Source organism: Maribacter sp. UBA3344, assembly GCF_002362375.1.
In the GTDB taxonomy this organism is placed as follows: domain Bacteria; phylum Bacteroidota; class Bacteroidia; order Flavobacteriales; family Flavobacteriaceae; genus Maribacter; species Maribacter dokdonensis.
Window position 1 is genome coordinate 1 of the sequence record NZ_DERI01000001.1, and the last position, 57671, is coordinate 57671.

54 protein-coding genes are annotated in these 57671 nt (G+C 36.8%); 28 read left to right on the top strand and 26 right to left on the bottom strand.

Annotated elements, in window-relative coordinates:
• Positions 1 to 160: 160 nt before the first annotated feature.
• The 6 genes from B2Z27_RS00005 (at position 161) to B2Z27_RS00030 (ending at position 5933) form a co-directional block, all read left to right on the top strand.
• Entirely contained in the window at positions 161 to 709 is a 549-nt protein-coding gene (locus tag B2Z27_RS00005) for an STM3941 family protein (RefSeq protein ID WP_286812075.1), read from the top strand.
• Between the two features lie 192 nt (positions 710 to 901).
• The gene (locus B2Z27_RS00010; protein ID WP_286812076.1) at positions 902 to 1405 is read left to right on the top strand and encodes a hypothetical protein; all 504 of its coding nucleotides are present in this window, start codon (positions 902 to 904) and stop codon (positions 1403 to 1405) included.
• 319 nt (positions 1406 to 1724) lie between these two features.
• Positions 1725 to 2138 (top strand): DUF6326 family protein, encoded by a 414-nt coding sequence (locus tag B2Z27_RS00015; RefSeq protein ID WP_286812077.1) that lies wholly within the window; start codon positions 1725 to 1727, stop codon positions 2136 to 2138.
• A gap of 744 nt (positions 2139 to 2882) precedes the next feature.
• The gene (locus tag B2Z27_RS00020; RefSeq protein ID WP_286812078.1) at positions 2883 to 3983 is read left to right on the top strand and encodes a DUF695 domain-containing protein; all 1101 of its coding nucleotides are present in this window, start codon (positions 2883 to 2885) and stop codon (positions 3981 to 3983) included.
• A gap of 626 nt (positions 3984 to 4609) precedes the next feature.
• Entirely contained in the window at positions 4610 to 5329 is a 720-nt protein-coding gene (locus B2Z27_RS00025; protein ID WP_286812079.1) for a 3'-5' exonuclease, read from the top strand.
• A gap of 94 nt (positions 5330 to 5423) precedes the next feature.
• Entirely contained in the window at positions 5424 to 5933 is a 510-nt protein-coding gene (locus B2Z27_RS00030; protein WP_074671023.1) for a DUF3124 domain-containing protein, read from the top strand.
• 6 nt (positions 5934 to 5939) lie between these two features.
• Here B2Z27_RS00030 and B2Z27_RS00035 read toward each other — a convergent pair whose 3' ends face one another.
• Together B2Z27_RS00035 and B2Z27_RS00040 are read right to left on the bottom strand one after the other, a co-directional pair.
• Positions 5940 to 8138: a S8 family serine peptidase gene (locus tag B2Z27_RS00035; protein ID WP_286812080.1), complete on the bottom strand. Its 2199-nt coding sequence runs from the start codon at positions 8136 to 8138 to the stop codon at positions 5940 to 5942.
• A 164-nt stretch (positions 8139 to 8302) separates the two neighbouring features.
• Positions 8303 to 9280, bottom strand: a complete 978-nt coding sequence (locus B2Z27_RS00040; protein ID WP_286812081.1) for an endonuclease/exonuclease/phosphatase family protein — start codon at positions 9278 to 9280, stop codon at positions 8303 to 8305.
• A gap of 110 nt (positions 9281 to 9390) precedes the next feature.
• On the opposite strand from B2Z27_RS00040, the gene hflX reads away from it, so the two are divergent.
• A complete protein-coding gene (gene hflX / locus B2Z27_RS00045) occupies positions 9391 to 10602 on the top strand; it encodes a GTPase HflX (protein ID WP_058104467.1) in 1212 nt (403 codons plus the stop codon).
• A gap of 275 nt (positions 10603 to 10877) precedes the next feature.
• Here hflX and B2Z27_RS00050 read toward each other — a convergent pair whose 3' ends face one another.
• From B2Z27_RS00050 to B2Z27_RS00100, 11 genes are all read right to left on the bottom strand, one after another.
• Positions 10878 to 11798 (bottom strand): DUF3078 domain-containing protein, encoded by a 921-nt coding sequence (locus tag B2Z27_RS00050; protein WP_058104468.1) that lies wholly within the window; start codon positions 11796 to 11798, stop codon positions 10878 to 10880.
• 71 nt (positions 11799 to 11869) lie between these two features.
• Positions 11870 to 12376 (bottom strand): DUF2480 family protein, encoded by a 507-nt coding sequence (locus B2Z27_RS00055; RefSeq protein WP_286812082.1) that lies wholly within the window; start codon positions 12374 to 12376, stop codon positions 11870 to 11872.
• Between the two features lie 29 nt (positions 12377 to 12405).
• Entirely contained in the window at positions 12406 to 12738 is a 333-nt protein-coding gene (locus B2Z27_RS00060; protein ID WP_058104470.1) for an SUF system Fe-S cluster assembly protein, read from the bottom strand.
• 5 nt (positions 12739 to 12743) lie between these two features.
• Entirely contained in the window at positions 12744 to 13169 is a 426-nt protein-coding gene (locus B2Z27_RS00065; RefSeq protein ID WP_071340900.1) for a SufE family protein, read from the bottom strand.
• Positions 13170 to 13242: 73 nt separating this feature from the next.
• Complete coding sequence (locus B2Z27_RS00070; RefSeq protein ID WP_286812083.1) at positions 13243 to 14457, bottom strand: aminotransferase class V-fold PLP-dependent enzyme; 1215 nt, start codon at positions 14455 to 14457, stop codon at positions 13243 to 13245.
• A gap of 144 nt (positions 14458 to 14601) precedes the next feature.
• Entirely contained in the window at positions 14602 to 15918 is a 1317-nt protein-coding gene (sufD, locus tag B2Z27_RS00075) for a Fe-S cluster assembly protein SufD (protein WP_286812084.1), read from the bottom strand.
• A 76-nt stretch (positions 15919 to 15994) separates the two neighbouring features.
• Positions 15995 to 16747, bottom strand: a complete 753-nt coding sequence (gene sufC, locus B2Z27_RS00080; RefSeq protein WP_058104475.1) for a Fe-S cluster assembly ATPase SufC — start codon at positions 16745 to 16747, stop codon at positions 15995 to 15997.
• A gap of 55 nt (positions 16748 to 16802) precedes the next feature.
• The gene (sufB, locus tag B2Z27_RS00085; RefSeq protein WP_058104476.1) at positions 16803 to 18248 is read right to left on the bottom strand and encodes a Fe-S cluster assembly protein SufB; all 1446 of its coding nucleotides are present in this window, start codon (positions 18246 to 18248) and stop codon (positions 16803 to 16805) included.
• 79 nt (positions 18249 to 18327) lie between these two features.
• A complete protein-coding gene (locus tag B2Z27_RS00090; protein WP_058104477.1) occupies positions 18328 to 18657 on the bottom strand; it encodes a HesB/IscA family protein in 330 nt (109 codons plus the stop codon).
• 123 nt (positions 18658 to 18780) lie between these two features.
• Complete coding sequence (locus B2Z27_RS00095; RefSeq protein WP_286812085.1) at positions 18781 to 20127, bottom strand: hypothetical protein; 1347 nt, start codon at positions 20125 to 20127, stop codon at positions 18781 to 18783.
• Positions 20127 to 21374, bottom strand: coding sequence for a choice-of-anchor B family protein (locus B2Z27_RS00100; protein ID WP_286812086.1), 1248 nt, complete (start codon positions 21372 to 21374; stop codon positions 20127 to 20129). Before B2Z27_RS00100 ends, B2Z27_RS00095 begins: the two co-directional genes overlap by 1 nt.
• A 127-nt stretch (positions 21375 to 21501) precedes the next feature.
• On the opposite strand from B2Z27_RS00100, the gene B2Z27_RS00105 reads away from it, so the two are divergent.
• A complete protein-coding gene (locus tag B2Z27_RS00105; RefSeq protein ID WP_286812087.1) occupies positions 21502 to 22959 on the top strand; it encodes a Gfo/Idh/MocA family protein in 1458 nt (485 codons plus the stop codon).
• A gap of 98 nt (positions 22960 to 23057) precedes the next feature.
• Positions 23058 to 24104, top strand: coding sequence for a thiamine-phosphate kinase (thiL, locus tag B2Z27_RS00110; RefSeq protein ID WP_286812088.1), 1047 nt, complete (start codon positions 23058 to 23060; stop codon positions 24102 to 24104).
• A gap of 13 nt (positions 24105 to 24117) precedes the next feature.
• On the opposite strand, the gene B2Z27_RS00115 is transcribed toward thiL, so the two are convergent.
• On the bottom strand, positions 24118 to 24339 hold the full coding sequence (locus tag B2Z27_RS00115) for a hypothetical protein (protein ID WP_074670994.1): 222 nt from the start codon (positions 24337 to 24339) through the stop codon (positions 24118 to 24120).
• Positions 24340 to 24590: 251 nt separating this feature from the next.
• Between B2Z27_RS00115 and brnQ the strand changes: the two genes are divergently transcribed.
• Together brnQ and B2Z27_RS00125 are read left to right on the top strand one after the other, a co-directional pair.
• The gene (gene brnQ, locus B2Z27_RS00120; RefSeq protein WP_286812089.1) at positions 24591 to 25868 is read left to right on the top strand and encodes a branched-chain amino acid transport system II carrier protein; all 1278 of its coding nucleotides are present in this window, start codon (positions 24591 to 24593) and stop codon (positions 25866 to 25868) included.
• 92 nt (positions 25869 to 25960) lie between these two features.
• Positions 25961 to 26581, top strand: coding sequence for a fasciclin domain-containing protein (locus tag B2Z27_RS00125; protein ID WP_286812090.1), 621 nt, complete (start codon positions 25961 to 25963; stop codon positions 26579 to 26581).
• Positions 26582 to 26639: 58 nt separating this feature from the next.
• Here B2Z27_RS00125 and B2Z27_RS00130 read toward each other — a convergent pair whose 3' ends face one another.
• Both B2Z27_RS00130 and B2Z27_RS00135 read right to left on the bottom strand, forming a co-directional pair.
• The gene (locus B2Z27_RS00130) at positions 26640 to 27410 is read right to left on the bottom strand and encodes an exodeoxyribonuclease III (RefSeq protein WP_286812091.1); all 771 of its coding nucleotides are present in this window, start codon (positions 27408 to 27410) and stop codon (positions 26640 to 26642) included.
• A gap of 9 nt (positions 27411 to 27419) precedes the next feature.
• Entirely contained in the window at positions 27420 to 28712 is a 1293-nt protein-coding gene (locus B2Z27_RS00135) for an aminopeptidase P family protein (RefSeq protein WP_286812092.1), read from the bottom strand.
• A gap of 147 nt (positions 28713 to 28859) precedes the next feature.
• Between B2Z27_RS00135 and B2Z27_RS00140 the strand changes: the two genes are divergently transcribed.
• From B2Z27_RS00140 to B2Z27_RS00195, 12 genes are all read left to right on the top strand, one after another.
• Positions 28860 to 30311, top strand: a complete 1452-nt coding sequence (locus B2Z27_RS00140; RefSeq protein ID WP_286812093.1) for a M20/M25/M40 family metallo-hydrolase — start codon at positions 28860 to 28862, stop codon at positions 30309 to 30311.
• Complete coding sequence (locus B2Z27_RS00145) at positions 30299 to 32059, top strand: M28 family peptidase (RefSeq protein WP_286812094.1); 1761 nt, start codon at positions 30299 to 30301, stop codon at positions 32057 to 32059. The genes B2Z27_RS00140 and B2Z27_RS00145 overlap by 13 nt, the downstream gene beginning before the upstream one ends.
• A 37-nt stretch (positions 32060 to 32096) precedes the next feature.
• On the top strand, positions 32097 to 34943 hold the full coding sequence (locus tag B2Z27_RS00150; protein ID WP_286812095.1) for a VPS10 domain-containing protein: 2847 nt from the start codon (positions 32097 to 32099) through the stop codon (positions 34941 to 34943).
• 4 nt (positions 34944 to 34947) lie between these two features.
• On the top strand, positions 34948 to 35286 hold the full coding sequence (locus B2Z27_RS00155) for a cupin domain-containing protein (RefSeq protein WP_210708031.1): 339 nt from the start codon (positions 34948 to 34950) through the stop codon (positions 35284 to 35286).
• A gap of 12 nt (positions 35287 to 35298) precedes the next feature.
• Positions 35299 to 35688: a DUF2721 domain-containing protein gene (locus B2Z27_RS00160; protein ID WP_058104488.1), complete on the top strand. Its 390-nt coding sequence runs from the start codon at positions 35299 to 35301 to the stop codon at positions 35686 to 35688.
• Between the two features lie 110 nt (positions 35689 to 35798).
• Positions 35799 to 36230 (top strand): hypothetical protein, encoded by a 432-nt coding sequence (locus B2Z27_RS00165; RefSeq protein ID WP_074670976.1) that lies wholly within the window; start codon positions 35799 to 35801, stop codon positions 36228 to 36230.
• 168 nt (positions 36231 to 36398) lie between these two features.
• Positions 36399 to 37079: a succinate dehydrogenase cytochrome b subunit gene (locus B2Z27_RS00170; protein ID WP_074670975.1), complete on the top strand. Its 681-nt coding sequence runs from the start codon at positions 36399 to 36401 to the stop codon at positions 37077 to 37079.
• A gap of 12 nt (positions 37080 to 37091) precedes the next feature.
• Positions 37092 to 39107, top strand: a complete 2016-nt coding sequence (locus B2Z27_RS00175; RefSeq protein WP_215996799.1) for a fumarate reductase/succinate dehydrogenase flavoprotein subunit — start codon at positions 37092 to 37094, stop codon at positions 39105 to 39107.
• A 69-nt stretch (positions 39108 to 39176) separates the two neighbouring features.
• Positions 39177 to 39923 carry a succinate dehydrogenase/fumarate reductase iron-sulfur subunit gene (locus B2Z27_RS00180; RefSeq protein WP_058104492.1) on the top strand — a complete coding sequence of 249 codons (747 nt, stop codon included), beginning with the start codon at positions 39177 to 39179 and terminating at the stop codon, positions 39921 to 39923.
• A gap of 65 nt (positions 39924 to 39988) precedes the next feature.
• Positions 39989 to 40471 carry a very short patch repair endonuclease gene (locus B2Z27_RS00185; RefSeq protein ID WP_286812096.1) on the top strand — a complete coding sequence of 161 codons (483 nt, stop codon included), beginning with the start codon at positions 39989 to 39991 and terminating at the stop codon, positions 40469 to 40471.
• Between the two features lie 131 nt (positions 40472 to 40602).
• The gene (locus B2Z27_RS00190) at positions 40603 to 41148 is read left to right on the top strand and encodes a type 1 glutamine amidotransferase domain-containing protein (RefSeq protein ID WP_074670970.1); all 546 of its coding nucleotides are present in this window, start codon (positions 40603 to 40605) and stop codon (positions 41146 to 41148) included.
• The gene (locus B2Z27_RS00195) at positions 41148 to 42389 is read left to right on the top strand and encodes a methionine aminotransferase (protein ID WP_339633979.1); all 1242 of its coding nucleotides are present in this window, start codon (positions 41148 to 41150) and stop codon (positions 42387 to 42389) included. Before B2Z27_RS00190 ends, B2Z27_RS00195 begins: the two co-directional genes overlap by 1 nt.
• 8 nt (positions 42390 to 42397) lie before the next feature.
• On the opposite strand, the gene B2Z27_RS00200 is transcribed toward B2Z27_RS00195, so the two are convergent.
• From B2Z27_RS00200 to B2Z27_RS00240, 9 genes are all read right to left on the bottom strand, one after another.
• Positions 42398 to 43546: a serine hydrolase domain-containing protein gene (locus tag B2Z27_RS00200; RefSeq protein WP_286812097.1), complete on the bottom strand. Its 1149-nt coding sequence runs from the start codon at positions 43544 to 43546 to the stop codon at positions 42398 to 42400.
• 16 nt (positions 43547 to 43562) lie between these two features.
• Positions 43563 to 44087 carry a GNAT family N-acetyltransferase gene (locus B2Z27_RS00205; RefSeq protein ID WP_286812098.1) on the bottom strand — a complete coding sequence of 175 codons (525 nt, stop codon included), beginning with the start codon at positions 44085 to 44087 and terminating at the stop codon, positions 43563 to 43565.
• Positions 44088 to 44233: 146 nt separating this feature from the next.
• A complete protein-coding gene (locus tag B2Z27_RS00210; protein ID WP_286812099.1) occupies positions 44234 to 44599 on the bottom strand; it encodes a hypothetical protein in 366 nt (121 codons plus the stop codon).
• 491 nt (positions 44600 to 45090) lie between these two features.
• Positions 45091 to 45744 (bottom strand): CoA transferase subunit B, encoded by a 654-nt coding sequence (locus B2Z27_RS00215; protein WP_058104499.1) that lies wholly within the window; start codon positions 45742 to 45744, stop codon positions 45091 to 45093.
• Between the two features lie 4 nt (positions 45745 to 45748).
• Positions 45749 to 46447 carry a CoA transferase subunit A gene (locus B2Z27_RS00220; RefSeq protein WP_286812100.1) on the bottom strand — a complete coding sequence of 233 codons (699 nt, stop codon included), beginning with the start codon at positions 46445 to 46447 and terminating at the stop codon, positions 45749 to 45751.
• Between the two features lie 106 nt (positions 46448 to 46553).
• Positions 46554 to 48899 carry a penicillin-binding protein 1A gene (locus B2Z27_RS00225; RefSeq protein ID WP_058104501.1) on the bottom strand — a complete coding sequence of 782 codons (2346 nt, stop codon included), beginning with the start codon at positions 48897 to 48899 and terminating at the stop codon, positions 46554 to 46556.
• Positions 48900 to 48902: 3 nt separating this feature from the next.
• Positions 48903 to 49388 carry a gliding motility lipoprotein GldH gene (locus B2Z27_RS00230; RefSeq protein WP_058104502.1) on the bottom strand — a complete coding sequence of 162 codons (486 nt, stop codon included), beginning with the start codon at positions 49386 to 49388 and terminating at the stop codon, positions 48903 to 48905.
• Positions 49381 to 50577 carry a PSP1 domain-containing protein gene (locus B2Z27_RS00235; protein WP_091607810.1) on the bottom strand — a complete coding sequence of 399 codons (1197 nt, stop codon included), beginning with the start codon at positions 50575 to 50577 and terminating at the stop codon, positions 49381 to 49383. Before B2Z27_RS00235 ends, B2Z27_RS00230 begins: the two co-directional genes overlap by 8 nt.
• A 241-nt stretch (positions 50578 to 50818) precedes the next feature.
• The gene (locus tag B2Z27_RS00240) at positions 50819 to 51850 is read right to left on the bottom strand and encodes a rhodanese-related sulfurtransferase (RefSeq protein ID WP_286812101.1); all 1032 of its coding nucleotides are present in this window, start codon (positions 51848 to 51850) and stop codon (positions 50819 to 50821) included.
• A gap of 370 nt (positions 51851 to 52220) precedes the next feature.
• Here B2Z27_RS00240 and recA point away from each other — a divergent pair, with 370 nt between their 5' ends.
• The 4 genes from recA to B2Z27_RS00260 all read left to right on the top strand — a co-directional run bounded on the left by recA (position 52221) and on the right by B2Z27_RS00260 (position 55863).
• Entirely contained in the window at positions 52221 to 53228 is a 1008-nt protein-coding gene (gene recA, locus B2Z27_RS00245; RefSeq protein WP_058105109.1) for a recombinase RecA, read from the top strand.
• A 79-nt stretch (positions 53229 to 53307) separates the two neighbouring features.
• Entirely contained in the window at positions 53308 to 53733 is a 426-nt protein-coding gene (locus B2Z27_RS00250) for a hypothetical protein (RefSeq protein ID WP_286812102.1), read from the top strand.
• Between the two features lie 16 nt (positions 53734 to 53749).
• Positions 53750 to 54316 (top strand): RNA polymerase sigma factor, encoded by a 567-nt coding sequence (locus B2Z27_RS00255; protein WP_071340869.1) that lies wholly within the window; start codon positions 53750 to 53752, stop codon positions 54314 to 54316.
• 32 nt (positions 54317 to 54348) lie between these two features.
• Positions 54349 to 55863 carry an outer membrane beta-barrel protein gene (locus B2Z27_RS00260; protein ID WP_286812103.1) on the top strand — a complete coding sequence of 505 codons (1515 nt, stop codon included), beginning with the start codon at positions 54349 to 54351 and terminating at the stop codon, positions 55861 to 55863.
• Here B2Z27_RS00260 and B2Z27_RS00265 read toward each other — a convergent pair.
• Positions 55860 to 56600 carry a lysophospholipid acyltransferase family protein gene (locus B2Z27_RS00265; RefSeq protein WP_074670942.1) on the bottom strand — a complete coding sequence of 247 codons (741 nt, stop codon included), beginning with the start codon at positions 56598 to 56600 and terminating at the stop codon, positions 55860 to 55862. The two genes, B2Z27_RS00260 and B2Z27_RS00265, sit on opposite strands and share 4 nt — an antisense overlap.
• Before the next feature lie 69 nt (positions 56601 to 56669).
• Between B2Z27_RS00265 and trpS the strand changes: the two genes are divergently transcribed.
• Positions 56670 to 57638: a tryptophan--tRNA ligase gene (gene trpS, locus B2Z27_RS00270; protein ID WP_071340865.1), complete on the top strand. Its 969-nt coding sequence runs from the start codon at positions 56670 to 56672 to the stop codon at positions 57636 to 57638.
• Positions 57639 to 57671: the final 33 nt, after the last annotated feature.

Genomic DNA, 57671 nt, shown 5'->3' on the forward strand with positions numbered 1-57671 from the left:
TTAACTTGTGCAACAGGCACAACGGCTATAGTTCATTGCGGCGGAATTTCCTCTCGGAAATTCCTGCGTGTTTGCTAACTTTGGTTTACGGCGGAATAGTTCTGTCGAACCATTCCGCAACGAAACCATAGCCAAAACCGTTGTACCTCATTAACCAAAAATGGATAGAATAGAAATTTATACTAGTAAAAAAAAGTCAGTTCTTTTAGTCCTTGCCTCAATAGCGTTTGTTGCTATTGGAGTTTGGATGCTATTAGAAGCCGATAATTTGACAGGATGGAGAGCTAAAAATCCAGTATTCACCCGCTTAATGGGTATTGCTGCAATTCTATTCTTTGGATTTGGAATATTTGTTGGAATAAAAAGACTCATTAAATCCGAAATAGCGCTGATTATTGACAAAACTGGACTGAATGTAAATCCTAAAAAGTCTTTAACTGAATTTATAAAATGGAACGAAATACTCGGCTTTGAAGAAATCAAAATACACAGTACGAAAATACTAATTATTGTAGTAAAAAACCCTGATTATTGGCTCGAAAAAGAGACTAACGCAATTAGAAAAAAAATGATGCGATTCAATATTAATAGTTATAATTCTCCCTTCAATATTGCAGCATCCGGAATTGATATTAGCTCAAATGAATTGAATGAAAAACTGAATAAATACTTCGAAAAATACAATAACGAGTTACAACATGATATATAGCAAATTGGGCGATTAGTGTTTAACCCAAAGGTTGTTGTCTATTTGCAAAGTCGCCAAATCTTTTGATTTGGTGTTAAAAGAGAAAAATTAAAACAAAATACAACGATTTGGCTCAGTGCAAACACGAAAGGTTATCGCTTTCTACTGCCCTATTTTCCATGTACTAAACGTTAGGCGTAAGCAGGAAAATCCATGAAAAAATTATTATTCTTTATTTTAATTACCTCTATTAGTTGTTTAGATGAGAAATCTGGAACAATACATGTATTGAATAGTAGCGAAATTGAAATATCAAATTCAAATGGACTATATCTTGAAAGCGTTGAAGTTGGCACCGACCCAATTTTTGGGAAGCAAAGCCTAAATATTATCCTCCAAAAAAAATATTCAGAACATTTTGAAAAAGAAAACCATCCGAATATTTGGATATTGCCTACCGAAATAGGACTAGAATTGATCGAACAGAACGTTTCTAAAAATGGTGAAATTCTATCCCAGACCAGGACTGAAGATGGACTGAATGATAAAAGCTCTACTGATAACTTTATGGTGAAATTAGATTCAATTACATACACTTTAATATTCAACACAAAAGAGTTAAAAAACAAAACCTATACAATCTATTTCAAATCAATCGCTGGAGAAAGTCTAAAGATGAGGGACGGATATTTTAACCTGCTAAACAATCTGAAATAAGCCCGCAGCTAATAAAACCATAAACAATATGGACTTAGAGCAAAACAAAAGAGTATGTCTATGTTTATGATGTTCCAAAATTGAGAATCACCCGGTAGGGATATATTCAACATTAGCTTTGGAAAAATAAAACTAAACAATAAGCTTTAGCTGCGTGCTAAGAACGCAACAAAAGGTTTTCTTGCCCATATACTAAACTTCACCGAACGGTTGGCAACAAGCTAAAAACCCAACCAAATTTAGAATTCAGGCAACCATTTAATTAGATTTTGCGTCTTTATACATACAAAGGCACTTGAATTCTAAAACTTTAAAGGACATGTTAGAAAACCCAAAGGTGAATATCAAAATTAAACTTGCTGCTTTATGGGCTTCAGCAACTTTCTGTTATTTATATGGAGATTATTTTGAACTCTACACACCAGGAAAAATAAACAGTTTACTTACAGGCGAAAATATATTAGATAGTCCCACTAAATTATTAATAGCCTCAATGATTTTGGCAACTTCATCAGTAATGGTTGCACTTTCAATTATTCTTAAACCGAAAATAAATCGTGTTCTGAATATTGTATTTGGAATTTTGTTTACAACAATGATGCTATTTATTGGCTTCAATTCAAATACCGAGTGGTATAGTTTCTATGTATTCTTGGCGTTTTTAGAAAGTATCATTACCGCATTAATTGTTTGGTATGCTTGGCAGTGGCCTAAAGAAAAACAAATACTTTAAAAAAAAAGCCAGTTACCTTCAACGTATATAATTTATTGTTAGTTCTAGTCTACTTACCAAAATTCATACAGATTGCCTATTCAGTTTTTATTTGCTAATTTAGGTACTTAACCACGCAGCAAACCATTGCCAAACACGTTGAGCGTCATTTGAGGAACCTATGAAAAAAGCAAATTTTAATCTAGCATTTCTGATTTTAATTATAATTCTATTTTCATTATTTGTGTATAGCGGAATAGAAATCTCTGAGGGAAAATCAGAAAACATAGAATGGAAAACTGGACGTTTTATAATGACCGATTTGACTAAAGTAATCGGGATTTTATTAGTTCTGACCTTGCCAACTTATGTTTACTTAAAGAAAAAATATTACTCTACTAGCCAAAAAATATAAATTGGGACATTGTACTATAATTCTGGACAAAAAATCCAATCGGTTGCTGAACTGGACGTATTCTAAGTAATAAAAGAGAGCCAGTTATTCCCGATAGCTATCGGGATTGTCAAAGTCAGAAGCTTCCCCATTTATAGCAACCTTTATGTACTCTTTTGTTCTTTCTGATGATATCAACAATTTAATGAGAATCAAAATTAAACGGTGTATCCTTAAATACGCTCCTAATTATCAATTGAAAATTCATGCAATCAAATATTTTTATTGCCAGGCAGGCATTTTTCGTTGGAAAAATACGTTAGAGTAAAAACAGGGAAATATCCTGCAAACACGAAACAATCATTAAAAGAATGAAATTCTTACACAAAATATTTGGACAAAGAAAAGATGAACCTATAAATACATATTCTGATTTTTGGGATTGGTTCGTGAAAAACGAGAAAGCGTTTTTTACCATTGTAAAAGAACAATCAAACATTGAAAATAAATTCTTTGATAAATTGACTCCAAAACTTAATGAATTAAAGGATGGTTATTTCTTTCTGACCGGTATGTATAACGACAAAACTGCAGAACTCATCATTACACCTGATGGAAATGTTAAAAATGTGGTTTTTGTTGAGGAACTTATTGAGTCTGCCCCAAAACTTGATCATTGGAGATTTACTTCATTAAAACCAGCACTTGATATAAAAGATATTGGGATTAGTATGGCTGGTCTAAAATTCAACGAAGAAAAATTAAGTTTTTACGCTAATGAAAATCCAGATTATCCAGATGAGATTGATATAACGATTGTGCATGCTGATTTTAACCATGAAAATAGATCTGAAATTATAAATGGAACTTATCTCTTTTTGGACAATTATCTTGGGGAATTGAATTTCATTGAAATAATTGACAATTTAGATTTCCAAGAAAAGAAAGATGCGGAGAAAGAGTTAATACCGATCGGGAAACTTAAAGACTTTATCACATGGCGACAAAAAGAATTTGTAGAAAAATACGATGGAATTAGAACAAACTCTGATGCCGATTCATGTTCAATCATTAAAGCAACATTTGAAAGTGGGAGAAAACTGATTGCTGCAATAAATACTGACCTAATAAAATGGGATAGAAAAGCATCTCACCCATGGATTTTGAGTATTGAAATTAAATATAACGGCGAGTCAAATAACGGAATGCCCGATGACAGTACATTTAAAAGGCTTAACGTTTTAGAAGATGAATTGCTTGCAGAATTAAAAGATAAGGATGGTTATTTATACATTGGGAGGCAATCTGCTAACAATCTTAGAGAGATTTACTTTGCATGTAAAGACTTTAGAAAACCATCAAAAGTAGCCTTTGAATTTCAAGAAAAATATAAAGATTCAGAAGAAATAGTTTATGACATCTACAAGGACAAATATTGGAAATCATTTGACCGTTTTAACCCAGACAATTAACGTCTTCCGGCAAAATTTTTAATCGCAATTTTAAAAAGCTTGTAGCCCACAAACCCATACCATACACTAAACGTTACCAGTAACTTGAATGGAATTAACAGACCGAATTGAATTCTTTCATTGATGGAATAATAAATTAATGGTAACAATGGGCATTAATTCATTGTGGTAGGATTTCCTAAACGGAAATTCTTAACTTCAAACCAAGGTTTGATTTTGGGCAGACAATTTCCTTTTGGAAATGTCAAAAACCAAATTAAAGCCAAAAAACGGTATGTATCATAAATTCAGTCTTATTGAAAAAAAATATATAAGTTTACTTCCTATTTCTGTGCCCAACCAACCCGTTTTTGCGATCAAAAAAACAAACCGTTTGGTTTGTTCAGCATTAAAAACACTCATTCAACATTACATTCTTTGTATTTTACCGATGCTTGTGCCATTTCCGTCGTTGCTTACTACAATTTTCAACTCCATCTACCAGTAAAAAACAGACTTGTTGGTCGGTTCACCACTTCAAGATAATTAGATGGGAGAGTCTATCTAAGAAATAAAAAAACAGCTATTGTAAGTAAGACGATAATGAAATTACCATAATTTCTTACTTATTAGTATCTTACCTTTCTATGCCCGATAAAATACATCTTGAAAATATCTTGTTTTTAGATATTGAGACCGTGCCGGAAAAAAGTGCTTTTGACCAGTTGGATGATACCACCAAAGAACTGTGGGCTCATAAATCTCAATACCAACGAAAAGACGAAATTACGGCAGAGGATTTTTATGAACGTGCCGGTATTTGGGCGGAGTTTGGTAAAATCATTTGTATTTCGGTAGGTTATTTTATTATTCAAGGTGACCGAAGAAGTTTTAGGATCACCACATTTCACGGTGAAGAAAACAAGCTTCTACAGGATTTTAAAGACCTATTGGACGAGCATTTTAACCATGCCAAGCATGTGCTTTGCGCCCATAACGGTAAGGAGTTCGATTTCCCGTACATTGCTAGAAGAATGATTATTCACGGCATATCATTGCCCCAGAAACTAGACTTATTTGGCAAAAAACCCTGGGAAGTACCACATATAGATACCATGGAACTTTGGAAGTTTGGTGATTACAAGCATTATACCTCCCTAAAATTAATGGCACATGTACTGGGCATACCATCGCCCAAAGAAGATATTGATGGCAGTATGGTACGCGTGGTCTATTATGAACAGAACGATTTAAACCGCATTATCACCTATTGCGAATTAGATGTGCTTACTACCGCCCAGGTTTATTTACGACTAAGAAACCAATCGGTATTAAAAGAGGATGAAGTAAAGAAAGTAGCCAAATAATAGATTTGAGTTAAAAAAAGCATCTAACGATATAAATACATGACTAATGATGTAATTTTGTTTGTACCATCATAGTTTTAAAAGCGACTTATTTATGAAAAAGTGCATCCTATTATTCTCGGTAATTGTCTTAGTAGCAAGCTGTGTGCAAGAAAAGGAAATAAGCTCTATAAATCCTGAAAACTGGACCAAGAGAAAAGCGACCATAAAAACGATGGATTCTTTAGAACATGGTAAATCTTACTTATCTATCTATTCCCAAATATATAGCAGCTCTGAGCATAAGACCCATAATTTAACGGCTATGGTAAGTTTACGCAATACCAGTGATGTAGACACCATATACTTGACCAAGGCCGAGTATTTTGATACCCATGGCGTATCATTACGCAACTACTTTAATCACCCAATATATTTGGCACCTCTTGAAACCGTAGAAATCATTATTGATGAGATGGATGTTGAAGGCGGTACAGGTTCTAATTTTATTTTTGAATGGCATGCACCCAAAAATTCCCCAGAACCATTGTTTGAAGGCGTAATGAATTCCACTGTTGGGCAACAAGGACTTTCGTTTACCACACAATCCAGAAGAATTAACTAAAGCTATTTAATACTTATAGAACTTAGTACTCTTATTCACATCAAAATCTTGAATCTGTAAAACGTAAAGACCAGAAGGCAGGTCTGAAACATTGATTCTTGAGTTTGTGGCCGCATCCATTTTTAATTCCACACCGCTAGTGCTCATTATTCTATAAACCGCCGTATCCGATGTTTTTACGTTTAACTGAATTTCATCTACCGCAGGGTTAGGGTAAACATTAAAAGGAATTTGAGAATCGGCACTTAAAGCGCTTAACGTTTCCAATTGCGTCTCTTCGCCCGTAAAAGTAAACGTAGCTACATCACTATATTCAGAAGCAATGTTCTGTGAGCAGAATGTTCTTAATCTAAAAGAGTAGGTTTGATCCAATGACAATCCCTTCCAAATAAAGCTATTGACAGAAATATACTCGGTAGTCCATTCTTCCTGATATATTTCTTTATACTGAATTTCATATAAGGCATCCTCACTATCATTCCAATTTAATGTTACTTGAGCTGCTTCTGCTTGTTCCAAGGCAACTTCAGGAGCATCAATAGAACAAGAAGTCATTAAAACGCCAGATACGATCAAGGAAAAATCTTGAGCATCGTTAACAAGTTCTCCTTTATGGGTAACCGTAATGGTATACGTACCACTTGCATTGGGGATTTCAATTCTTTCAAAAGGATCTACTTTATTATCCCCTCTGATAGCTGCATTATTGGCTTGAGCCGGGTTCAATTTCCAAGGTAAAAAGGTTTGTCCGTTTCTTGTAACTCTAATGTCAAGATCGTTTACCAAGGCAGCCGTTGTGCTGTTCAGCTCACCCGTATTTACAACGCTAGATTGTACATCTGTCCAAGAAATAGAAGCGATCAATGTGTCATCACCATTGGCAGTAACCTCAAATGAAAATGAATCGCCGTTTTGTAAAGACTCTTCTGCCACATGGCTTGTAAAATCTTTATTGTTCAATAACTCGGCAGCACTTTTAGCATTCATGATACCCCATCCCATTTTGTAATCAGGACCTTCAGCATCTATATCATCTGCAGTATGCAAAGCCAAACCCTTTAAGGTAGCGGCTTTCATGTACGCACCGTAAAGCTCTTCATGATATTGTTGTAACAGTAATAACGAGCCCGTAACCCCAGGTGTAGCCATTGAAGTACCCGAAGATGTTTCATAACTTGTATTGCTGGCAGCATCTGTAGACAACACAGAACCACCGTTACCTGCCAAATCTGGCTTAATTCTACCATCGTCAACAGGACCAAAGCTACTGTATGCGGAAACATCGGCACTTTTAAGGTTTCCGTTGTTATCTATTTTAGAATTGGCACCGGCAACCGTAATATTGTTCTTAGAAATTGTAAAACCCAATAATACATCAAATCCATCTGCAGTTTTACCGTATGTAGGTGTGTCATTATCCATGCTTTTTTGAGCATTTCCAGCTGCGGTAACCATTAAATAATAAGGAGCGTTGTACATAATTTTATCCCAATCCTGAGCAACTTTGGTATAGGCACCAAAATACCAATCTGGTACACGATCAGCCTTAATCCCGTAAGAATGGTTAGAAAGCAAAAGACCATTGGCAGCTGCTTCTGCAACCTCTATTTTATCTCTTGTCCAATCGTGAGAAATAACATTGGCCTTATTGGCAACGCCTCTAGCATCTTTTTTAAGACCTGTAGAGATAATACTGCCCGTAACATGGGTGGCATGGTTATCTACTTCAGAATTCTCATCTCCGATCGCAATTCTAGAAGTATACTCTACATGATGTTGTAATGCAATACCGGCATCCCAAACCCCAACGTTCATACCATCACCGTTTAAATCCAAACCCATTAAACCATCTGTATTTAAAGTACTTGCTCTTGACACCAAACCTGCTTCATTTGAATATGTTTCATAGTATAGCGGACTACCATCTGCACCTATACCCTGTAATTCAATTTTTTTACCGTTGGCCAACGTTTCTTTAATTTTCCAATTGTTCAGTTTGGCTACCTCTTTTAATTTCGTTCTTTCAAGAGCGTATTCAGAAATTAAGTTAGACCTGAAACTTGCCAAAGCCGTTTTCTTATTGTTTTCCGAAATTTGTAAACGTTGTTGAGAGGTTTGTGCCATGGCCATTTGGCCCATAGTGAAAACAAATAATAGTAGCAAAAGTATACTACTAGCACGGTAGGTAGATTTGTAGGTAGTCATCGTTAGGTTATTATTGTAAGATTTGGACTACAAATATAATAACCATGGGCAGTGTTCGGTGAATGAACACTTTTATTCGATGAATTACCTAAACATTACGGCGAACCTGTTGTGAAAACGCTATTTTTTGATGTGTAGGATTTTTCTTTCTAATTATTTCCCTGTCAAGAGTTGAAAGTAAACATAGCATAGACCGGAAAGTGATCGCTATAACCCCCTAGATATTTGTCAGAAACGAAGGTTCTATAAGGAGTACCTTTATATTTCCCCTTCTTTTCCCTAAGCGATTTATGGTCAAAAATATCCGCCTTATCAAAACTATGGGTGTTCTTTTCATAATTGAAAAATGAATTGGAGACCAAAATTTGATCGAACATATTCCACTTGCTTCCATATACGGAAGACCCTCGGTTATTTGGTATATGCAAAGTTTCCATAGGGTTAAATAGTCCGGCTACATCTTTTAAAGTCTGCATACTTAAAGAAGATGGATCATCATTAAAATCGCCCATGACAATAATATTGGGGTCCAATTCTTCCATTCTAATAGCTTCAATACGCTGAATTATTTCCTTTGCCGCAATTACGCGTTTATATTCCGTCTCAACACCACCATCTCTTCTAGACGGCCAATGATTTACAAATACATGCACCAACTCTTTATTCAACTCTCCCTTTACATATAGTATATCTCGTGTGGTATCCCTTACGCCCCCAACATTGTCTACCAACAAAGCCAATGGTTCTGCATGCAACACTTTAAAAAAGCGTTTACGGTAAATTAGCCCAGTATCTATACCGCGTTCATCGGGAGAATCAAAATGTATAAAACCATAGTCCACATCATCTAAAGGATCGGTATCTAACAATGCCTTAAGCACACTATTGTTCTCTGCTTCTGCCACACCTATTAAGGCAGGTGGGTAAGGGTGTTCCTCATCCCCTATCTTAAAAATAGTTTTTGCAAGTTTTTGAAGTTTACGCTGGTATTTTTCAACGGTCCATTTTTTTACTCCATTAGGGGTAAAATCCTTGTCCAAAATATTCACATTACGTTCTGGATCAAATAGATTTTCTAAATTGTAGAAAGCAACCGTGTAGCGCTGTTTTTTAGTCTTTTTCTTAAAAAATGGTAATCGCATGTATAATATTAATGAGTAAACTACTTCCGAGCACGTACTCTTGATTATCGAGTCAATAAAAATACGAAATAGCTTATGGGTAATTGCTTAATTTTGCACTTTACGGTATTATGATAGAAAAGAAGAGTATAGATTATGAAAAAGCGGTTCTTATTGGTATTATCAATAAGGAACAGAATGAAGAAAAGGTAACTGAGTATTTAGATGAGTTAGAATTCCTTACCTACACCGCTGGTGGAGAAGTAACCAAAAGGTTTGTACAACGTATGGATGTACCTAATCCAAAAACACTGATCGGCAGTGGTAAAATGGAAGAGGTAGAACGTTATGTTCAAGAGAACGAAATAGGTTCTGTTATTTTTGATGACGAACTATCACCTGCACAGCAACGTAACATTGAAAAAATATTACGCTGTAAGATCATTGATAGAACAAGTTTGATCCTGGACATTTTTGCACAACGTGCACAGACCAGTTATGCCCGTACCCAAGTAGAGCTGGCACAATATGAATATTTGCTGCCAAGACTTACCGGACTTTGGACCCACCTTGAACGACAAAAAGGTGGTATAGGAATGCGTGGGCCCGGAGAAACCGAAATTGAAACGGATAGACGTATTGTACGTGATCGTATAACACTGCTTAAAAAGAAGTTGGCGAAAATAGACCGCCAAATGGAAACCCAAAGAGGTAACCGTGGCGCTTTGGTACGCGTTGCTTTGGTAGGGTATACCAACGTGGGCAAATCTACCTTAATGAACGTTATTAGTAAGAGCGATGTTTTTGCCGAGAACAAACTGTTTGCCACCTTGGATACCACGGTAAGAAAGGTAGTTCTGGGCAATTTACCCTTTCTTTTAAGTGATACGGTAGGATTTATTAGAAAACTACCTACGCAATTGGTAGAAAGCTTTAAAAGTACCTTAGATGAAGTTCGTGAAGCAGATTTGCTTTTACATATTGTAGATATCTCTCATCCACAGTTTGAAGAGCATATAGACTCTGTAAACAATATTCTATCGGATATTAAAAGTTCGGATAAAAAAACCATCATGGTCTTCAATAAAATAGACCAGTATGAGCATGAAACCATTGATGAAGACGATTTAGTTACCGAGCGTACCGGAAGGCATTTTACCATTAATGATTGGAAACATACCTGGATGGAAAAAGTGGGTGACCGTGCTATTTTTATCTCTGCATTGAACAAAGAAAATTTAGATGAGTTTAGAAAACGTGTCTATGATGAGGTAAGAGACATCCATGTAACCCGTTTTCCATATAATAATTTTCTTTATCCAGAGCATTTGGACGAATACTAAATACCAATTTTAATAGAATTGATGCAGTTCATCGATGAAATGAAACCGATGGTAAATCTCACCACACAATGCGATCAGTTCACAACATAAATTGTTTTCAGCAAGACCTTATGCATTAATTTTACAGTGTACTTAAGCAAAGGTATTGACCCCAAATCGATATTTTACTTATGAAAACAAAAAGTAAAACCCCAAATTTTACGATAATTACTTAACCGAAAAAAGCCCTCTGAACAGAGGGCTTTTTTAATTTGTACACTTAAAACTTCTTATACTTAGAACGCATAGTTAAGACCTACCAAGAAGTATGTCTGTAACTTGTTATCTACAGTATCAAATGTTTCAGCAGGGTTATCAGCTAATGCGAAATTTAAAGCTTCTTGCTTGTTGTCACGTAAACCAAATTCAAAACCTAAACCAATACCGTTCCATAACGTGTAACCAAAAGAGTTGATCCAAGTTAAGTTAGAAAGGTCTCCGCTCTTGTAGCTTTGAAACATAGAAAGGTTAGACTTGAAATTGATCGCTCCAAATTTTTTGGTATAATCGGCAACGATCTTAGCACCTAAAGAAGACTCAAAAACTGCATCGTTATCACTAAATACAAAGTTGTAGTTTAATGGGTGTATTACAACCACTAAATTGGCATTAGGGTTCCAAGTAGCACCAACCCCTAAATCAAGGTATCCAGGATCGTTGAAGTTATCTAGTATAGTAGTTCTATATTCACCTAAACCAGAAATGGCCCACGTTTTGCTAATATTTCTACCATAAAGAGATGTGATGTTAAATACATCGGTACCTTTTTGAAAGCTATCATCATCGGTATCGTCGTTCTTATCATCGAACTTTACCCATCCAAGGTTTACATTCGCAGAATTTCTCCAAAAGAATTTTTCTTCCTTTAAGTTGGCAAACGCATTTACGGTTACACCAATGTTACCAGAAGCTAAATCTGGAGTTCCTTGACCATACCAGTTGTTAAAGCTGCTCAAGTTTGCACCAATAGTACCAAAGGCACCTTTTTTCCAACCTGGCAAGGCGTCAATTTTACCTTGTATAGCATCTGCCCTACCTTGTATAGCCGCTATTGAATCTTTAGCTGCACCTAACTGTGTTTTTAATTCCTCTTCCGTTTGAGAAAAACCAACGGTTGCTACAAAAGCAAGAGCTAGGGTTAATACAATTTTCTTCATAATACTTAATGTTTATAGTTTATAGTGGCGCAAAGGTAATATTATTGACGCCATCTATAAAAAGGAAAATGTTATTTTCTTTTGTATAAAGGCACAGAAGAGCAAGCCTCACCGTACATGATAGACTTTGCTACAGGCTTTAAACGCTCAGCCAGAAAAAGATATGCGTTGGCAGGAACAGGTTTTTTACTACAACCTTTTATGATAATTAATCTATCTTGATATTCTGATATATCTATATTTTCAATTACGGATTGATATATACTGGTTTCCAGATCTACCAATGAACCCTGTACCGCCTTTTTGGCAATACCGCTAAGCTTTACACTTAGCAATAAGTAAGCCCAGCCAGGTATTATAGCATCTGTGGAACAATGCATGGCAACGTATGCATCTGTATATTGCGACCAGTCATGGCCATCAACAAAGGCTCTAAATTCTTTTTCTTTGAGAATAAAGCCTTCATACAGCCAATCTTTGATGTCCAAAACCATTCTTTCACCTTTTGGATAGTAATCCTCAAGATTAAAGGTGATCAATTTGCTTTGGGCAACTTTATTTACAATTTCCTCTTCCATAGAAGCACGTTATCAATTGCTTGGTCTAATTAAAGTAGACCTAATTCTAATTTAGCCTCTTCGCTCATTAAATCTTGGGTCCAAGGTGGATCAAAAGTAATTTCAACCTCTGCATCTTTAATGGCATCCAATGATTTTACTTTCTCTTCAACCTCTGCAGGCAAGCTTTCCGCTACTGGGCAGTTAGGAGAAGTAAGGGTCATTAAAATCTTTACTTCATTGTCCTCGTTCACCAATACATCATAAATTAAGCCTAATTCATAGATGTCCACAGGAATTTCCGGATCATAAATCGTTTTTAAAATACGAACAATTTTCTCCCCTAATTCTGCACTATCCTCTGCTATATTTTCGTCACTCATAATTTCTATTCTTCAATTTGTGTTTGATACGCCACTGCGTATAACTTCAGTTGTTTGATCATACTCACCAAACCATTTGCCCTTGTGGGCGATAAATGCTCTTTTAATCCAATTTCATCAATAAATTGGGTATCCGCATCTAAAATATCTTGTGGCTTTTGATTGCTGAACGCCCTAATTAAAATGGCAATAATACCTTTTGTAATAATGGCATCACTATCCGCAGTAAAAACCAACTTATTATCTTCAAGCTCCGCATGTACCCAAACCTTGCTTTGACAACCCTTTATAATATTATCATCGGTCTTGAATTCTTCTTTGATCAAAGGCAAAGATTTGCCCAACTCGATCATATATTCATACCGTTGCATCCAATCATCGAACATGGAAAATTCGTCTATTATCTCTTCTTGAATCTCTTTTATTTCCATTGCTTTATTTTATACAAAAATACGATAACAATTGATGCATTTCAAACCTTTACATTACCAATGAAACTTTGTGTTACAACAACATGCTTTTTGCTTTTAAAACACCGGCGATAAGCACATCTACTTCATCTCTGGTATTATAAAATGCAAAACTTGCACGCACAGTACCCGGTATTTTAAAGAAGTCCATTATTGGTTGAGCACAATGATGACCTGTACGTACCGCAATACCCAATTTATCTAGAATGCTACCCATATCATAAGGGTGTATACCTTCTATATTGAATGATATCACAGACGTTTTTTTCTTAGCTGTACCATAGATTTTAAGTCCGTCTATCTTCAATAGTTCTTGTGTAGCGTACTCTAATAATGCTTGTTCATACTTGGCAATTTCCTCAAAACCTATGGCATTCATATAGTCCAATGCCGCGCCAAAAGCAATACCACCACAAATATTAGGCGTACCCGCTTCAAATTTATGAGGCAAATCTGCATAGGTAGTTTTCTCAAACGTAACCTCCGCGATCATTTCGCCACCACCTTGGTACGGTGGTAATTTATTTAGCCACTCTTCTTTACCGTATAACATACCAACTCCCGTTGGTCCACATATTTTATGAGCGGAGCAGGTATAAAAATCAACATCCAAAGCTTGTACATCTGCCACTAAATGCGGAGCTGCCTGTGCCCCATCAATTAATACGGCAGCGCCAACCTTATGTGCCTTATCTATAATTTCTTCAATAGGGTTAATGGTACCTAACGCATTTGAAATATGATTGCAGAATACCAATTTCGTTTTATTGGACAACAGCTCTTCGTACGCATCCATCAGTAATTCCCCTTCTTGATTCATTGGAATTACTTTTAAAATTGCACCGGTACGCTCGCATAACATTTGCCAAGGCACAATATTGGAATGATGTTCCATGGCAGAAACAATTACCTCATCACCTTTCTGGATCAATGCAGAGAATCCGTTGGCAACAAGATTTATACTATGCGTTGTTCCGGACGTGAATATGATTTCATAAGATTTTGCAGCATTAAAATGCTTCTGAATCTTTAATCTAGCCTGCTCATATTTATCTGTAGCCTCTTGCGAAAGCGTATGCACCCCACGATGTATGTTGGCATTATAGTTCTGATAATAATCTACAATAGCATCAATAACCTGTTGTGGCGTTTGCGATGTAGCGGCATTGTCCAAATAGACCAATGGCTTACCATTTACCTCTCGCTTAAGTATTGGAAAATCTTCTCTTATTTTTTTAATATCTAACATAGTCAATCTTCTTATATACAAAGATACCCGATAATGAAAACAATTATTATTGAAATATGATTTTGTTCATCATCGGATTAAAATAAAAAAAAGGATAGTTAACAAAATAACTATCCTTTAAATACATCTTACTATAGAAATATTTTACAAATCAAACCCAAGGTTCACCCCAAGCTTCTTAGCAATCAGTTTATTTATTCTAGTCTTTAGTTCAGGAATACGAACAGAAGACAATACGTTATTTGCAAAGGCATACATTAATAATGCTCTTGCTTCTTTCTGTGGAATACCTCTAGATTGCAGGTAGAATAATGCATCTTCATCTAACTGACCAATAGTACAACCGTGGGAACATTTTACATCATCGGCAAAAATCTCTAATTGCGGTTTTGTATTGATGCTAGCCTTGTCACTGATTAAAATATTATTGTTCTGCTGAAAAGCATTAGTCTTTTGAGCAATTTTATCAACGATAATTTTACCATTAAATACCCCAGTTGAACTATCACCATAAATACCTTTGTAATCTTGGTGACTTTCACAATTAGGTTCAATATGATGCACTAAGGTATGGTGATCTACATGTTGCTTTTCACCTAATATAGTAACACCTTTCATGGTAGAGTCTATATACTCCCCATTCTGATAAAAATTAAGGTTGTTACGAGTTAGTTTACCCCCAAAGGAGAAGGTATGAACCTTAACGACACTCTTATCTTTTTGATCGATATAGGTATTGTCTATTAATGAAGCAGATTCAACATCGTTCTGAATCTTATAAAAATCTACGATAGCACTTTTAGCGGCAAAAATTTCCGTAACCGCATTGGTAAGTACCTCGTTTGAGGTTAAACTCTGGTGACGTTCAATTATTTGTACCTCGGCATTTTCTTCAACAACGATCAAATTACGTGGTTGCAACATTAGTGAAGCCTCATTACCTGTGGAGAAATGTAAAATTTCAATAGGTTTTTTAGGCATCTTGTTCTTAGGAATATAGATATATGCCCCTTCTCTACTAAATGCCGTATTCAAAGATGTCAATGACTCGTCTTCAGATGCAATTTTATTGAAATACACATCTATAACCGGTTTGTACATTGGCTTGGTAAGTGCAGCACTCATTAAGCAGATATCTACACCGTCATGTGTAGTCTCAGAAAGGTAAGAACTGTAAATACCATCTACGAAAACAATCTTATAAGAATCGATCTCGTGTAAGAAGTAACGCTTTACATCTTTATATTCCAACGCATTATCCTCCTTTGGAAAAATGCTAAAATCGATTTTCTGTAAGCTATTAAGCGAAGTATATTTCCATGCTTCCTCCTTTTTGGAAGGAAACCCTTTTTCCTCAAAGTTCTTTATAGCCGCCATACGAACATCGTGTACCGGATGCTCTACATCCACGTTGTTCTCAAACGCCATAAAAGAGGAAATCAATTTATCTTTTAAATCCATATATCTTTAGTATTAAGTCCTTAGTACAAAGTAATAAGTACTCTATACTAAGTACTTTGTACTTAGTACTAATTTTTTAAACCGCTGTTTCTTGCTTTAACCAGTCGTATCCTTTCTCTTCTAGTTCCAAGGCAAGTTCCTTTCCGCCAGATTTCACAATTTTACCATTGTGCAAAACATGAACATAATCAGGCACTATATATTCCAACAAACGTTGGTAGTGTGTAATTAAGATAACTGCATTATCCTTACTCTTTAACTTATTTACACCGCTAGCGACAATTCTTAGGGCATCAATATCCAAACCAGAATCGGTTTCATCTAAGATAGCCACCTTTGGCTCTAACATTGCCATTTGAAAAATTTCGTTTCTCTTTTTCTCACCACCAGAGAATCCTTCGTTCAAAGATCTAGATAAGAACTTGCGGTCAATTTCCAATAATTCAGATTTCTCACGGATTAATTTCAACATATCCTTGGCAGGCATGTCCTCTAAACCTTTTGCCTTACGAGATTCGTTAATGGCAGTTTTCATAAAGTTGGTTACAGAAACGCCTGGAATTTCCACTGGGTATTGAAAAGAAAGAAAAACACCTTTATGCGCTCTTTCTTCTGGAGATACATCCTCTAAATCTTCTCCGCTTAGTTCAATAGACCCTTGGGTAACTTCAAAGTTCTCATTACCTGCAATTACAGAAGCCAATGTACTCTTACCTGAACCATTTGGTCCCATGATAGCATGCACTTCACCTGCTTTAACTTCTAGATTAATTCCTTTTAATATTTCCTTATCCTCTACACTAGCATGTAGATCTTTAATTTTCAACATAATATGTTACTTTAAATATTCTGGTGCCTATGGCTTTTTTTAATATTGACTTTTCTTATCCTACAGAACCCTCTAAACTAATTTCCAATAGCTTTTGGGCTTCTACAGCAAATTCCATCGGTAGTTTGTTCAGTACCTCTTTACTAAAACCGTTTACGATCAATGCAATTGCCTTTTCAGTATCTATACCTCTTTGGTTACAGTAGAAAATTTGATCTTCACCAATTTTACTTGTAGTAGCCTCGTGCTCTATCATGGCGCTTTTGTTCTTTGCCTCAATGTACGGGAAGGTATGTGCACCACACTCGTTACCCATCAACAAAGAATCGCATTGAGAGAAGTTTCGTGCACCTTCTGCACGGCTGTTCACCTGTACCAGTCCTCGGTAACTATTTTGGGATTTACCTGCAGAAATACCTTTAGAAATAATAGTACTCTTGGTGTTCTTACCAATATGAACCATTTTAGTTCCCGTATCTGCTTGTTGGTAATTGTTTGTTACTGCAATAGAATAGAATTCCCCTATGGAGTTATCTCCTTTTAAGATACAAGAAGGATATTTCCAAGTAACGGCAGATCCTGTCTCTACCTGAGTCCAAGAAACTTTGGCGTTCTTTTCCACCAATGCTCTTTTGGTAACAAAATTGAATACTCCGCCTTTACCATCTTTCCCTCCAGGGAACCAGTTTTGTACCGTTGAGTATTTAATTTCCGCACCATCTAAAGCAATAAGCTCTACAACGGCTGCATGTAATTGGTTTTCATCTCTGGAAGGTGCAGTACAACCTTCAAGATAACTTACATAACTATCTTCATCAGCAATAACCAAGGTACGCTCAAACTGACCTGTACCTGCTTGGTTTATTCTAAAATAAGTAGAAAGTTCCATTGGGCAACGAACACCTTTTGGAATGTAACAGAAACTACCATCAGAGAAAACCGCAGAATTTAAGGCTGCGTAAAAATTATCTCTTTTTGGAACTACAGAACCAATATACTTTTTCACCAATTCTGGGTGATCTTTAATAGCTTCAGAAATGGAACAGAAAATAATACCTTTTTCCGCCAAGGTCTTCTTAAATGTCGTTGCTACGGATACCGAATCCATTACAATATCTACCGCTACATTTTGAAGTTTCTTTTGCTCATCTACAGATATTCCCAACTTTTTGTACATCTCCAACAACTCTGGATCAACATCATCTAAAGTTTTGTTCGGATCTGCTTTCTTTGGAGCAGAGTAGTAAGATATCGCTTGAAAATCTGGTTTTTGATAATGTACATTAGCCCATTCTGGCTCTTCCATTTCTTTCCAGTACTTAAAAGCCTCTAATCTCCAAAGCGTCATCCATTCCGGCTCTCCTTTTTTCTTAGAAATAGCAATAACGATCTCTTCGTTTAAACCATTGGGAAACGTTTCGGATTCAATATCTGTATAGAAACCATACTCGTATTCTTTGGTTTCCAGTTCTTTCTTTAATTCTTCTTCTGTATATGCCATATATTGTACTTAAAAAGCAAAACAAATAGGTTTAAAAACTAACCATATCCCTTTTACATATTTAAAACTTCACTTCATTCTATAATGAAAAACTTTCGCCACAACCACAGGTTCTTTGTGCGTTAGGGTTGTTAAAAACAAATCCTTTTCCGTTTAGACCACCTGAGTATTCCAACACAGTTCCTACTAAATATAAAAAGCTTTTTTTATCTACGATAATTCGTACATTATTGTCTTCGAACACTTTATCAGCTTCATCTTTCTTATTATCGAAGTTTAACTCGTAAGATAATCCACTACACCCGCCACTCTTAACACCAACACGCACAAAATCTTTAGAAGCATCAAAACCCTCTTCTGTCATGAGGCTGATGACTTTCTGTTTAGCCGTTTCTGATACTTGAATCATAATATCTTGATTTAATCTAAAAATAGTTTACAAATATACGTTATAAGTAGGTTTTTACCATAGAACCTTACATTATTATAACGTATAAGTCAATAGAGAAATCCTATGATCAACTGTTGAAGGTTATTTAATTTTTAGAAGTACAAGGTCTGTATTTCCTTTAGAGGTCAAGGTATTAAAATCAGTACTTGCCGTTTCTCCCACCACCATTACACTTCCGTCCTCATTTTCAATGAGATCATATGCAAAATCCAGTCCCGATCCACCATAGGATTTCTCCCAGACCAATTCTCCTACACTGTTGGTTTTCACCAGCCAAATATCATTCTCACCATAATTAAACGAACTGTCCTTATCATCACTTTTTGAATTACCGGTAATGTAGAAACCGCCATCTTTACTCTGCACAACAGCTTGTGCCAGATCAAACTCCGATCCGCCATAGGTCTGCTCCCATATAAGGTTACCTTCGGCATCAATTTTAATCATCCACACATCAGACCCTCCATGATTGACCAATACATCTCCATTGTTACTAAATGTATTTCCTACCACAACATAACCATCATCTGAGGTTTTTGCTATATCATATGCAACCTCAATACCATCGCCCCCAAATGAATGCTCCCAAAGCAGATTGCCAAATGCATCTACCTTAACTACCCAGAACTCATAACTACCATTGGTGCTACTAACATCGTAATCATCACTTTCGGTAAAGCCGGCCATTACAAAACCACCATCATTACTCTGAACCACGCTGTGAGCACGGTCATTGTTTGTTCCACCAAAATAACCTCGCCATTGAATACTTCCATTTTCATCTATTTTGGTGCCCCAAAATTCACCCACACCATGGCTGGTAAGACCGTTTCCTTTTTCAGTATTGCCGTCGGCCCTGGCCGAGGTAATATCTAAAAAACCCGTAAAAAAGTACCCACCTTGTGACGCCTCAAGAATATCGTATGAATGATCATGTCCAGAAAAGCCGTAGCTACTTTCCCATTCCAAAACACCTTGTGCATCTAATTTTAAAATCCAGTTGTCATGAAAACCTTGATTATTGGTAGCATCACCATCACTACTCATGGCATAACCCGTTAGCGCATAACCACCATCTGTAGTTTGAACCAAACTCTGACCGATATCGTCCATACTACCGCCATAAGTTTTGTTCCATTGTAAAACTCCGTTGGCATCAAATTTTAAAAACCAATAATCATTTTCTTCCTCAAACTTTGCAGCAATATCACCATCAATACTACCTGTATATCCTAAAACGGCAAAACCGCCATCGTTTGTTCCAATAATTGCCTGAGCACTTTCGTTTCCACTACCGCCAAAATTTTTGACCCAAACCAACTCCCCTACAAATTCAGAATCTAGCCCGTTAAAAGCAACTTCTGCATCTTCTTTTGCACAAGAAAAAACAACACACAGCACCAAGAACAAAAGAATCCGTCTTATCATCAGTTCGATTTTTTAATAATAAAGAAACCGCTATTGATATCGCTTACAACAATATTGGCACTTTCAAAATAAGGATAAACACTCCAAACACCTGAAAACTGCGTATTATCATTTTCAGGGTAGGTATCAAAATACCCTGTTTCAACAACCACACTGTTCTCAATTTCAGAAATATCCAAAATTCGCACACCGGCTGTATAATTGGCCAAGAAAAACTCATCTTGCAATACATAACCATTATGATCTATGGCATTCGTAGGACCTAAATACGTGTGATGCAACACGGGATTCTCTAAATCTGCCATATCAAAAATTAGCGTACGTGTTTGAAAACCTTGTCTCACCTCATCCAATTCATCACCTAGTATAAAAAAACGCTGATCTTCCGTAAACCAACCTTGGTGTGTATAGCCAATATTAGGATATGGCAACGTGGCCAAGGTTATCGGTGTACTCTTGTCCGATATATCCACGACTACCACTAAGTCTTCATTAGCACCCACAAATATTTCCGCCCCTTGATAATCAGCATCAGGTCCATTATATGTAATCACTTGGGCATCATGCGTATAGCCATTTAAACCCCAACCACCTGCAAGTACAGGAACAATAGGATTTTGTAGATCAAGAAAATGCACTCCGCCGTTAAACTCATCATCCCTATCAGTACCGACCGGATAGGCAAAACCAGAGGTTTCATTTATTACGATGTTATGTGCATTTCCAAGTCCGGTATAATGCCCGTCCGCCGTAAATTCTTGGGGAGGGCCAACAACATTTCGCAACCGCTTTAAATCAAACACCTGAACACCATGACCGTTAGCCTCTGAGACCACATAAGCAAAATCTTCATACACTTTTACATCTCTCCAGGAACTGGCGGTTGTAGCTGTTGGTAGTTTTCCTAAGTACATGGGGTTTTCAGCATCGGAAATATCTATAAATACCGTACCATTATCCAAGCCCATTATGGCATACTCCTTACCTGTTTCGGCATCAGTCCACCCCCATATATCATTAGCCTCGCTAGCAGAAAAATCGTCCAAAGAAATATGCGCTACCAAATCATAGCCATTACAAGGGTAAATACCTGCCATTCCATTATTGCATGGTACACTTCCTATTTCGTTAGGTATGTTGGAAGGCGTTTCATTTTCTACCTCATCGCCTAGCTCTAAATTGGCGCTATCATCTGAAGAACAGCTAAAAAGCAAAGAAAATGTTAAAAACCAAATCACCTTTTTCATGCAATCAATTTATAGTCAACACTTAAAGATACTAAATGCATTCATACAGAATGTATTAAATCCGTTAACCATTTAAATTTCAAAAGAATTCGATTATCTTCATTACCGAATCAAACAACAACAACTTATGTCAAACAACAAAATCAACGACAAAAAGAACACCCGCCGAAAATTTATGAAGAATACCGGTATGGCGGCAGCCGGTTTTATGATCGTACCAAGACATGTACTTGGAGGAACGGGCTTTATTGCTCCGAGCGACAAACTTAACATTGCAGGTATTGGCGCAGGAGGTAAAGGGCAAAGCGATATTACATCGTTTGCCGAGAGCCCCAACGTTAACATTGTTTCGCTTTGTGATGTAGATGATAGACAAGCGGTTACTTCTAGAGAAAACTTCCCAAAAGCCAGTTATTACAATGATTTTAGGGAAATGTTAGATAAAGAAGGTAAAAACATCGATGCCGTTTCTGTTTCTACACCCGATCACAACCACGCCGTTGCAGCTTACCAGGCAATGTCAATGGGCAAGCACGTGTATGTACAAAAACCTTTGACCCATGATATTTGGGAAGCAAGAATGTTAACAGAGGCTGCCAAAAAATTCAAAGTTGTTACTCAAATGGGTAACCAAGGTGGTTCTGGTGATGGTGTACGTACCATGAAAGAAATTTATGATACCGGAATTATAGGTGAGGTACATACCGTAAAATGTTGGACAAACAGAGCAATTTGGCCACAGGCATTACAAACACCAACTAAAAAAGATCGTATTCCTAAAGGTCTAAACTGGGATCTTTGGTTAGGTACCGCACAAATGCGAGATTATAACAATGCCTATCTACCATTTGATTGGAGAGGTTGGTCAGATTTCGGTACAGGTGCACTAGGTGATATGGCCTGCCATATTATGGATCCGGTATATAGAATTCTTCCAATTTTATATCCTGATACCGTAGAGTGTAGTGTATCTGACTCCTTCAGTGGCAATTTCCAATATAAAGATTACCCTAAAAGTTTCCCGAATTCCAGTAAAATACATTTAAGCTACCCAAGAACGGATGGCAAAGGAAAAATAAAAGTAACCTGGATGGATGGCGGACTATTACCTGAAAGACCAGAGGAACTAGGTGATGATGAAGCTTTAGGAAACTGGGATGGTGGTGTATTGTTCATAGGTACCAAAGGAAAGTTAATGGCAGATTGTTATGGTGCAAATCCGCGTTTACTTCCACTGAGCCTTAACGAACAGTTTGAAGTTGAACAAACCATTGCTCGTGTACCAGAAGGGCACTACTTACAATGGGTAAACGCTTGTATGGCCGGTTACGGTAATGCAGAGACCAGTTCATCCTTTGATTATGCCGGACCATTTACAGAAAGTATCCTAATTGGCAACTTGGCATTAAAATCTTATTTTGAAGTAGACCCTACGGTAGAGAACCAAAGCTTTTGGGGCGGTGGCAAACAATACCACGGTAGAAAACGCCTACAATGGGATGCCGCAAATATGAAAATCACTAATTTTGAACCCGCAAATAAATACGTAAAACGCACCTATAGAGATGGTTATTCTTTAGGATAAACACGCAACAACTTTATAATTTTAGTACTAAGACCGATGCTTTTCAGCTTCGGTCTTTTTTATGCCATACATCTTATTTTACTTCTTATTTTTGCAACATGCTAGAAGATAAAGAACAAGAAAGAACATCATTGGAGAAACTGGGCGAATTTGGGCTCATTGAACACCTTACCAAGGGTTTTGAAATAAAACAAGCATCTACACTCAAAGGAATTGGTGATGATGCCACAGTTTTAGATTTCAAGGATAAAAAAACTGTAATAAGTACCGATCTTTTAATTGAAGGCGTTCATTTTGATCTTGCCTATATGCCATTGAAGCATTTAGGGTATAAATCTATCATGGTAAACCTATCCGATATTTATGCCATGAACGCTACGGCTACACAAGTAACCATTTCTATTGCAGTCTCTAATAGATTTCCGCTAGAAGCTCTTGAAGAATTATATGCTGGCGTAGCTACGGCATGCAAAACATATAATGTTGATTTAGTGGGTGGTGACACTACCTCTTCCAAAACAGGTTTAATGATCAGTGTTACCGCTATAGGTATTGCCAATGAAGAAGATATTGCTTACCGATCAGGTGCACAACCAAACGATTTATTGGTTGTATCCGGTGATTTGGGTGCGGCATATATGGGCTTGCAAGTTCTGGAAAGGGAAAAAGAGGTTTTTAAAGTAAACCCTAATAGTCAACCCGATTTAGAACCTTATTCTTATATCGTAGAGCGACAGTTGAAGCCTGAAGCAAGAAAGGATATACCTGAGTTATTAAAACAATTGGAAGTTCATCCTACATCAATGATAGATATTAGCGACGGTCTATCCTCAGAAATTCTTCATTTGAGCAAAAGTAGCGGATTGGGAATTGACTTGTACGAAGACAAAATTCCGTTAGACCCTACCGTAATATCTGCTTGTGAAGAATTCAAGATAGACAGTACCCTTGTAGCGCTAAGCGGTGGCGAAGACTATGAGCTATTGTTCACTATTGACCAAAAAGAATTCCCAAAAATTAAAGGCAATCCTAACCTTACCGTCATAGGGCATACCACGGGAAAAGACGAAGGGGCTTACTTAATTTCTAGGAATAATACGAAGATTCCGTTAACCGCACAGGGTTGGAATTCATTTGACCAATAAATACCTATTATGACTATGCTACCTGTTGTTGCGTAGCCGTATGTCTTCTTTGGTAAATATGTTCTAATGTTCTATTGATATCTTGTAATTCAGGTGTCAATATAGACAGGTTGCCACTTACGTCTGTGGTTACTTCTTTTTGACAATGAATACATTTGTACTCCTTAATGTGAGATGTCACTTTCTTAGAAATGGAATAGTGATGGCCAAAGATGCTGCAGAATATTTTTTTCATGCTGTAGGTTTTATTGCAAGAATTCCGATTTGGGTGATCGAGAAAATGCGGTTAATATATTAGGTTGAAACTCAAGGAAATTAGCATACGCTTATTTTCCTTTTGTTAAAGTACAGTATATTAAAGGACTGAACCACTAATTGTTGTGAGTTTCACCTATGCTGTTGTCAATGCTCTTTTTTTTGCGGTTTCAAAAAATGAAAAAGCTTGGCTTACCTGTTATTTAATAATCTTTCACTTAATTTGTACCTATGTTTAAAAAGAAGGAAACCCTTGTAACCGCCTTTGCTCTATTCTCTCTTTTTTTTGGAGCGGGCAATCTTATTTTACCTCCCCTATTAGGGTTTAATTCTGGAAATCAATGGTTGGTAGTTACTATCGGTTTTGGACTCTCTGCCGTGGCCATTCCCGTTCTCGGAATTTTAGCTCATGCAAAATTACAAGGTTCCCTTATAGACTTTGGCAATAAGGTCTCACCTATTTTCAGCTTAGTATATGCATTTTTCATATACGCTATTGCCATAGCACTCCCCAGCCCTAGAACAGCATCTGTAACGCATGAAATGGCCATTCAGCCATTTTGGGATATATCTTCTTGGTATACCAGCAGCATCTATTTTGCTTTGGTGTTATTGTTTGCGCTTAACCGTTCTAAAATATTGAATATACTGGGCAAGATATTGACGCCGGCTATCATTTTAATTCTTCTTTTGGTAATAGGAATAACGATTTTCTCTTTCCCCTTTGATTTTGGAAGCACTACGATTGCCAGTCCGTTTGCCAACGGAATACTGGAAGGCTACCAAACATTCGATGCTATTGGCGCTGTAGTTGTTGGTGGGGTAATCATCATATCCATCAACCTAAAATATGTTGATGCAACCTATGACGAAAAGAAAACATTAATTAGAAATGCTGCCTGGTTTGCCGGTTTGGCCTTGTTTTTAATTTATATGGGTCTTATTCTTTCTGGAGCCTTGTCTCATGCTGTTTTTAATGCAGAAACGACCAGAACCGAAATATTATCCGGTTTAGCAAAACAGAGTTTAGGTAACATTGGTAATTTGTTCTTAAGTATACTGGTAGGTTTAGCATGTTTTACCACCGCAGTAGGTATCGTAACCGGTACGGCAGATTTTGTAGCATCAAGATTTAATGAGTCAAAATCGGCATATACCATTATGGCTATTATTGGTAGTGTATTAGGTGTTCTTGTTGGTCAGTTCAATGTAGCTTATATTATTGCCGTAGCCATACCCTCTTTAATGTTCATTTATCCCATTACCATTATACTCATTGTTTTGAATGTAGTGCCAGATAAATATGCATCGCCTTTGGTATTTAGAGCGGTAACCATAGCCACCATACTATTTAGTATTCCTGATTTCTTGGGAAGTATTGGAGCAGTAACACCTGAAGCAAATACGTTTTCGTGGATTCCGCTTCAGCAGTTTAGTTTAGGCTGGGTCTTGCCAGCTTTGATTGTGTTCGTAATTTTCAATATTTATATAAACGCCAACAAAAAATAAATTACTGAAAACTTATTTCATCTAATTCATACCCAAAAACCAAACCTTCGTCAATTGGTTTCCGTAAGTGAGGTATACTAAAAAATTAGATTATGAAAATTTCAAATACGATTAAACTTGCCACTCTTGCCTTAACTTTAGGACTTACTACTTCATCCTTCGCTCAAGATGGTGCTATGGAAATGAAGAAGGACAAGAAAATGATGAAAAAGGAAAAAATGATGATGGAGACCAAAATGGTCGGTGGCGCTGAAATGTACCCTAATAAAAACATCATTGAAAATGCAGTGAACTCAAAAGACCACACAACTCTAGTTGCAGCAGTAAAAGCAGCAGAATTAGTAGAAACTTTAAAAGGTGAAGGTCCATTTACAGTTTTTGCTCCTACAAATGAAGCATTTGAGAAACTACCAAAAGGGACTGTTGAGACCTTGTTAATGACTGAAAACAAAGCGAAATTACAATCGATTTTAACATACCATGTAGTTGCTGGAAAAGTCAGCGTTATGGATTTAATGAAGATGATTAAAGATGGTAACGGAAAAGCTGAATTAACTACAGTAAACGGTGGCACTTTAACCGCAATGCTAAAAGGAAAGAAGGTTCAATTAAAAGATGCCGCGGATAATATATCCACTGTGACAATTGCAGATGTAAACCAATCAAATGGAATAATTCATGTTATTGATGCCGTGGTTTTACCAGGTATGTAAGAATTAATATTCCCCCAATTTATAGGAACGGCCCATTAAAAATGGGCCGTTCTTTTTTTTAAAAATCTATTTCTAAACTAATAGGGCAATGATCACTGCCCATAATCTGATCATGAATTTCGGAGGACTTTACTTTGTCCCAAATAGATTCACTTACCAAAAAGTAGTCTAAACGCCAGCCCACGTTTCTACCCCTTGCACCACCACGTGCACTCCAAAAGGTATATTTATTGAACGTAGTAGGGTGTAGTTTTCTAAAACTATCAACTAAATTGACCTCTTTCAACATATGGTCAAACCCATCTATCTCCACTTGGGTAAATCCAGAAGTTTTGTTGTAATTACTTTTGGGGTTGGCTAAATCGTTCTCAGTATGTGCCACGTTAAAATCACCTGTAATGATCAACGGCTTTGATTTTGAAAGCTCTTTTAAGTAATTGGTAAAATCTTTATCCCATCCGGCACGGTAATCCAATCTTTTTAGTCCACTACCACTATTTGGAATATAGACGTTCACCAAATGAAAGTGTTCAAATTCAGAATGGGTAATCCTTCCTTCTAAATCATGAATTTCTACCCCCATATTCTTGTTGAACGCCACGGGTTTCTGTTTAGAAAGAATTCCAGTACCAGAATATCCTTTTCTTTCGGCGCTATTACTAAACAGTTCATAATCTGTAATTTCTTTCAATGCTTCGGCAACCTGATCATCTTGCGCTTTGGTTTCTTGAACACAAAACACATCGGCATCAAATTCCTTTACAATATCCTCAAATCCCTTTTTAACCGAAGCCCTAATTCCATTAACGTTCCACGATACTAATTTCATGCTTGCTATTTAGTTGTTCATTAATTCCTCTATCTCATCTGCCTTGATCGGAATATTCGCCATTAAGTTAAAAGGTTCTCCTTTTTCTTGAATAACCACATCATCTTCTAAACGAATACCCATATTTTCCGCAGGTATATAAATACCCGGCTCTACGGTAAATACCATATTGGCTTTCATTGGTGTTTTCAAAGCCCCATAATCATGCGTATTCAAACCAATATGGTGACTTGTACCGTGCATGAAGTATTTCTTGTATGCAGGCCATTCGGGATTTTCATTTTGTACATCGGCTTTATCCAACAAACCAAGACCTAAAAGTTCTGAGGTCATTATTTTACCACATTCCTTGTGATATTCTGCCCAAAGCGTACCCGGCACCAACATTTTGGTAGCATCGTCTTTTACACGTAAAACAGCATTATACACCTCCTTTTGGCGTTTGGTAAATTTTCCGCTTACAGGTATAGTTCTAGTAAGATCACTAGAATAATTGGCATATTCTGCAGCAGTATCCATCAAAATTAAGTCACCTGCGTTACATGGTTTATTATTCTCTAGATAGTGTAAAACATTAGCATTATTACCAGATGCAATAATTGGCGGATAAGCAAAACCTTTAGATTTGTTTCTTATGAACTCATGCAGCAACTCAGCCTCAATTTCATACTCCATTACCCCTGGTTTCACAAAACTTAGTAGTCTTCTAAATCCTTTTTCAGTGATATTACATGCCATTTGCATAATATCAATTTCCTCAGGTTCTTTTACCCCTCTAATTTCCTGCAAAATAGGATTACTCTTTGCTACGCGATGAGCAGGGTATTCACGCTTACATTTTTCAATAAACCGATCTTCTCTAGTCTGTGTTTCTACCGCCTGCCTGTAATGCTCGTTTGTATTAAAATAAATAGTCTCGGCTTCGGTCATTAGATCGAAGAAGATTTTATCAAAATCTTGCAACCAACAAATGGTTTCTATACCAGACACTTCCGTAGCCTTCTCCTTGGTTAATTTTTCACCTTCCCAAATGGCAATATGCTCATTGGTTTCACGAACAAACAAAACTTCGCGATGTTTTTTATTAATGGCATCGGGAAACAATACTAGTATCGTTTCTTCTTGATCAGCACCGGATAGGTAAAATATATCTCTATGTTGCTCAAAAGGCAAAACACTATCGGCTCCTATCGGGTAAATATCGTTAGAGTTAAAAACTGCAATACTTTTAGGTTGCATGCGGTCCATAAACTTCTTACGGTTCTTTATAAATAGGGAGTTAGGTATTTGATCGTATTTCATGAATTTATATTTTGATATAAAATTACGCATTATGTGTTGTTTCCTTAAAAAATAGGGCATGGAATTATAAAATTTACAAGAATGTTAGCACAACTTCTTAGCTACAAAATGGCTAACTTGTATACCTAAACCAAACAAAGACAACTCATGAGAAAAATTGCTTACCTCATCTTAGGTGCACTATGCTTACAGGCATGTTCAGAAACGCCGAAAGAAGAAACACAATCTGACCTTTTTGCCCATATTGATACCGAAATAAAACAAAATTCCAAAGGTTATAGCACGTTAAAGGAAGCTACCGAAACTATAGGTCATAGGTTAACAGGATCAACCAACGGTGCACAGGCAGAAGAATACACCTATAACAAATTCAAGGAATATGGTTTTGAAGATGTAGTTTACCAAACTTTTGAAGTTAAGGCATGGGCAAGAGGCGAAGTTTCTTTAACCATCAACGAGGATGATGTTAAGGTAGTGACCTTAGGTCATGCACCTGTAGAGGCACACGTTACCGGTGAAATTGTAGACATGGGCAATGGACTAGATGCAGACTACGCTGCCAACCCAGATGCCGTAAAAGGAAAAATAGCTTTGGTATATATTAATATTCTACCAGGTAGCGAAGAAGGGTTAAGCAATTTACACCGTAGCGAGAAAACGGCTTTAGCCATAAAATACGGTGCTATTGGTATTATTATCATTAACCAAGTGGATAATGGTGTTTTGCTTACAGGTACAGCTTCGGTTACAGGAGAGTTGATTCCAATACCTGCCGTATGTATTGGCAAGGAAGATGGTATGGCATTAAAAGAAACGTTGAAGACCAAAAAAGCTACCGCCAAAATTGACATGACCAATACAAGCGATATGATTAAGGCAAGAAACGTAGTTGCAACATTACCAGGTACGGAAATACCTCAAGAAGAAATTGTTATTGGTGGTCATTTAGATTCTTGGGATCTGGCTACCGGTGCCATAGATAACGGTATTGGTTCATTTGCGGTGCTTGATATTGCAAGGGCATTTAAGGCTAATAATCTACAGCCAAAAAGAACCGTGAAGTTTGTAATGTTCATGGGAGAGGAACAAGGTTTACTAGGTTCTAAATATTTGGTAGAACAAGCTGTTGAAAACAATACCATTGAGAACATCAAATATATGATGAACCTAGATATGTCCGGTAACCCAATAGGTATGAATGCCGGAGGTAAATTAGATAATGAACAGTTCTTTAAAGATTTAGGTGCTGCCATTCAAAAACAGGATACTATTTATCAAAACAAATTCTCCAACAGATCTGGGCTACATAGCGATCACCAACCATTTATGCTTGAAGGTGTGCCCATTTTATCGGTACATAGTAATTTAGACCGTTCTATCTACGGCTGCTACCATTCTGATTGTGACGATTTTCATTTGGTGAATGAAGACCATATGAAAAATACGGCACGTTTTGGCACAATGATGTTGTATGCTCTGGCAAATGCCGATACTTTACCAGCAACAAAAATGGATAGTGAAACCACTAAAGAATTCATGATCAAAAATGATTTAAAAGAGAAATTGATCATTGGCAACGAATGGAAATGGGAAGAGTAATCTCCATCAAAAGAATATTATTAAGGCAGGGCATTGTACCCGCATTACTCTGCCTTTCTTTTTTAGCAGGATGCTCTCAGCAGCCTGAAGAAAAACCAGTAGATTATTTTGAGCTTGTTCGCCCAGAATTCACGGGTCAGCTTGCCTATGAAACTACAGATTTTGTAGAAGATTATTGGCGTGTTGTGGGCAACACCGGTTTTGATAAAACAATTCACCTTATTGCAGATAGTCTAAAAGCAGCAGGTTATGTATTAGAAGAGGATGCAAAAATTGGTGACCGGTTTACCTACCGTATTGAAAAGCGAGCAATGAACCGTCAAACCTGGGAACCTGTTTCGGCATCATTACAAATTGTAGGTCAAGAAATGCCCTTGCTACTTTCGCAAACCAATAGAAACATGACTTATTTAAATTCGGCTTCTACCCCAAAAGAAGGTATTCAAGCAGAAGTTGTATGGGTAAAATCTGTTGAAGATATGGAGTCCGCCTCCATGAAAGGCAAAGTAGTTTTTGCAGAAATGAGTGCTAGAAAGTTGTACAAAACCGCAATAAAAAACGGGGCAATAGGAATTCTCACCTATGACAACCCAGGGTATTTACAACCAGAGAAAAATACCACTTCAATTCAATTTAGAAGTCTTCCTTCACCATCTGATAGTGATTTCTGGGGCATTGCCCTGTCATATGAAGCAAAAGAAAAATTAGTGGCGCAACTTAAAACAGGTGCTACTGAAGTTCTAGTAAAGATAGAAACCAAAAGATATCCATCCGAAGAACTGACCATTGTTGCTGATATTAAAGGAAGTGAATTGCCCAATGAACGTTTGGTGTACAGCGCACATGTTCAAGAACCCGGCGCAAATGACAACGCAACGGGTGTTGGCACGCAATTAGAAATGGCTAAAACCACAGCCAAATTATTCGGCGAAAATAAAATAGCCTTTAAAAGAACCATGACTTTTTTATGGGGCGATGAAATTGTTTCTACCAACCGGTATATTCAAGAAAATCCAGAGCGTGCAAAAGGAATTAAATGGGGAATTAGTCTTGATATGGTAGGCGAAAATACTGCAGTAACAGGCGGCACTTTCTTGATTGAAAAAATGCCAGACCCCAGTGCTATTTGGACTCGTGGCAATGATAAACACAGTGAATGGGGCGGTGATGTTTTAAAGTTAGAAAACATGAAACCACACTATTTAAATGATTTTATAACATCGACCTTTAAAGAACAGGGCGAATTTGCGAATTGGGTGGTAGAAACCAACCCGTTTGAAGGTGGAAGTGACCACACTCCGTTTTTACAAGCTGATATACCCGGACTTTTACTTTGGCATTTTACAGACCAATTTTACCATACCGATAATGATCGTATTGACAAGGTTTCAAAAGAAACCATGAAAAATGTGGGTACTGCGGCACTAGTGAGCGGACTCACCCTAGTAAATTCAAATACCGCATTTGCCTTAGAACAAATATCTTTATTGGAACAAAAAGCCATAGATCGTTTACAAACCGAATTTCAGTTAAGTGTTAACGCTATTAACACTGGCAACACTATTGAAAATGAAAAGGCTATTCTAGAAGCTTGGGAAGATTGGTACCTTAAAGCCATCTCAACTACCAATGATGTAGTTTCAAAATCAAATGGCAATATTAATGACGCCATAAAAGAATCACAATCAAGGGTGTCGTTAAAATCACAAGAATTGATTAAGAAATTGAATACCAGCTCTAAAAACTAATCAGTAACTTACCATCGGCAGCATCAAAAACATTATAATGAAACAGTTTTATTTCCTATTACTAACCGGTATTTCTATAGTATCGGCACAAGTTCAACCAACTACATCTGAAAAAATAGAGGAATCATTGATTGCCAAACAGGCTATGGATGCCAATTCACTGGTCAAAAATATTCCATTAAAAAATGTAGGTCCGTCTGTAATGAGTGGTCGTGTAGTAGATTTAGCGGTCAACGACAACAACCCAACAGAATATTACGTAGCATACGCTTCTGGCGGATTGTGGTACACCAACAATAACGGTAACACCTTTACTCCGGTAATGGATGAAACCCAAACCCAGAATCTTGGCGACATTGCGGTTCATTGGCAAAGCGGAACCATTTGGGTAGGTACGGGAGAAAATAACTCATCACGTTCATCATACGCCGGTATCGGGATATTAAAGTCTACCGATAAGGGTAAAACCTGGCAACATATGGGCTTATCAGATTCTCACCATATTGGGCGCATTGTGGTAAATCCTGATAATGCAAATGAAGTAACCGTAGGCGTAACTGGTCATTTATATTCTCCTAACAAAGAACGCGGCATTTACAAAACCACAGATGGCGGTAAAACTTGGAAAAAAACTTTGTTCATTGATGACAATACAGGCATCATCGATGTTGCGGTTTCCCCTAATAATTATCAGATGCAATACGCGGCAGCTTGGCAAAAAGATAGAAAAGCATGGAATTTTAGCGGTAGCGGAGAAGGTTCTGGCATTTACAAAAGTACAGATGCTGGCACCACTTGGACAAAAATTTCAACACCCTCAAGTGGCTTTCCTATGGGAGAAGGAGTTGGTAGAATTGGCTTGGCCGTTTTTGATGACAACATTGTTTATGCCGTTCATGACAATCAATTTAGAAGAGAAAAATCTAAAGAAAAAAAGGAGAAACAGTCGGGCTTAACAAAAGATGATTTTAAATCACTCTCCAAAGAACAGTTCTTGAAGCTGAACGACAAAGAGCTGAACGAATTTCTAAAAACCAATAATTTTCACGAAAAATATAGAGCTGCCAATGTCAAGCAAATGGTTCGTAGTAATGCCGTACAACCGGCAGACTTGGCATTATATTTAGAAGATGCCAACAGTATGTTGTTTGATACCCCGGTAATTGGTGCAGAAGTCTACCGAAGTAATGATGGCGGTAAAACTTGGTCAAAACAAAACGAAGACTATATAGACGACCTTTTTTACAGCTACGGCTACTATTTTGCCCAGATTTCAGTTGACCCTAATAATATTGATGCCATTTACTTAGCCGGCGTACCCATTATAGCATCTAAAGATGGCGGCAAAACATATACGTCAATTAATGGTGACAACGTTCATGCAGATCACCATGCATTATGGATCAATCCAAAATTACCCGGTCATCTCATTAACGGGAATGATGGCGGAGTTAACACGAGCTACGATGACGGTAAAAATTGGTTTAAGAACAACTCTCCCACAGTTGGTCAATTTTATGCCATTGCCGTAGATAATGAAAAACCATATAACATATATGGCGGATTACAAGATAACGGAGTTTGGAAGGGACCGCACAATGCAGAAGAAAACAGCGAATGGCAGCAAACAGGGCAATACCCTTGGAAATCCATTTTAGGCGGAGATGGTATGCAAGTAGAGATTGACGATCGCAACGCTAATATCGTTTACACGGGATATCAATTCGGAAATTATTTTAGAATCGATTTAGAAAAAAACCAAAGAAATTATATTCAACCAAAACATGAGCTAGGCGAGTCTCCTTACCGTTTCAACTGGCAAACTCCTATTTTACTTTCTCCCCATAACCAAGATATTTTATATATGGGCAGTAATAAAATGCATCGTTCCTTAAATAAAGGAGATACATGGGAAACTATCTCAACTGACCTGACCCAAGGAGGAAAACAAGGTAATGTAGCCTATGGCACCTTGACCACAATTTCTGAATCTACCTATAAATTTGGAATGTTATATACCGGTAGTGATGATGGTCTAATTCAACGAACTGATAACGGTGGTGGTAGTTGGATAACCGTATCTAACAACCTACCTCAAAATTTATGGGTAAGTAGGGTCATTACTTCAAAACATAACGAAAATAGAGTATATGCTACGTTAAACGGTTACCGTTCAGATGACTTTACTCCCTATGTTTTTGTAAGTGACGACAAAGGGTCTACTTGGAAAAACATTTCTAATAACATTCCTACATCTGCCGTGAATGTTATAGTAGAAGACCCGGAAAATGAAAACCTTTTATTTGTTGGTACGGATAACGGTTTATACGTTTCATTGGATAGGGGAACAACATGGCAGTCTTTCCAAAATGGAATGCCCTATGTTGCCGTTCATGATTTGGTCATACAACAAGATGCCAAACATTTAGTGGTGGGTACGCATGGTAGAAGTATTTATACCGCAAATATCGCTGCGCTTCAAAATTTGACTTCAGAAATTCAGAACAAAGCGCTGCACGTATATACATTAAAGAATATTAAACATTCTTCACGTTGGGGTAATTCTTGGAGCTCTTGGTCAAAACCGAGAACACCTGGATTAGATATTACCTTCTACTCTGATAGTGATGATGTGTATGAAGCCAAAATAGTATCGTCAGATGATATTGTAGTGAGTGAAACTGAAATTATTGCAGACAAAGGTTTAAATGTTTTATCCTATGATGTTGCTTTCTCTAAAATTGGCAAGATGAATTACCTTAAAAAACACAAAACCGTTTTAAAACAAGCTGATAATGGGAGCACCTATCTACCAAAAGGAACCTATACCATAGAAATCAAAGGAAACGGAACTGTTGAAAAAACAACTTTTGATATAGAATAGTACAATGAAAATAGTAGATTGGAACGAGCTACCAGAACTAGGTGTTAGCCATGACCCAAGTATTAAGAAAAAGACATTGATAAATCGTGGTGAAATACCACAATTAATGATGTACGGTACCGCTGTTTTCAAGCCTGGTCAAAAAGTTGAGCTTCATAAACATGATACTATGTTTGAAGTTTTTCATATACAGACCGGTAAAGCCGTATTTACTATTTCAGGAAAGGATTATGAGGTTGGCCCTGGAAAATGCATTACTATAAACCCTGGTGAAATACATGGTCAACACAACCCATTTGACCAAAATGTAACTTGGACTTATTTTGGAATAGCTACAGATTAAGAATTATTATTTATGGAACTCACTTTAGGCATACCGGCACTACTTTTCCCTGCCATTTCATTGACAATGTTGGCATACAATGCAAGATACTTGGCTATTGCCGCATTAATACGCCAATTACATCAAAAATATCAAGAAACGGCATCGCAATCCGTTGGCCTACAAGTTCAAAAATTACGTAAACGCCTCACCATTATCAAAAACATGCAAGCCACTGCGATCTTCAGTTTTTTATTGGCGGTAATTACAATGACGCTAATCTATGTTGAACTTACATTTTGGGCAAATTTGATATTTAGCATTAGTTTATTTGCGCTAATGGTGTCTTTGGTTTTATCCTTGATCGAGGTTCAGCTATCGACAAAAGCACTAGAAATCCAGCTAAAGGATATGGAGAACTAATGGAGTTACTTGTTTAAAGAACCCCAAACTAATTACCTTACCGTTCGTCGATGTTTTTATAAGCTATTTAACTAATATCCAGTATATTTGCCGTCCGATAATTAATTGGCATGAAAAAAGTTCGAGATCTCGAATTAATTAATCAAATACGGGAAATAAGGGAGTTTGAATTTGGCGTATTCTATTTCTTTAAAGGTGGTATTGTAATATCTGAAATGCACGAAGGCGTTCTCTTTAGATGGGACAATGCAAAAAAAGCCGTTTATGCCGCCCAAGAAATTTACGACGATCATATTCCATTCATTTATATTGCCAATAGAATCAATAGATACCATGTAGCTCCTTTTGACTGGTTCAAGTTCTACAAAAATAGGTTTGATATGCAACATATTGCTGCGGTAGGTCCTTTAAAAGGTCATGCGTTAAGCATGTTCTTAAAAAAATTAATCTTCCCAAAAAGGATAAAAAGGTTCGTAGATTTAGACAAAGCTGTGGCTTGGGCAACTGAAATTTCCGAAAAATCTACAGAATCAGTAAATTAACATTATAATTTTGTTGAAAGATTAATTATTTGAAAGCCTTATTTACAAAAAAATCTTAAACATCTTCAAAATAGATTTTATAATCAGTCTAAATAGACATACTAAATCCTGTTAATTCTTGTTAATAACTAGCTTGTGATGTAAATTCGCATATAAAATTATCAACTAATGAGCGGATTTTTTAAATCTTCGATTGGTAGAAAGTACGCAATGGCACTTTCTGCTTTCTTTTTAATGTTTTTTCTACTTCAGCATTTTGCAATTAACATTTTATCGGTTTTCAGTCCTAATGCCTTCAATGAAGCTTCGCACTTTATGGGTACATTTTGGGCCGTACAATATGTTCTGCAGCCTGTTTTAATTTTCGGTGTAATCTATCATTTTGTGATGGGTTTCATCTTAGAAGCCAAAAACAGAAGTGCTAGGGTAAAAAAATACGCAAAAAACAATGGTGCTGCCAATTCATCATGGATGAGCCGTAATATGATTTACAGCGGTTTGTGCATTTTGGCATTTTTGGTACTTCACTTTATTGATTTCTGGATCCCAGAAATCAATACAAAATATATTCAAGGCGATATGTCTGGTTTATTGGGTAACGGTGAAGGCTTTCGTTATTATGAGGAACTTGCCCATAAGTTTGAAAGCCCATTACGTGTTGGCGCTTATGTAATCGCCTTCGTATTCTTATCGTTACACCTAATGCATGGCTTTAGTTCTGCATTTCAGTCTGCCGGTGCAACTAGCATGAGAAAAGAAAAATTACAATTGTTTGGTAAAGCGTATGCTATCATAATTCCACTAGGATTTATTTTCATTGCACTTTTTCATCATTTTAATCATCATTAATACCTATTACTTATGTCTGTATTAGACTCAAAAGTACCTAAAGGTCCGTTGAAAACGAAGTGGACCGATTATAAGAACCATATAGATTTGGTAAACCCTGCCAACAAACGTAATATAGATGTTATTGTAGTTGGAACAGGATTGGCGGGTGGTTCTGCTGCTGCAACTTTAGCAGAATTAGGCTATAATGTAAAAACATTTTGCTATCAAGATTCTCCAAGAAGGGCACACTCTATTGCTGCACAAGGTGGTATTAACGCAGCAAAAAATTACCAAGGTGATGGTGATTCTACATACCGTTTATTTTACGATACCGTAAAAGGTGGTGATTACCGTTCAAGAGAAGCAAACGTATATAGATTAGCAGAAGTTTCTGCAAATATTATTGACCAGTGTGTGGCACAAGGGGTTCCTTTTGCACGTGATTATGGCGGACTATTAGACAACCGTTCATTTGGTGGTGTATTGGTTTCAAGAACTTTTTACGCCAAAGGTCAAACCGGACAACAATTATTATTAGGTGCTTATTCTGCAATGAACAGACAAATTGCCCGTGGTAAAATTACCCCGTTCAATCGTCATGAAATGTTAGATGTAGTAAAAGTTGATGGTAAGGCTCGTGGTATTATTGCCCGTAACTTGGTTACCGGTGAAATTGAGCGCCACTCTGCACATGCAGTGGTTATTGCCTCTGGTGGATATGGTAATGTATATTTCCTTTCGACCAACGCAATGGGATCTAATGCAACAGCTGCTTGGAAAATCCATAAAAAAGGAGCGTTCTTTGCCAACCCTTGCTATACTCAAATTCACCCAACCTGTATTCCACGTTCAGGTGACTATCAGTCTAAACTGACTTTGATGTCAGAATCTTTACGTAACGATGGTCGTATTTGGGTTCCTAAAAGCCTAGAAGATGTTAAAGCAATTCGCGAGGGCAAAAAGAAACCTACAGATTTATCTGAAGACGAAAGAGATTATTACTTAGAAAGAAGATACCCTGCATTTGGTAACCTTGTACCACGTGATGTTGCATCAAGAGCGGCAAAAGAACGTTGTGATGCCGGTTATGGTGTAAATGCTACCGGTGAAGCTGTTTATTTGGATTTTGCCTCTGCTATTGAAAGATATGGTAAAGAGCAAGCTAAAATTCATAACATCAACAATGCTTCTGCTGACAAAATATATGAACTAGGTGCGGCTATAGTAAAAGCGAAATACGGTAACCTTTTTCAGATGTACGAAAAAATCGTAGATCAAGATCCGTACAAAACACCAATGATGATTTACCCTGCAGTACACTATACCATGGGTGGTGTTTGGGTTGATTATAATTTAATGACTACTGTTGATGGTCTTTACTGTATTGGTGAAGCTAACTTCTCTGATCACGGTGCCAACAGGTTAGGTGCCTCTGCGTTAATGCAAGGTCTTGCAGACGGTTATTTTGTATTACCATATACCATTGGCGATTACTTATCCAATGAAATTAGAACAGGTAAAATTGCTACTGATTCCCCTGAATTTGATGAAGCAGAAAAATCTGTAAAAGATAGAATTGATTTCTTCATCAATAATAAGGGACAACATTCTGTTGATTATTACCACAAGAGACTAGGTAAAATTATGTGGGATAAATGTGGTATGTCCCGTAATGCGGAAGGTTTAAAAGAAGCTGCAAAAGAAATTAAGGAACTAAGAGAAAGTTTCTGGAAAGAAGTTAATGTTCCAGGTGCTGCCAACGAAATGAACCCTGAATTGGAAAAAGCGGGTCGTGTAGCAGATTTCTTGGAGTTGGGTGAATTGTTCGCAAAAGATGCTTTGGTAAGAGAAGAATCTTGTGGAGGACACTTTAGAGAAGAATCCGTTGAAATTGGCGGGGAACAAGCAGGTGAGGCAAAACGTAACGATGCTGAATTTGCCTTTGTTTCGGCTTGGGAATATAAAGGAGAACCTGGTGATGCTGTTTTGCATAAGGAGCAATTAGAGTTCAACGAAATAGAATTAAAACAAAGAAGTTATAAGTAGTTGATGGTTGCTAGTTGCTGGTTTTAATGAACCAACAACGAACAACGAACAACCAAAAACGAAATAATTATGAATCTGACATTAAAAATCTGGAGACAAAAGGGACCAAAAGATAAAGGTTCTATGGTCGATTATAAGGTAACGGATATATCTGAACATATGTCTTTCTTAGAAATGATGGATGTTCTTAACGAGCAATTGATCAACCAAGGAGAAGAACCAGTAGCTTTTGACCATGATTGTCGTGAAGGTATTTGTGGTATGTGTTCAATGTACATCAATGGTGAGGCCCACGGTCCTGATAGAGGTGTTACAACATGTCAATTACACATGCGTATGTTCAAAGATGGCGACACTATCACTATTGAGCCATTTAGAGCAAAGGCATTTCCTGTAATTAAAGATTTAGTGGTAGACAGAAGTTCTTTTGATCGTATTCAGCACGCTGGTGGATATATTTCTGTAAACACTTCTGGTAATACCCAAGATGCAAATGCCATTCCTATTTCAAAGCACGCAGCTGATGAAGCTATGGATGCCGCTACCTGTATTGGTTGTGGAGCTTGTGTAGCAAGTTGCAAAAATGCCTCTGCAATGTTATTTGTTGGCGCAAAAGTATCACAATATGCATTATTACCTCAAGGTCAAGTAGAAGCCGTAGATCGTGTGAAGAACATGGTAGCACAAATGGATTTGGAAGGTTTTGGTAACTGTACCAATACCGGTGCTTGTGAAATTGAATGTCCTAAAGGAATTTCTTTAGAGAATATTGCAAGAATGAACCGCGAGTATTTAAGTGCTAACGTTAAAAGTTAGACTTAAAAATCATAAAATTTTAAAAATCCCGACCATTAAGGTTCGGGATTTTTTATTTTTAAGACATGTCAAAAGACTATAAACAAGAGCGAATTAAAGTACCACGATTCAATGAGGAATGTGGTTTTTACACTACTCCACAACGTTCTAAGATAATGAGTAAAATACGGGGTAAGAACACCAAACCCGAACTTGCCTTTAGAAAAGCCCTTTATGCCGCTGGATATAGATATCGCATTGATTATAAAAAGCTAATAGGCAAACCAGATATAGCCCTGCCTAAGTACAAAACAGTAATATTCATTGATGGTGAATATTGGCATGGTAAAAATTGGGAAGAGCATAAACCAAAAATTAAGACCAATCGTGATTTTTGGATTGCAAAAATTGAACGTAATATACAACGCGATCAAGAAGTTAACCAAGAACTAAAAAGATTAGGATACACTGTATTTAGGTTCTGGGAAACCCAAGTGAAAAAGGATCTTGAAAATTGCTTACAAATAACTATAAGCCATCTAAATTCTTTTGAAAAGAGCACAAAATAATATGTATAAAGTTCATTTAGCAAATGTTTAACCCTTGAAACTCCTTTATTAATAAGGCTTTAACGGACATTACTCCCTTTGGTGTGTAACTTAGTATCAAAGAAATTATTAATCGTTAAAAACTATATATTATGAAGAGGATAGCAATATTAGCTACAAATGGATTTGAAGAAAGTGAATTAAAATCTCCAAAAGAAGCCATGGAGAAAGAAGGCTTTAACGTAGATATTGTAAGTTTAGAAAAAGGAGAAATAAAAGGTTGGGCAGACGGTAACTGGTCTAACAGTTACACCGTAGATAAAACCTTGAACGAAGTTAGAGCTGAGGATTATAATGCATTGGTATTACCTGGCGGAGTAATTAACCCAGATTTACTTAGAAGGGAAGAAACGGCTTTAGATTTTGTACGAGACTTTTTTAAATTGAAAAAACCTGTAGCAGCTATTTGCCATGCACCATGGACATTGATTAGTGCAGGTGTAGTAAAAGGAAGAAAAATGACTTCATTTCACTCCATTAAAGATGACTTAATAAATGCAGGAGCTGATTGGGTAGACCAAGAAGTTGTTGTTGACGAAGGATTCGTGACAAGTAGAAATCCGGATGATTTACCTGCTTTTAATTCTAAATTAGTTGAAGAAATAAAAGAAGGAAAGCATGAAATGCAACATGCATAATGCATCTGAAGTGGAATGTAGAAGCCCAGCCATTTGGTTGGGCTTTTTTTATGTCCGTATTTAAAATTCATACATTTACTTCTATGAACTATGAACATCTTATAAACGCATCAAAATTACCAGATGTAAAGACGACGATTTTCACAACAATAGGCAATCTTGCAAGAAAACATGATGCCATTGATCTTTCTCAAGGATTTCCAAATTTTGAGGCAGATGAGAAACTAAAATCCTTGGTAAGCCATGCTATACATCAAGGCTATAACCAATATGCACCCATGCCTGGTTATTTTGGCTTAAGAGAAATTATTTCCGATAAAATAAACACACTACATAACAAACATTACAACCCAGAAAAAGAAATTACCGTAACCATAGGTGCAACTGAAGCTATTTTTACGGCTATTACAGCCTTTATTAGCAAAGGTGATGAGGTTATCGTTATAAAACCTGCTTACGACTGTTATGAGCCCGCTATTCTTCTTAATGGTGGCATTCCAGTGTATGTACAACTCAATGCACCAGACTATAGCATAGATTGGGAAGCCTTTCAGGAAAAAATCACCAGTAAAACTAAAATGGTGATTTTAAATACACCCCATAACCCCAGTGGAACGGTTTTATCTAAATGGGATATGGAGCAACTACAGACCATTTTAAAACCTACCAACATCATATTATTGAGTGATGAAGTTTATGAACATATTATTTTTGATGATCAAGCGCATGAAAGCGCATCAAGATATCCAGAACTGGCCCAGAGAAGTTTTGTGTGTGCCTCTTTTGGCAAAACTTTTCATGTTACCGATTGGAAGGTAGGGTATTGCGTAGCACCAAATGAACTAATGGCCGAATTTAGAAAGGTGCATCAATTTGCGGTATTTTGCGTGGACCATCCTGTTCAACGGGCATTGGCAACTTATTTACAAAACCCTTCCAATTATCTACATTTGAATGATTTTTACCAGGAAAAACGAGATTTATTTCTTATTGGGATAAAATCGTCCAAGTTTAAATATAAGCCATCACAAGGAACGTACTTTCAATTATTGGATTACTCCGCTATATCCACGGAATTTGATGAAGCTATGGGTGAACGCTTAATTAAACAAAACGGTATAGCCTCAATTCCTATTTCATCGTTCAATGTTGAAAATAGAAATGACCATATGCTCAGGTTTTGCTTTGCAAAAAAGACAGCTACCCTTGAAAAGGCAATTGAGATTTTGAACAGCCTATAAGCTTCAATTTATAAGGCAGCGTTTACTTTCTTCATAAATGCTCCAATTTTATTCGGTTCTAACCAACGTGTAACGACTACAAGATCATTTTCTTTGTCTATAACTATAAAATTACCTCCAAAACCGGCAGCGTAATAAATGTTTTCAGATAATCCTTCCCAATGTCTTGCACCCTTTTTATTCAACCACCACATATACCCATAGTTACTATTAGGTATGGATGGTGTTGTTGCCTTTCTAATCCAATCTTTGGAAATCAATTGTTTATTTTCCCACCTACCATTATTTAAGAACAACAGACCAAAGCGTGCCATATCTTGGGTACTGATAAACATTCCTGCCCCTGAATGACCTCCTCCAGTGACCGATTTCATTTGTAGACCATCTATCTCTGTCCATGCATTGTCATAGCCATACCAACGCCATGTAGTAGATGCCCCAATATTATCCATAATATTTTCCTTTAGTACCAACGGCATTGGTTTACGCCAAACCTGGGTTAGGGAATATGCCAAAACATTTACACGAACATCATTATATTCCATAACAGTACCTGGCTCTTTGGGCATTTCCATTTTCCAGTCATCAATATTTCCTTTACTTGGCGGTCTATCTGCCCAGTCCTTACCTCCCCATAGCTCACCTGACCAAGCCGAGTTTTGCTGTAGAAGATGTTCCCATGTAATTTTGGAATTATGGGCACCATCAAAAGTACCGTCCCATACGTAATCACCAACCAAATTTTTAGTGTCTTCAATGAGACCTTGGTCTTCTGCAAGACCGGCCATGGTGCTTAAAAAACTTTTAGTTACACTAAAGGTCATATCCACTCTCTTTGTATCTCCCCACTGTGCAACCACATAGCCATTCTTTAAAATCATACCAGCAGGTCCGCCTCTTTTCTTTGTAGGTCCCAATATTTTATGAAAAGGTTCGCGCTCAAAACCCTTAACAATTGCTATACGTAAATCTCTAGACCCAGAGTATTCATTGTCTTCTGCAAAAGCAATAGCTTCTTGCAATAATGCGTCTTTAATTTTAAAATCTTTTGGAGCACGCTGTTCCCAAGAAGCGTTCGCATTGGGAAAGTAATAATCTTGAGCATGAATATTTCCAATTAAGAAAATAGTCAAAAAGATGATAAGAGAATATTTCATAAATGTTGGTTTAAAGTTACAAGGTACTTAAATCGAACTGCATTAACCAATCGGTCTGTTCATCTGAGCCTATGAAATACGGGTGGGTATCAAATTTTTGAAAACCGTGACGTTCATAAAATTTAATTGCCCTTACATTTTCTTCCCATACCCCTAACCATAGCATTTTCTTCTTTTTTATTAATGCTATATTTTTAATGTGATGCAAAAATTGTTTCCCTAAACCTAAATTTTGATACTCCTTTAAAACATAGATGCGTTCTAACTCTATGCTATCAGCTCTTTTAACGTCTGATTGCGCAGAAAGTACGTTGAGTTTAAAATAACCCACCAACATATCATTTCTGAATACGAAATAAAACTCGCTGTTGGCATTTAAAAGTTCAGATTTAATTTTATTAAGGGCAAAAGCCTTTTCTATATAATCTTTAAAATCTGCCGGGTCGTTATCTTTTTCAAAGGCATTTACGAAGGTCTGCTCAGAAATCAATCTTAATTGTACCGCATCTTTAAGAGAACATTTGGTAAATGTGAGTTCCATATTACTAAAATAGAAAAAGGAGCAAATTACTTTGCTCCTAATCGGGGGAAATTCTATAAAAAGGTTGATTTGATAACTTATCTGTTTTTAATACCGCTCTACAAAAGCGGTATTATTATTCGCGGGCATTTTTCATATGCGAACTTTTATTGTTTTTCTGCAAATAATTTTCCTTCTGTTCTCATTAAAATAGTACCATTGTCGGTTTCTTCCATTTTTACAAAATCGTCGGGGAAATCTGTGCCTGGATAGCTTACTATATAAATTCCGTCGTGAACACTCCAAATGAAATCTGTTAGGTAAACCACTTGACCCTTGTTATAGCCATGAAACCTACCTAAATAAACGTCATTGAAAATCCATTCCTCATTATCAACCACTATTTTATTTTCATTGGTAGCAGTTTTCACTGTATGCTGCCAAATACCGATTATGGGGTCATTGTTCTCCTCTATTTTGGAACATGAGGTAACCAGTACCATCAGAACCAGGTAGTTGAATACATACTTCATATTAGGTTAAGTTTCAAAAGCGATTTGGGATTCACTCTTAATTACCATACAAATATATGTAGTCTTTTTCTTACTAAATAATATTTGTGGTAAAACTTAGCCAAACTGTTGTGAACTTCTACTGATTGGTTTATGAATTGAGCACCGTAATAATATTTAAAGAAATATCTAGACATGGTGCAAAAAAAAAGAGCGACATATTAGTCGCTCTTTTTTTTAATTCTTTAAAGTTAATTTATAGCATAAACAGCTTTTTAGTAAGTCTAAGAAATCCGCTTAAAAAGTCATTTCTGTAAACCTGTACCTTATGTTCTGGTGTAATGTTGTTTGTTTGAGAATTCATGGTGGTTAAGGAATTAATAGATTAAGGGTTTTATTGAGACCTAAAGATATATTTGTTTCCCCCAATTCTAACAAAAATTGTTGTGTATAGAATATAACCTGTTGTGAAAAAAATGAAAAGCACATTTCACCGATGAATTCTCGGTATTCTAAACTTCCATTTCTTTAACCTGATCAGGTACAATTAACTGACCCTCCGTAGCCTTCTTAATTTCATCAACACTAACACCAGGTGCTCTCTCTAACAATAGAAATCCGTTCTCGGTTACCTCTAGAACAGCTAAGTTGGTAACTATCTTTTTTACGCAACCCACACCCGTTAATGGCAAACTACAACGTTTTAATAGCTTAGAATCCCCAGCTCTATTGGTATGCATCATCGCAACTATGATATTCTCCGCTGAAGCTACAAGATCCATAGCGCCACCCATTCCCTTCACCATTTTACCGGGTATTTTCCAATTGGCTATATCGCCATTCTCAGCAACTTCCATTGCCCCCAAAATAGTCAAATCAACATGCTTACCCCTTATCATGGCAAAGCTTGTGGCCGAGTCGAAAAAAGAAGCTCCAGGTAATGCTGTTATCGTTTGTTTACCGGCATTGATCAAATCTGCATCTTCTTCGCCTTCCACTGGAAAGGGACCCATACCTAAAATTCCGTTTTCACTTTGAAACTCCACGCTAATATCATCTCGCACATAATTTGCGACCAAGGTAGGAATACCAATACCTAGATTAACATAATAACCGTCTTCTACTTCTTGTGCAATTCTTTTTGCAATTCCGTTTTTATCTAACATGAGCTTATTTTTGACGTACAGTTCTTTGTTCTATTCTTTTCTCATAATCCTTACCCTGAAATATGCGTTGCACAAAAATACCAGGTATATGTATTTGGTTTGGATCCAACTCACCTTCGGGCACCAACTCTTCTACCTCCGCAACGGTAATTTTAGCGGCTCCGCACATACAAGGATTAAAATTACGTGCCGTACCCTTAAAAATTAAATTTCCGGCAGCATCTCCCTTCCAAGCTTTTACAAAAGCATAATCTGCCTTAAATGCTTCTTCTAAAATGTACATTTTACCATTGAATTCTCTAACCTCCTTACCTTCGGCTACTTCTGTACCATATCCAGCAGGAGTATAAAATGCGGGAAAACCAGCCTGGGCAGCCCTACATTTTTCAGCCAATGTGCCCTGTGGTGTCAACTCTACCTCTAACTCACCACTTAACATTTGTCTTTCAAATTCATCGTTTTCACCAACGTAAGAAGATACCATTTTCTTAATTTGATGTTGATGCAACAATAATCCCAAGCCAAAATCATCCACTCCCGCGTTATTGGATATACAGGTAATATCCTTTACACCCAATCTTACTAGTTCAGTAATTGCATTTTCGGGTATACCGCAAAGACCAAATCCGCCCAACATAAAGGTCATTCCATCTTTAACGCCCGCTAAAGCTTCGGTTACATTATTTACAGTTTTACGTATCATTTTGTTATTAATTATCTTGTTACTAAAATACCGAATATAAATGGGATAAAATAAAAAAAGGTCTTAGCGCACGCCAAGACCTTTTTTAAATACATTACATTATCTCTTAAAAATCCAAATCATCTAGATCATCATCTGTGTCCGAATCAGTATTAGTGCCTTCTACAAATTTATCGCAATCAATTTCAATGGACATATTTTCAGGTTTAACAAAGTCTTCTTTTGAAATACCCAACTCCTCATCAGCATAATTCTTGGTCATATATAGCCCCCATATAGGCAAAGCCATAGAGGCACCTTGACCATATGTGATACTTTTAAAGTGAACCGATCGTTCTTCACCGCCAACCCATACTCCGGTAACAAGATTAGGCACCATACCCATAAACCAACCATCACTATTGTTTTGAGTGGTACCTGTTTTACCCGCAATAGGGTTGGTTAACTTATAAGGATAACCCGTTATAATTTCATCATACTCCGGTCTCCATTTATTAAACCCAGTTGTTCTTAAACGTGTACCTGAACCACCTTGGGTTACACCCTTCATTAGGTCTAAAATAGCATAAGAAACATCTTTACTTAAAACATCCTTTGTTTCTGGTACATACTCATATAGTACGGTACCATCTTTATTTTCAATACGTGTAACCATAACAGGCTTAACATATACACCTTGATTTGCAAAGGCACCATATGCACCAACCATTTCATATACATTAACATCTAACGTACCTAAAGCAATTGAAGGTACTTCTAGAATATCTCCCGTAAGACCAAGATTACGTACCATGCTCACTACAGATTTTGGTCCCACTTCATCAATCAATTGTGCCGTAACGGTGTTTACAGAGTTTGCTAAGGCTTTCTTTAAAGAATAGCTATTACCAGAATATTTGAGGTTAGAGTTTCTTGGACACCAAGGCTCCATGTTACCGTGTTTGCCCGCTTCTATACAATATTGTGTATCTGGGCGAGTTTCGCAAGGAGATAAGCGCAATTGGTCTATAGCGGCAGCATATACAAAAGGTTTAAACGTAGAACCTGCTTGTCTTGCTCCTTGAATTACATTATCATATTGAAAATGCTTGTAATTAATACCACCTACCCATGCTTTTACATGACCCGTTTGTGGTTCCATGGACATCATTGCCGTTCTTAAAAATGCTTTATAATAACGAATAGAGTCTCGCGGAGTTAAAATTGTATCTTTTTCTTTTGTTGGACTTTTCCAATCAAAAACGGTCATCTCTGTTTTCTTATCAAAAGACTCTCGAATCTCTTTTTCAGATTTACCCTCGCTTTTCATAATCTTCCATCGATCGGAATTTTTCATAGCCCGTTCCATAATTGCCTTTGTTTCTTCTGGCGTAATATCCAAGAAAGGCGCGGTTTTATTTCTATCCGGTGTATTTTGATGAAAGAACTCCGCTTGCAATTTTGTCATGTGCTCATTGACCGCTTCTTCTGCATTAGCCTGCATTTTTGAATCAATGGTAGTGTAAATTTTGAGTCCGTCTAAATACAAATTATACTTGTCCGGTTCATCACCAATGGCTGGCTTTGGATTTTTATCGATCCAATCTTTCATGAAACGCTGCAAATACATTCTAAAATAAGTAGCTAGACCTACGCTATGTGTTTCAGGATTGTAATTGATATCCATTTTCATAGCCTGAAGCGAATCTTTCTCCACTTCCGTGATGTAATCATATTTTGCCATTTGGGCAAGAACAACATCCCTACGGGTCTTTACCATTTCTTCTCTACGCAATGGATTAAAAAGCGATGAGTTCTTGAACATACCCACCAACATAGCAGATTCTTCAATTTTAAGATCCTTAGGTTCTTTACCAAAATATATACGAGCAGCCGATCTAATACCATCTGCGTTGTTACCAAAATCATAGATATTGAAATACATACTTATGATTTCTTCTTTGGTATAACTACGCTCTAACCGAATAGCAAGTACCCATTCTTTTATTTTTTGTTTTATAGCATCGAACTTGCTTCTAGAACGAACCCCAACGAAAAGCTGACGCGCCAATTGCTGCGAAATGGTACTGGCACCACCTTTACTTCCCAAATATGCGAATGCCCTTACTGTACCACGAGCATCAATACCCGAATGGTCTCTAAAACGAGCATCTTCCGTTGCAATAAGTGCATTGACCAGATTATCCGGAAGTTCTTCAAACTTTACATCTGTACGGTTATCATCTAAATAGAACTTACCCAAAAGTTTACCATCTGAAGATATAATCTGTGATGCCAAATTGGTTTGTGGATTCTCCAAATACTCATAGGGTGGCAATTCACCGAACAGCCCCCATGAGGCAGATAAAAATATTAGTGCCACTAAGGCAATACCAGATGCAAATAAGATCCAAAACCACAAGATGAATTTGGAAAAATTGTTGGTTGTTTTCTTTTTTACCGCTTTTGCCATTTTTTAAGGGGTGCTTTTTGTTACTTCTATACCTACATCAGTAATACCTTCTAGGTTAATAATACCAGAAACATTACCGTTTTTACGCATTGCTTGGGATACCTCAATAGTATATACGCCAGAAGTGGAAAAAACGATGTTTTCCTTATACCACAATTTACTTTCCTTTATACTACCATTGCCCTTGCCCAACCATGTACCGTCTGGTAAAGACATGGCATATTCAAGTGTGTCTTTAGTAACCTCACCTTCAGGTGTAGTTAGAGCTGCAATAATAAATAAATTACTATATGGAAAGGTATTGTCGTTTCTTACATTAATAAAGATATCATGTTCCGTAACGGTATCCATTTCACTTAGAGAAAACTCTAAAACATTATCCTTGTTCCAAACACCATCTTCCAATGTTCGGTATTCAGATTTTATAATATTGCTGTCACAAGAAGCAAAGAGCACAAGTGCTAAAAAACAACAAAATATACTACGCATTCTTCTTTTGATTTCTATTACGATTTCTATTCTTGTTCTTATTACGGTTTCGATTCTTGTTCTTGTTTCTGTTCTTGTTCCTGTTTCCTCCGCCTTTAGGCTTATCAAAACGGGTAAGACTATCTTGACCAACAACATTCTCAAAAACTACTTTTTCCTCTACTACAATTTCCATTGCGTACATTTCAAGGCTAGCTACCTTTTCCTTCTTTTTATTTTTTTGAAGGATTTCATTGACCTGATCTTTAGAAAGCACGTGCCAATTGCCCGGATCTTCTTTATAAGAAAACCAAAGCATTTCTTTAAAAATATCCGTTTTTTGACAGAAAGCTAAACCTTTCTCCGTAAACAACTTTGTATCTTGGGAAGGAAAGTCTTTAAGCGCATCTAAATACACATCTAGCTCATAATTTAAACAGCACTTAAGCTTACCACATTGACCTGCCAACTTTTGCGGGTTCAATGATAATTGTTGGTAGCGTGCCGCAGAGGTACTTACCGATCTAAAATCGGTCAACCAAGTAGAACAACATAATTCTCTACCACAAGAACCTATACCACCTAGACGCTGGGCTTCTTGCCTATAGCCTATTTGACGCATTTCTATTCTAATGCCAAAAGCCTTGGCCATGTCTTTTATCAACTGACGAAAATCTACACGCTCATCTGCCGTATAATAGAACGTAGCTTTAGAGCCATCACCTTGAAACTCAACATCGGAAATTTTCATTTGAAGTTTTAAGATAATAGCTATTTCCCGTGCTCTTTTCTTAATTTCTTCTTCTCGATCTCTACATTTTTGCCAAATATCAATGTCTTTTTGGCTGGCTTTTCTATAGATTTTAGGAGCCTCTTCTTCTTTAAAGGATTCCTTTTTTCGTTTCATTTGCACACGAACAAGCTCACCCGTTAAGGTAACCATGCCAATATCATGACCTGACTGTGCTTGTGTGGCAACTATGTCGCCAATGGAAAGTGAGAGATTTTCAGTATTCCTAAAAAACTCTTTTCTACTATTTTTAAATCTTACCTCAACAAAATCGAATGGTCGTTCCCCATTTGGGAGCGACATATTTGAAAGCCAGTCAAAAACTGTCAGTTTATTGCAACCATCTGTACCGCAAGTACCGTTATTCTTGCATCCCTTTGGTTGTCCATCCTTACCGGTAGAACAACTACTACAACCCATATTATATATATTGATTTGGTCGAATTTTCTAAAATTCACCAAAAAAGGTTCATAAAAAACTTATAGGTAAAGATACAGTTTTTTTAATGTGAAATAAAAGCTAAGTTCTCTCTAACCGTTTTAAAAAGCTTCAATAATTATTAGTCGCCCATAGGGTTGTCACAACAAAAGAGCGTTCAAAAAGCAAGCTTTAAACACCTAAAACAGCCTTAGCTCTGACGTTTACTATACAAACGAAGCTCTATTTTTTAAACTTCAATACCTCAGACCGTCCTTTCTTGAATATCTTATTGCTGACTACCTTACCTTTTCTTAGCGCCTTTTGCTCTTCATATGGTAACTCATGTACTTCCTTACAAGCATCTGAACAACAATTATTCATCTTTTCCGCACAAGACTTACATTGAATAAATAATAAGTGGCAAGCTTCATTGGCACAGTTCACGTGATCATCGCAAGGTGCGCCACATTGGTGGCAATTGGCAATGATGTCATCACTAATACGCTCTCCCCTTCTGTGGTCAAAAACAAAGTTCTTACCTCTAAACTTATTTTCAAGCTTCATTTGTTCCACTTGTCTGGTATATTCAATAATACCCCCTTCTAACTGATAAACCTGCTCAAAACCTTTATGTTTATAATAAGCACTGGCTTTTTCACATCTAATGCCACCGGTACAGTACATTACAAGTTTCTTGTCTTTCTTATGATCTGCCAAGTCCTTTTCAATGATATCCAACGAATCTCTAAACGTATCAACATCTGGAGTTATGGCGTTTTTAAAATGACCTATTTCACTTTCATAATGGTTACGCATATCCACTAGCACCGTATCTGGATCTTCAATAAGCTCATTGAACTGTTCTGCCCCCACGTGAATACCTTTGTTGGTTACATCAAAAGAATTATCCTCTAATCCATCGGCTACAATTTTCTTGCGCACTTTTACTTTTAGTTTCAAGAAAGAAAGGTTGTCTTGTTCTATGGCAATGTTCAATCTTACATTCTCCAAAAATGAAATACTGTCTAAATGTGCCTTAAAAACGCTGAAGTTTTCTGCAGGAACAGAAAGTTGGGCGTTTATACCTTCATGGGCAACATAAATTCGCCCAAGAACGTCCATTTCATTCCAATGGATAAAAAGGTGATTTCTAAAAATAGTGGTATTACCAATGTGTGCATAGGTATAAAAAGAGATCGTAAGGCGCTCCTTGCCCGCTTCTTCAATTAAAGCCGCTCTTTCTATTGCACTTAACGTATTGTACAGTTGCATGCTATACTAATAATTTAAGCCTGCCCATAGGCAGAAGGTTATAGAAAATTTTTGAAGGGCAAAAATAACGATAATTCTGAAGAAACCCCTATTTAATTAAGGTTTAACACCTTATATAAATTAAAAAGAGCCCTGTTTATAAACAAGGCTCTTTAAAGGCTATCCCATTTTTTCTTTTTCATAACATTCTTAGAGAAAACAAAAGGAAATAGCCACCAATAATCGCCAACACTAAACAGCGATCTATAACCAATAAAGCAACTTCTATTTTTAAATAGATGTCAAATACATAAATTGGTTGCGTAAACGGTTTCAATATTATATAGTTCAAAAAAGAATTGGTAATTTAGCTTTCCAAAAAATTATGAAAATGAGTTCTGAAAAAGAAGCAAAATTAAAAGCATTAAAGTTGACCCTTGACAAAATGGATAAGACCTACGGAAAGGGCGCTGTAATGAAAATGGGGGATAGTGTTGTTGCAGATGTTGAAGTGATTCCTTCTGGCTCATTAGGTTTAGATATTGCCTTAGGTGTAGGCGGTTACCCAAGAGGTAGGGTAATTGAAATTTACGGACCGGAATCTTCTGGTAAAACCACTTTGACTCTACATGCCATTGCCGAGGCACAAAAAAATGGAGGTATTGCGGCATTTATTGATGCAGAACATGCCTTTGACCGTTTTTACGCTCAAAAATTAGGGGTAGATATTGACAATTTAATTATTTCTCAACCAGATAATGGGGAGCAAGCACTAGAAATTGCAGACAATCTAATACGTTCTGGAGCTATTGATATTGTTGTTGTGGATTCCGTTGCGGCATTAACCCCAAAAAGTGAGATCGAAGGTGAAATGGGTGACTCTAAAATGGGGCTTCATGCACGTTTAATGTCACAAGCGCTTAGAAAACTTACCGGTTCTATCAGCAAAACAAATTGTACCGTAATTTTCATTAACCAATTACGTGAAAAAATTGGTGTTATGTTCGGTAACCCAGAAACCACTACTGGTGGTAACGCTCTTAAATTTTATGCTTCCGTTCGTTTAGATATTAGAAGATCTACTCAAATAAAAGATACCGATGGTAACGTACAAGGAAACAAAACAAGAGTTAAAGTTGTAAAGAACAAGGTTGCACCACCTTTCCGTACTACAGAGTTTGATATTATGTATGGCGAAGGTATTTCTAAAGTTGGCGAGGTAATAGACCTAGGTGTTGAATATGAAATAGTAAAAAAGAGTGGTTCTTGGTTTAGCTATGGCGACACAAAATTAGGTCAAGGTCGTGATGCGGTTAAAAACCTATTATTGGATAATCCTGAATTATTTGAGGAATTAGATGGTAAGATCAGAGAAGCCATTGCAGCCTTAAATGCATAAATTCAATAAAAATACTTTAGCAAGAGTAACTTAACGCAACCATTGCACTTACTTTTCATCTTATAAACAAAACTGTTATATGATGAGAAAAAAGATAATGCTGCTGGTAACTGTCATGGCATTTCTATTCAATGGTTGTTCTATTGATGATGATGGCGCCAATTTCCATTTTACAGCGCTGGAAATTGTAGAAGCAGAAGTACCAGAATCGTTTGATTTAAACGAAACCTACAAAATATCTGTAGATTATATAAAACCAGATAGCTGTACGTATTACGAAGGGTTTGATGTTGTAAAGGATTCCTTGACCGTTAGAAGCGTAGTTGCCATAGGCACCGTAAGAACAGATTTCGATGATTGCACTGAAGAATTAATACAGGAAACTGCATCTTTTAACTTTCAGGTAATCTATGATAAACCATATACATTTAAATTTTATACCGGAAACAATAGTGACGGAGAGGCAGAATATATGGAAATTGTAGTTCCAGTAAACAAACCTTAAAAACAACCGACCATTTGTGAGTCTAGAAGAACTCATACATAATTGCAAAAAAGGAGACCGCAAAGCGCAGGAACTATTGTATAGAGCCTACGCAACTACCCTCTTTGGCATATGTTTAAAATATTCAAAATCCAAATCTCAAGCAGAAGACACCCTACATGATAGCTTTATGACCATTTATGACAAAATAGGTCAGTTTAAAAACAAAGGTTCTTTTGAAGGGTGGATGAAAAGAATTACGGTCAATACCGCTCTTCAAAAATATAGAAAAGAAGAGTATTTAAATGTAGTTACGGATAACACAGAAGAAGAAGTAACCGTAGATAACGCCTTTAGCGATATAAGTCTACAAACCCTCTTGGGCTACATACAAGAATTGCCCAACAAATACAGAGCTACATTCAATTTATATGTTTTGGATGGATACACCCATAAAGAGATCAGCGAAATACTGGGTACTTCGGTAGGTACTTCAAAATCCAACCTCGCAAGGGCGCGCGCATTATTAAAAGAAAAAATAGAAACAAAGGTAACACAGTCCATTATTAGTGTCCTTATCATAATATCAAATCACTTTTTATAATCTAATATGATTATAGACTGAAATAGTACTAGATGCAGAGAAAAAATATAGACGAACTTTTTCGAGATAAACTCTCGGACTTCAAACAAGCACCGGACAACAAGGTTTGGCGTGCGATTGATGCGTCATTGGATAAAAGAAAAAAAAGAAGGGTTATACCTATATGGTGGTCATTAAGTGGAATAGCGGCAGCTTTATTGATCGGATTATTAATTTTTAATCCAATTACAGATGAACCAACTACCAATGAGATTTTGGTGGAAACTGACAATGCCCCTACATCCATTGATGACATTCAACCGAACATCAAAAATGAGGTCTTTATTGACTCCATAACTACCAATTCAAATGCAATTGTTGAGCAAAGCATATCTAATGAAGAATCTGTAAATGATCCTGAAGACAGTTCATTAAACCCGGAAAAACAAACCAATACATCTACAGTTTTAACCAAAAAAAACAACGATAAAAAAGCTCAAACCACAGACCATATTGCCAAAAACAATACTATTGACCAAGAAACCAATGCTTCATCACAAGAAACTTTAATTGCAGAAAACATCTCTAAAGAAGGTTTTGATGAAAACAACACGGTAAATTCGCTGAACGAAGATTTGAATTCAAGCGAAGCCATGGCAATCAATAAAAGAGAATCCTTTAAATCTCTAAACACGGATAATCTTAAAGAAGAACATACCGTTACTGCCAACACCCCTATTGAAGAAGCTACTAAAACAGTTGAACCCAACAAAAAATCAATTTTTGAGGAAATAGAACACCAAGAAGAATTGAAAAAGGAAAAAGTAGCGACCAATAGATGGTCCGCAGGTCCCAATGTTGCACCAGTATATTTTAATGCACTTGGTGAAGGTTCTCCAGTCAATTCTATTTTTACTCCTAATACCAAAAGTGGTAATATAAATATGAGTTACGGTGTAACCGTGGCTTATGCCGTGACTAAAAAACTAACTATTCGTTCTGGGATCAATAAAGTTGATTATGGTTATGACACGGAAGATGTAGCATTTTCCTCTTCTTCCAGTTTAGCTTCTAAAGGTGGTCAATTATCCACAATTAATTATGCCGAAACCTCAAATACATTGACAATTGCAAGTAACATTGTTACTTCTGAAAAGTATACCACTACCAATTTAGCCCAAGATGTTACAGCAAAAAGCCCTACAAGAGATGGGTTTATGTCTCAACAGTTTGGCTATTTAGAGCTTCCTGTAGAATTGAATTATGCCCTATTGGATAAAAAATTCGGGGTAAACATTATTGGCGGTGTCAGTTCACTTTTCTTAATAGATAATGCCGTATCGTTAACATCTGGAGATCTAACTACTGAAATTGGAGAGGCAAATAATATTAACGACCTTAATTTTAGTGCCAATATGGGTCTAGGGTTAAATTATAATTTTTCACAAAAAGTCCGTTTTAATGTTGAACCCATTTTTAAATACCAGCTCAACACATTTTCTGATGTAAATGGAACATTTAGACCGTATTCTGTTGGCGTTTATAGTGGCCTAACTTTCAAATTTTAACTATTCTTGATCAAATCATCAAGTATTGTTTTTCTTACTCGGTCCCGCAAGTTTACTGTGTCTTCTGGGCACAATGAGTGGGTCTCTACAAATTTGTGCACTCTAGCCCTACATTTACCAGGGCCACCACTAAAAAACGTAAAGGAAAAACGCTCTTTGTTATCATAAAATGTCATAGGCACTACGGGTATTTTATGGGCAATGGCCATTTTAAATGCCCCATCTTTAAATTTATCCAACAACACATGTTCTTCTGGAACACCGCCTTCTGGAAAAATACAAATACTTAACCCTTGCTGAAGCCTTTTCTGTGCTCTTCTGTACACTCCTGTTCTACTTTGGGTATTATCCCGATCTACCATAATACAAACTCGTTTATAGAAGAATCCGAAAAGTGGTATTTTCACCAACTCCTTTTTACCAACGAATACAAACGGATTTTTACTAACCACAAGCATTAACATTATATCTAACATGCTGGTGTGGTTGGCCACCAACATATAGCTCTTCTTCTTAATCAAACGTTGCTCATAAGTCACTTTTGGAAAACAAAACATACCGTACAGTATCGGCTTTGCCCATAGGTTTCTTGCCATCCAAAAAAACTGCGGATACCAAGTCTCTTTTGAGGCAAAAACGACCAATACAGGGAAAAATATAATGATAGGTATGGCTACTAGAATATAAAACCAAATTCGATATAAGGTCTGACCAATTTGTCTAACGACTTTAAGCATAAATCAAAAGTAGTTATTTAGGATAGTTTTTTTGTATTGTTTTACCTTTGCTTGATACAATTAAAGAAAATGGCAAGAATTTTAACAGGTATTCAAAGTACGGGAACACCACATTTAGGAAATATTCTAGGAGCGATCAAACCGGCAATAGAAATGGCCAATGATCCGTCTAACGAATCTTTTCTGTTCATTGCAGATATGCATTCGTTGACGCAAATAAAAAATGGCGAAGAATTACGCCATAACACTTATGCAGTTGCAGCAACATGGCTTGCATTTGGTCTGGATATTGAAAACACCGTTTTTTACAGACAGAGCGATGTACCGCAAACCACAGAATTAGCTTGGTACCTTAGTTGCTTTTTTCCATACCAACGCTTAACACTTGCCCATTCTTTTAAAGATAAAGCAGATAGGTTAGACGATGTAAATGCCGGACTTTTTACCTACCCTATGTTAATGGCGGCAGATATTCTATTATATGACGCCAACATAGTACCTGTAGGCAAGGATCAAATGCAACATATTGAAATGACGCGTGATGTCGCATCTCGTTTTCATGCACAATTAGGTGAAACTTTTGTATTACCAGAAGGAAAAGTACAAGAAGAAACCATGTATATACCTGGCACAGATGGTGCCAAAATGAGTAAGAGTAAGGGCAACTTGATCAGCTTGTTTCAGACAGATAAGAAATTACGCAAGCAGATTATGGGAATACAAACAGATAGCACTCCCATGGAAGAACCAAAAGATCCTGCTAACGATAACATATTCGCGCTATATAAACTTTTAGCTAGTCAGCCTCAAATTGAAGAAATGAGTGCTAATTATTTAGCAGGAAATTATGGTTATGGGCACGCCAAACAAGCACTTTATGAAGTCATTGTAAATAAGTTTGAAGAACCACGTGAGAAGTTTGAATACTACATGAACAACCTTAATGAGATTGATGACGCACTGGCATTAGGAGCTGAAAAAGCCAGAAAAGTTGCAGACGGAGTACTAGAAAGGGTTCGTGAAAAGTTAGGGTATTAACGAGTAGTTTAAAAAACTACAAAAGACAAAAAC

Bases quoted from the DNA above. Each gene is read 5' to 3' on its own strand.
- B2Z27_RS00005 (WP_286812075.1), top strand. From the start codon at position 161: ATGGATAGAATAGAAATTTATACTAGTAAAAAAAAGTCAGTTCTTTTA.
- B2Z27_RS00010 (WP_286812076.1), top strand. From the start codon at position 902: ATGAAAAAATTATTATTCTTTATTTTAATTACCTCTATTAGTTGTTTA.
- B2Z27_RS00015 (WP_286812077.1), top strand. From the start codon at position 1,725: ATGTTAGAAAACCCAAAGGTGAATATCAAAATTAAACTTGCTGCTTTA.
- B2Z27_RS00020 (WP_286812078.1), top strand. From the start codon at position 2,883: ATGAAATTCTTACACAAAATATTTGGACAAAGAAAAGATGAACCTATA.
- B2Z27_RS00025 (WP_286812079.1), top strand. From the start codon at position 4,610: ATGCCCGATAAAATACATCTTGAAAATATCTTGTTTTTAGATATTGAG.
- B2Z27_RS00030 (WP_074671023.1), top strand. From the start codon at position 5,424: ATGAAAAAGTGCATCCTATTATTCTCGGTAATTGTCTTAGTAGCAAGC.
- B2Z27_RS00035 (WP_286812080.1), bottom strand. From the start codon at position 8,138: ATGACTACCTACAAATCTACCTACCGTGCTAGTAGTATACTTTTGCTA.
- B2Z27_RS00040 (WP_286812081.1), bottom strand. From the start codon at position 9,280: ATGCGATTACCATTTTTTAAGAAAAAGACTAAAAAACAGCGCTACACG.
- hflX (WP_058104467.1), top strand. From the start codon at position 9,391: ATGATAGAAAAGAAGAGTATAGATTATGAAAAAGCGGTTCTTATTGGT.
- B2Z27_RS00050 (WP_058104468.1), bottom strand. From the start codon at position 11,798: ATGAAGAAAATTGTATTAACCCTAGCTCTTGCTTTTGTAGCAACCGTT.
- B2Z27_RS00055 (WP_286812082.1), bottom strand. From the start codon at position 12,376: ATGGAAGAGGAAATTGTAAATAAAGTTGCCCAAAGCAAATTGATCACC.
- B2Z27_RS00060 (WP_058104470.1), bottom strand. From the start codon at position 12,738: ATGAGTGACGAAAATATAGCAGAGGATAGTGCAGAATTAGGGGAGAAA.
- B2Z27_RS00065 (WP_071340900.1), bottom strand. From the start codon at position 13,169: ATGGAAATAAAAGAGATTCAAGAAGAGATAATAGACGAATTTTCCATG.
- B2Z27_RS00070 (WP_286812083.1), bottom strand. From the start codon at position 14,457: ATGTTAGATATTAAAAAAATAAGAGAAGATTTTCCAATACTTAAGCGA.
- sufD (WP_286812084.1), bottom strand. From the start codon at position 15,918: ATGGATTTAAAAGATAAATTGATTTCCTCTTTTATGGCGTTTGAGAAC.
- sufC (WP_058104475.1), bottom strand. From the start codon at position 16,747: ATGTTGAAAATTAAAGATCTACATGCTAGTGTAGAGGATAAGGAAATA.
- sufB (WP_058104476.1), bottom strand. From the start codon at position 18,248: ATGGCATATACAGAAGAAGAATTAAAGAAAGAACTGGAAACCAAAGAA.
- B2Z27_RS00090 (WP_058104477.1), bottom strand. From the start codon at position 18,657: ATGATTCAAGTATCAGAAACGGCTAAACAGAAAGTCATCAGCCTCATG.
- B2Z27_RS00095 (WP_286812085.1), bottom strand. From the start codon at position 20,127: ATGATAAGACGGATTCTTTTGTTCTTGGTGCTGTGTGTTGTTTTTTCT.
- B2Z27_RS00100 (WP_286812086.1), bottom strand. From the start codon at position 21,374: ATGAAAAAGGTGATTTGGTTTTTAACATTTTCTTTGCTTTTTAGCTGT.
- B2Z27_RS00105 (WP_286812087.1), top strand. From the start codon at position 21,502: ATGTCAAACAACAAAATCAACGACAAAAAGAACACCCGCCGAAAATTT.
- thiL (WP_286812088.1), top strand. From the start codon at position 23,058: ATGCTAGAAGATAAAGAACAAGAAAGAACATCATTGGAGAAACTGGGC.
- B2Z27_RS00115 (WP_074670994.1), bottom strand. From the start codon at position 24,339: ATGAAAAAAATATTCTGCAGCATCTTTGGCCATCACTATTCCATTTCT.
- brnQ (WP_286812089.1), top strand. From the start codon at position 24,591: ATGTTTAAAAAGAAGGAAACCCTTGTAACCGCCTTTGCTCTATTCTCT.
- B2Z27_RS00125 (WP_286812090.1), top strand. From the start codon at position 25,961: ATGAAAATTTCAAATACGATTAAACTTGCCACTCTTGCCTTAACTTTA.
- B2Z27_RS00130 (WP_286812091.1), bottom strand. From the start codon at position 27,410: ATGAAATTAGTATCGTGGAACGTTAATGGAATTAGGGCTTCGGTTAAA.
- B2Z27_RS00135 (WP_286812092.1), bottom strand. From the start codon at position 28,712: ATGAAATACGATCAAATACCTAACTCCCTATTTATAAAGAACCGTAAG.
- B2Z27_RS00140 (WP_286812093.1), top strand. From the start codon at position 28,860: ATGAGAAAAATTGCTTACCTCATCTTAGGTGCACTATGCTTACAGGCA.
- B2Z27_RS00145 (WP_286812094.1), top strand. From the start codon at position 30,299: ATGGGAAGAGTAATCTCCATCAAAAGAATATTATTAAGGCAGGGCATT.
- B2Z27_RS00150 (WP_286812095.1), top strand. From the start codon at position 32,097: ATGAAACAGTTTTATTTCCTATTACTAACCGGTATTTCTATAGTATCG.
- B2Z27_RS00155 (WP_210708031.1), top strand. From the start codon at position 34,948: ATGAAAATAGTAGATTGGAACGAGCTACCAGAACTAGGTGTTAGCCAT.
- B2Z27_RS00160 (WP_058104488.1), top strand. From the start codon at position 35,299: ATGGAACTCACTTTAGGCATACCGGCACTACTTTTCCCTGCCATTTCA.
- B2Z27_RS00165 (WP_074670976.1), top strand. From the start codon at position 35,799: ATGAAAAAAGTTCGAGATCTCGAATTAATTAATCAAATACGGGAAATA.
- B2Z27_RS00170 (WP_074670975.1), top strand. From the start codon at position 36,399: ATGAGCGGATTTTTTAAATCTTCGATTGGTAGAAAGTACGCAATGGCA.
- B2Z27_RS00175 (WP_215996799.1), top strand. From the start codon at position 37,092: ATGTCTGTATTAGACTCAAAAGTACCTAAAGGTCCGTTGAAAACGAAG.
- B2Z27_RS00180 (WP_058104492.1), top strand. From the start codon at position 39,177: ATGAATCTGACATTAAAAATCTGGAGACAAAAGGGACCAAAAGATAAA.
- B2Z27_RS00185 (WP_286812096.1), top strand. From the start codon at position 39,989: ATGTCAAAAGACTATAAACAAGAGCGAATTAAAGTACCACGATTCAAT.
- B2Z27_RS00190 (WP_074670970.1), top strand. From the start codon at position 40,603: ATGAAGAGGATAGCAATATTAGCTACAAATGGATTTGAAGAAAGTGAA.
- B2Z27_RS00195 (WP_339633979.1), top strand. From the start codon at position 41,148: ATGCATCTGAAGTGGAATGTAGAAGCCCAGCCATTTGGTTGGGCTTTT.
- B2Z27_RS00200 (WP_286812097.1), bottom strand. From the start codon at position 43,546: ATGAAATATTCTCTTATCATCTTTTTGACTATTTTCTTAATTGGAAAT.
- B2Z27_RS00205 (WP_286812098.1), bottom strand. From the start codon at position 44,087: ATGGAACTCACATTTACCAAATGTTCTCTTAAAGATGCGGTACAATTA.
- B2Z27_RS00210 (WP_286812099.1), bottom strand. From the start codon at position 44,599: ATGAAGTATGTATTCAACTACCTGGTTCTGATGGTACTGGTTACCTCA.
- B2Z27_RS00215 (WP_058104499.1), bottom strand. From the start codon at position 45,744: ATGTTAGATAAAAACGGAATTGCAAAAAGAATTGCACAAGAAGTAGAA.
- B2Z27_RS00220 (WP_286812100.1), bottom strand. From the start codon at position 46,447: ATGATACGTAAAACTGTAAATAATGTAACCGAAGCTTTAGCGGGCGTT.
- B2Z27_RS00225 (WP_058104501.1), bottom strand. From the start codon at position 48,899: ATGGCAAAAGCGGTAAAAAAGAAAACAACCAACAATTTTTCCAAATTC.
- B2Z27_RS00230 (WP_058104502.1), bottom strand. From the start codon at position 49,388: ATGCGTAGTATATTTTGTTGTTTTTTAGCACTTGTGCTCTTTGCTTCT.
- B2Z27_RS00235 (WP_091607810.1), bottom strand. From the start codon at position 50,577: ATGGGTTGTAGTAGTTGTTCTACCGGTAAGGATGGACAACCAAAGGGA.
- B2Z27_RS00240 (WP_286812101.1), bottom strand. From the start codon at position 51,850: ATGCAACTGTACAATACGTTAAGTGCAATAGAAAGAGCGGCTTTAATT.
- recA (WP_058105109.1), top strand. From the start codon at position 52,221: ATGAGTTCTGAAAAAGAAGCAAAATTAAAAGCATTAAAGTTGACCCTT.
- B2Z27_RS00250 (WP_286812102.1), top strand. From the start codon at position 53,308: ATGATGAGAAAAAAGATAATGCTGCTGGTAACTGTCATGGCATTTCTA.
- B2Z27_RS00260 (WP_286812103.1), top strand. From the start codon at position 54,349: ATGCAGAGAAAAAATATAGACGAACTTTTTCGAGATAAACTCTCGGAC.
- B2Z27_RS00265 (WP_074670942.1), bottom strand. From the start codon at position 56,600: ATGCTTAAAGTCGTTAGACAAATTGGTCAGACCTTATATCGAATTTGG.
- trpS (WP_071340865.1), top strand. From the start codon at position 56,670: ATGGCAAGAATTTTAACAGGTATTCAAAGTACGGGAACACCACATTTA.